Source organism: Hydrogenophaga sp. IBVHS2 (assembly GCF_002127215.1).
In the GTDB taxonomy this organism is placed as follows: domain Bacteria; phylum Pseudomonadota; class Gammaproteobacteria; order Burkholderiales; family Burkholderiaceae_C; genus Hydrogenophaga.
In genome coordinates, this window is record NZ_NFUT01000001.1 from 607,748 (window position 1) to 662,702 (window position 54,955).

The following is a 54,955-nucleotide window of genomic DNA, read 5'->3' on the forward strand; positions in this document are numbered from 1 at the left end:
GTGGCTGGTGTCCATCCTGGCGGTGCTGATGTTCCTGGGTGGGTGGCTGCCTCCCATCGACAGCCAGCTGTTCAACGCCATTCCGGGCTGGATCTGGCTGGGTCTGAAGACCTTCTTCGTGGTCTCGCTGTTCATCTGGATCCGCGCCACCTTCCCGCGCTTCCGCTACGACCAGATCATGCGTCTGGGCTGGAAGATCTTCATTCCCGTGACCCTGATCTGGCTGCTGCTGGTCGGCGCCCTGATGCAGTCGCCCTGGAACATCTGGAAATAAGCCGGGGAATCCACCATGTCCATCACCACCTCGTTCGCACCGTCCACCGCTGTCGCGCCGTTCTCGTTCCGCGATTTCCTCAAGAGCTTCCTGCTGGTCGAGCTGTTCAAGGGCATGGCCCTGACCGGCCGCTACGCCTTCAAGCGCAAGGTCACGGTGCAGTTCCCCGAGGAGAAGACCCCGCTGTCCCCCCGCTTCCGGGGCCTGCATGCCCTGCGCCGCTACGAGAACGGCGAGGAGCGCTGCATCGCCTGCAAGCTGTGCGAGGCCGTGTGTCCGGCCATGGCCATCACCATCGAGGCCGGCGTGCGCGAGGACGGCAGCCGCCGCACCACCCGCTACGACATCGACCTGACCAAGTGCATCTTCTGCGGTTTCTGCGAGGAGAGCTGCCCGGTCGACTCGATCGTCGAGACGCACATCTTCGAATACCACGGCGAGAAGCGCGGCGACCTGTACTTCACCAAAGAGATGCTGCTGGCGGTCGGCGACCGCTACGAGCCGCAGATCGCCGCCGCGAAGGCCGCCGACGCGCCCTACCGCTGACCTCGGGCCCGCCCGAGCAACCAAGACCTTCCCATGGACTTCCAGACCGGTTTCTTCTACCTGTTCGCGGCCGTGCTGCTCTTTGCGGCGTACCGCGTCATCACCGCGCGCAACCCGGTGCACGCGGTGCTCTACCTGATGCTGTCGTTCTCCCAGGCATCGGCGCTGTGGCTGCTGCTCAAGGCCGAGTTCCTGGGCATCACGCTGGTGCTGGTCTATCTGGGCGCGGTCATGGTGCTGTTCCTGTTCGTGGTGATGATGCTCGACATCAACATGGATGCGCTGCGGCAGGGTTTCTGGAAGCACTTCCCGGTGGCAGCCCTGCTGGGCGGCATCGTGGCGGCCGAACTGATCGCCGTGCTGTGGGTCGGGTTCCCCACGGTGCCGGTGAGCGGTGCCGTGCCGGCAACGGCCGAGGTCTCCAACACCCACGCCCTGGGCGTGCTGCTCTACACCGAATACCTCTATCCCATCCAGGTGGCCGCGGTCATCCTGCTGGTGGCGATGGTGGCCGCCATCGCGCTGACCCTGCGCCAGCGCAAGGACAGCAAGGCCATCAATCCCTCGCTGCAGGTGCATGTGCGCGCGTCCGACCGCCTGGTGGTGGTGCCCATGGCCGCCACCCGCAAATCCGCTGAACCGACGCCGGCCGAGGAGGGCAAGGCATGAGCTTGACACTGGGCCACTTCCTGTCGGTCGGCGCGATCCTGTTTGCGCTCTCCGTCATCGGCATCTTCCTCAACCGCAAGAACCTGATCGTGCTGCTCATGGCCATCGAGCTCATGCTGCTGGCGGTCAACATGAACTTCGTGGCCTTCTCGCACTTCCTGGGCGACATGCACGGCCAGGTGTTCGTGTTCTTCATCCTGACCGTGGCAGCGGCCGAGTCGGCCATCGGCCTGGCCATCCTGGTGCTGCTGTTCCGCAACCGCGCGTCCATCAGCGTCGAGGAACTCAACAGCCTCAAGGGCTGATGCCCGGACCCGAACACGCAAGACCATGAGCAACACCCTCTCTGCAAGCACCCTGCTGGCCGTTCCGCTGGCTCCCCTGGTCGGCGCCGCGCTGGCCGGCATCCTCGGCACCGCCTTCGGCGGCAACGTGATCGGGCGCCGCGCTTCCCACAGCGCCACCATCCTGGGCGTGCTGGTGGCCTTCATCCTGTCGGCCCTGACCCTGGTCGACGTCATGAAGGGGGCCCGTTTCAACGCCACCATCTACGAATGGATGGTGGTGGGCGGCCTGAAGATGGAGATCGGCTTCCTGGTCGACGGCCTGACCGCCATGATGATGGTGGTGGTGACCTTCGTCTCGCTCATGGTGCACATCTACACCATGGGCTACATGGAGGAGGACGCCGGCTACAACCGCTTCTTCGCCTACATCTCGCTGTTCACCTTCTCCATGCTCATGCTGGTCATGAGCAACAACCTGCTGCAGCTGTTCTTCGGCTGGGAAGCGGTGGGTCTGGTGTCCTACCTGCTGATCGGCTTCTGGTACAACAAACCGACGGCCATCTTTGCCAACATGAAGGCCTTCCTGGTCAACCGGGTGGGCGACTTCGGCTTCATCCTTGGCATCGGCCTGATCGTGGCCTACACCGGCACGCTGAACTACGGCGAGGTGTTCGCCAAGGCCGACCAGCTGAGCGGCATCACCTTCCCCGGCACCAGCTGGATGCTGGTCACGGTGATCTGCATCTGCCTGTTCATCGGTGCCATGGGCAAGAGCGCGCAGTTTCCGCTGCACGTGTGGCTGCCCGACTCCATGGAAGGCCCCACGCCCATTTCGGCCCTGATCCATGCGGCCACCATGGTGACCGCCGGCATCTTCATGGTCGCCCGCATGTCGCCGGTGTTCGAGATGTCGGACACGGCGCTCAACTTCATCCTGGTCATCGGCGCCATCACCGCGCTGTTCATGGGTTTCCTGGGCATCATCCAGAACGACATCAAGCGGGTCGTGGCCTATTCCACCCTGTCCCAGCTGGGTTACATGACCGTGGCCCTGGGTGCCTCGGCCTACTCGGTGGCGGTGTTCCACCTCATGACCCACGCCTTCTTCAAGGCGCTGCTGTTCCTGGCCGCCGGCTCGGTGATCATGGGCATGCACCACAACCAGGACATCCGCTGGATGGGCGCGGTGCGCAAGTACATGCCCATCACCTGGATCACCTCGCTGCTGGGCACGCTGGCGCTCATCGGCACGCCGCTGTTCTCGGGCTTCTATTCCAAGGACTCGATCATCGAGGCGGTGCACTTCAGCAACCTGCCCGGTGCCGGCTTCGCCCACTTCGCGGTGCTGGCGGGCGTGTTCGTGACCTCGTTCTATTCGTTCCGGCTGTATTTCCTGGTCTTCCATGGCCAGGAGCGTTACGACCAGAACCCGGAAGCCCACCACGACGATCACCATGACGACCATGCCCACCATGGCGACGGCAAGCCGCACGAGTCGCCCTGGGTGGTGACGCTGCCCCTGGTGCTGCTGGCCATCCCGTCGGTGCTGATCGGCTACTTCACCATCGAGCCGCTGGTCTTCGGCAAGTTCTTCGAGGACGCCATCTACGTCAACAGCCAGGCCCACCCGGCCCTGGTGAAGTTCGCCGAGATCTTCCACGGCCCCATGGCCATGGCGCTGCACGCCCTGAGCACCCCGCCGCTGTACCTGGCCCTGGCCGGTGCGGTGACCGCCTGGTACATGTACCTGGTCAACCCGGCCGTGCCGGCTGCCATCGCCCGCGCGCTCAAGCCGCTGATCACCGTGATGGAGAACAAGTACTACCTCGACTGGTTCAACGAGAACGTGCTGGCCAAGGGCGCGCGCGGTCTGGGCATCGGCCTGTGGAAGGGGGGTGACCGTGGCGTGATCGAGGGCGGGGTGGTCAATGCCAGCTGGAAGCTGGTCGGCCTGATCTCCGGCGTGGTGCGGCGCTTCCAGACCGGCTTCCTGTACCACTACGCCTTGATGATGCTGGTGGGCGTGATGCTGCTCATGACCTACTTCGTCTGGCTGGCCAAGTAAGCGCCCCGGGTCACAACAACAAGAGGAAGAACAACATCATGGGTCTGCTGAGTCTTGCCATCTGGACGCCCATCTTTTTCGGCGCCGTCCTCCTGGCCTTCGGCCGCGACGACCAGGCGCACGTGGTCCGCTGGATTGCCCTGGTCGGCGCGCTGGCCGGTCTGCTGGTGACGGTGCCGCTGTACAGCGGCTTCGAGCTGGGCACGGCGGCCATGCAGTTCGTCGAGAAGTCGGTCTGGATCGAGCGTTTCAACATCCACTACCACCTCGGCGTGGACGGCATTTCGTTGTGGCTGGTGCTGCTGACCGCCTTCATCACCGTGGTGGTGGTGGTGGCCGGCTGGGAAGTGATCACCGAGCGCGTCAACCAGTACATGGGCGCCTTCCTGATCCTCTCGGGTCTGATGATCGGCGTGTTCGCGGCACAGGACGCCATGCTGTTCTACGTGTTCTTCGAGGCCACGCTGATCCCGATGTACCTGATCATCGGCATCTGGGGCGGACCGAACAAGATCTACGCGGCGTTCAAGTTCTTCCTCTACACGCTGCTGGGCTCGCTGCTCATGCTGGTGGCCCTGATCTACCTCTACACCGCTTCCGGTGGCAGCTTCGCGCTGGCCGACTGGTACCAGCTGCCGCTGGGCGCCAAGGCCCAGACCCTGCTGTTCTTCGCCTTCTTCGCGGCCTTCGCCGTCAAGGTGCCGATGTGGCCGGTGCACACCTGGCTGCCCGACGTGCACGTGGAGGCCCCCACCGGTGGCTCCGCCGTCCTGGCGGCCATCATGCTCAAGCTGGGCGCCTACGGCTTCCTGCGCTTCTCGCTGCCCATCCTGCCCGACGCCTCGCACCAGTGGGCCGGCCTGATGATCGGCCTGTCGCTGGTCGCGGTGATCTACGTGGGTCTGGTGGCCATGGTCCAGCAGGACATGAAGAAGCTGGTGGCCTATTCGTCGGTGGCCCACATGGGCTTCGTGACCCTGGGCTTCTTCGTCTTCTCCGACCTGGGCGTGTCGGGCGCCATCGTGCAGATGATCGCCCACGGCTTCGTGTCGGCGGCCATGTTCCTGTCCATCGGCGTGCTCTACGACCGGGTGCACTCGCGCGACATCGCGGCCTACGGCGGCGTGGTCAACACCATGCCCCGGTTTGCGGCCTTTGCCCTGCTGTTCACCATGGCCAACTGCGGCCTGCCGGGCACTGCCGGTTTCGTGGGCGAGTGGATGGTCATCCTGGCAGCGGTCAAGTCCAACTTCTGGGTCGGCCTGCTGGCGGCCTCCGCCCTGATCTTCGGTGCGGCCTATTCGCTGTGGATGTTCAAGCGGGTGTACCTGGGTGCACCGGGCAACGACGACGTGCGCGCCCTGACCGACATCAACGCCCGCGAGTTCACCGTGATGGCGGTGCTGGCCCTGGCCGTGCTGTTCATGGGCGTGTACCCCAAGCCCTTCACCGACGTGATGGACGCCTCCGTGGCCGAGCTGCTGCGCCACGTGGCCGTGTCCAAGCTGCCGAACTGACCGCACCCGCGCCAAGACGACTCAAGAGAACGACAACATGATCGACAACCTCAGCTGGATCGCGGCCTACCCGGAAATCATGCTGCTGGTGATGAGCTGCCTCATCGCCCTGGTGGACCTGGGCGTGCGCACACCGCTGCGCGGCGCCACCTACCTGCTCACCCTGGCCACGCTGGGCTGCCTGGCCGTGCTGCTGGGCATGGAGGCGGCGTCGGGCCGCACCATCGACGGCTTCGGCGGCATGATCGTCAGCGACCCCATGGGCAACTGGCTCAAGTGCTTTGCCACCGTGGCCATGATGGTCACCCTGGTCTATGGCCGTGCCTATGCCGGATCGCGCGACATGATGCGCGGCGGCGAGCTGTTCATCCTGTCTCTGTTCGCGCTGCTGGGCATGTACGTGATGATCTCGGGCCACAACTTCCTGGTCATCTACCTGGGCCTGGAACTGCTCACGCTCTCCAGCTACGCCCTGGTGGCCCTGCGCCGTGACGATCTGGCCGCCACCGAGGCCGCCATGAAGTACTTCGTGCTGGGTGCCTTGGCCAGCGGCTTCCTGCTCTACGGCCTGTCCATGGTGTACGGCGCCACCGGCTCGCTGGACGTGTCCGGCGTGCTGCAGGCCATTGCCGGCGGCGAGGCCACGCTCAAGGGCTCGAAGCAGGTGCTGGTGCTGGGCCTGGTGTTCGTGGTGGCCGGTCTGGCCTTCAAGCTGGGCGTGGCACCGTTCCACATGTGGGTGCCCGACGTCTACCACGGCGCCCCGACCGCCATCACCCTGGTGGTGGGCGGTGCGCCCAAGCTGGCGGCATTTGCCATCGTGATCCGTCTGCTGGTTGAAGGCATGGCCCCGCTGGCGTTCGACTGGCAGCAGATGCTGGCGGTGCTGGCGGTGCTCTCGCTGCTGGTGGGCAACCTGGCCGCCATCGCCCAGACCAACCTCAAGCGCATGCTGGCGTTCTCCACCATCGCACAGATGGGCTTCATGCTGCTCGGCCTGCTGGCCGGGGTGGTGGGGCAGGACAACGGCAACATGGTCAACGCCTACAGCTCGGCCATGTTCTATGTGGTCACGTATGTGCTGACCACGCTGGCCACCTTCGGCGTCATCATCGTGCTGTCGCGCTCCGGCTTCGAATCCGACGAGATCGCCGACCTGGCCGGCCTCAACCGCCGCAGCCCGTTCCACGCCGGCATCATGGCGATCTGCATGTTCTCGCTGGCCGGCATTCCGCCCCTGGTCGGCTTCTATGCCAAGCTGTCGGTGCTGCAGGCGCTGCTGGCCTCGGGCCAGGGCTTCTACATCGGTCTGGCGGTCTTTGCGGTGGTCATGTCGCTGGTGGGCGCGTTCTATTACCTGCGTCTGGTCAAGGTGATGTACTTCGACGAAGGCACCCAGACCGCTGCCATCGAAGGTCCGGCCGATGCCCGCGCCGTGCTGTCGGTCAATGGTGCGCTGGTGCTGGTGCTGGGCGTGGTGCCCGGCGGTCTCATGACCCTGTGCGCCCAGGCCGTGGCCGCGCTGTTCGCCTGACGCCGCCGACCGCTCTCATGCGCCTTGAACTTGCCGGCCCCGGCCGGCTCTGAACAGCACCATGGACACCACTACCTCCGTCTGGCTGGTGCTGCTGGGCGCCTTGCTCGCGGCCAACATGCCCTTCATCAATGACCGCTGGCTGGCGGTCATCCCGCGCAGCGCCCCCAAGTCGCTCTGGATCCGTCTTCTGGAACTGGTCTTCTGGTACGCGGTGGTGGGTGCGCTCGGTCTGGGTCTGGAACACAACGCCGGGCAGATCGCGCCGCAAGGCTGGGAGTTCTATGCCACCACGGCCTCGCTGTTCCTCACCCTGGCGTTTCCCGGATTCGTCTACCGCTACCTGATGCGCCGCCGCGCATGAGCGAGGCCCTGCCCGAGGACGACCGGCACCTGCGCGAGGAGCGGCTGGTGCGGGAACCCCTGCTGAAAGGGCACTTTCTTCGGGTGGTGCGCGACACCGTGCGCCTGCCCGACGGCCGCGAGGCCACCCGCGAATTCGTCCTGCATCCCGGTGCCGTGATGGTGGTGGCCATGGCCGACGACGGCCGACTGTTGATGGAGCGCCAGTACCGCCACCCCATGGGGCAGGTGATGCTGGAGTTTCCTGCCGGCAAGCGCGACCCGGACGAGGACAGCCTGAGCTGCGCCCGCCGCGAGCTGCAGGAGGAAACCGGCTACACCGCCCGCGAATGGGCCTTTGCCGGCCGCCACGCCCCGACCATTGCGTACTCCGACGAGGTGATCGACATCTGGTTCGCACGCGGCCTGCAGGGCGGCGAGCGTCGGCTGGACGAGGGCGAGTTCCTGGATGTGTTCCTGGCCGAGCCGTCCGAGCTCATGGCCGCCTGCCGCGACGGCCGCCTGATCGACGGCAAGACGATCACCGGCCTGTTGTGGTGGCAACAGGTGATGAATGGATCATGGTTGCTGGAGTGGCGGGATAATCCCGCCCCATGAAGGTCCTGGATCTCCAATGCGGTCACCAGCACGGCTTCGAGGGCTGGTTTGCCTCTGAAGACGACTTTGCCGGTCAGCTCCGGCGCGGCCTGGTGACCTGCCCCCTGTGCGGCGACGCCCGCATCGAGAAGAAGCTGTCGGCACCCCGCCTGAACCTGCGCACCTCGCGCCACGAGACCGTCCCCGAGGTGGGGGCGCCCGAGACCCCGCCGGTCGATCCCCACCCCGGCCTGGCGGCCTTGCAGGCCCGCATGTTGTCCACGCTGCGCCGCCTGGTGGCCGAATCGGAAGACGTGGGCGAGCGGTTCGCCGACCAGGCCCGGGCCATGCACCACGGCGAGGTCGAGCGCCGCAGCATCCGGGGCCGGACCACACCGCAGGAAGCGATCGAGCTGCTGGAGGAGGGCGTGGACGTGCTGCCGCTGCCCGCCCTGCCGGTGCTGAAGGAAACCCTGCAATGACCCGCCCCGGGCGAGACCGCCCGGGACACCCGCCCGGGCCCTTCAGGGGTAGAGGCCGCGCAGGTCGCGCGCGTGCAGGATGCGCTTGCAGGCCACGATGAAGGTGGCGGTGCGCAGGCTGACCCGGTTTTCCTCGGCCACCTGCCAGACCGCGCTGAAGGCCTCGCGCATGATCTTCACCAGCCGTTCGTTGATCTCGGCCTCGCTCCAGAAGAAGCTGGAGAAGTCCTGCACCCACTCGAAATAGCTCACCGTCACGCCGCCGGCGTTGGCGATCACGTCGGGCAGCACCAGCACGCCCCGGTCGTGGAGGATGTCGTCGGCCTGCGGGGTGGTGGGGCCGTTGGCGCCCTCGATCACCATGCGGGCCTGGATGCGGCCGGCGTTGCGCTCGTGGATCTGGCCTTCGAGTGCGGCCGGGATCAGGATGTCGCAGGGCACATCCCAGAAGCTGTCGGGCGCGATCACCTCGCCCCCCGCAAAGCCGGCCACGCTGCCGGTGCGGCCCACATGGGCCAGCAGGGCCGGCACGTCCAGCCCGGCTTCGCGGTAGAGGGTGCCGCCGTGGTCCTGCACCGCCACCACCCGGGCACCGGCCTCGGCAAACAGCTTGCCGGCCACGCCGCCCACATTGCCGAAGCCCTGCACCGCCACCCGCGCCCCGGCAATCTCCATGCCGATGCGGCGTGCCGCTTCCTGGCCCACGGTGAACACGCCACGCCCGGTGGCTTCGCGGCGGCCCAGCGAGCCCCCGAGATCCACCGGCTTGCCGGTGACCACGCCGGTGGCGGTGGCGCCTTCGTTCATGGAGTAGGTGTCCATCATCCAGGCCATCACCTGCTCGTTGGTGTTGACGTCGGGCGCCGGGATGTCCTTGGTCGGGCCGATGATGATGCCGATCTCGCTGGTGTAGCGGCGGGTCACGCGCTCCAGTTCGCCCCGGCTGAGCTGCCGAGGGTCGACGCGGATGCCGCCCTTGGCGCCGCCGTAGGGCACGTTGACGGCCGCGTTCTTGATCGACATCCAGGCCGAGAGTGCCATCACCTCGGACAGGGTCACGTCCTGGTGGAAGCGCACGCCGCCCTTGCCGGGACCGCGAGAGGTGTTGTGCTGCACCCGGTAGCCCTCGAAGTGGGCCACCGAGCCATCGTCCAGATGGATGGGCACGTCGACGATCAGCGTGCGCTTGGGGCGCTTGAGGGTGTCGACCCAGCGGCCCAGCGGGCCGAGGTAGGGGGCGACCCGGTCGACCTGCTGGAGGTAGGTGCCCCAGGGGCCGAGCGCCTCGGGGTTGAGGTAGGAGGGGAGTGCCTGGGTCAGTGCAGCCGGGGTGCTGGCGTGCGGTGTGGCGGGGGGGGCAGCGGTCATGGTGTGTTCCTGCAGGTTCCGCCCCGCGATGGCAGGGCGCTGCGGGACTGTAGGAGCCAGCCGCGGCGCTGTCCAAGGCCGCTACGCCATCCTGTCATGCATTTCATGCATGGAACTGCAGGGCCGCCAGACCGGCGTACACGCCCCCGCGGGCCACCAGTTCGTCGTGCGTGCCCTGTTCCACCACGCGCCCCTGGTCGAGCACCACGATGCGGTCGGCCCGCTGCACCGTGGCCAGCCGGTGCGCGATGACCAGCGTGGTGCGGTCCCGCATGGCGGCATCCAGCGCCTGCTGCACCATGCGTTCGCTCTGGGCATCGAGCGCGCTGGTGGCCTCGTCGAGCAGCAGCAGGGGCGGGTTCTTGAGCATGGCCCGCGCAATCGCGATGCGCTGGCGCTGCCCGCCCGACAGGCGCACGCCGCGCTCGCCGAGGAAGGTGTCGTAGCCCTGCGGCAGCCGCTCGATGAACTCCTCGGCGAAGGCCGCGCGGGCGGCGGCGCGCACCTCCTCGTCGCCGGCTTCGGGCCGGCCGTAACGGATGTTGTCCAGCGCGCTGCCCGAGAAGATGACCGGGTCCTGCGGCACGATGCCGATGCGGCTGCGCAGGTCGTGCAGGCGCATGCGGTCGATCGGCACACCGTCGATGAGGATGCGGCCGCGCACCGGGTTGTGGTAGCGCAGCAGCAGGCCCAGCACCGTGGTCTTGCCGGCGCCGCTGGGTCCCACCAGCGCCACGGTGCGGCCGGGTTCGACAGCGATGTCCAGCCCCGAGATCGCGGCCTGCGTCGGCCGCGACGGGTAGTGGAAGTCGACCCCCTCGAAGCGCACCGAGCTGCCGGCGCCGGGCAGCGGCACGCTCACCGGATCGGCCGGCTCCTGCACCGGCGACGTGCCCGAGAGCAGCTCCATCAGCCGCTCGCTGGCGCCGGCGGCGCGCAGCAGGTCGCCATAGACCTCGCCCAGCACCGCCACCGCGCCGGCCAGGATGATGATGTAGACCACCGTCTGCCCCAGGTGGCCGGCGCTGATGGTGCCGGCCAGCACCGCCTGCGTGCCCTGGTACAGCCCCCACAGCAGCAGGGCGGCGGTGCTGATGATGATGAAAGCCACCAGGGCCGAGCGGGCCCGGGTGCGGCGCACGGCGGTCTGGAAGGCGTTCTCGGTGGCGCCGGCAAAGCGCTCCGATTCACGGGCTTCGGCGGTGTAGCTCTGCACCACCGGGACCGCATTGAGCACCTCCACCGCCATGGCGCTGGAGTCGGCCACCCGGTCCTGGCTGGCCCGCGAAAGGCGCCGGATGCGGCGCCCGAACAGCATGCTGGGCACCACCACCAGCAGCAGGATCAGCGCCACCTGCAGCATCACATAGGGGTTGGTCCAGACCAGCATGATGAGTGCGCCCAGGCCCATGACGCCGTTGCGCAGGCCCAGCGAGAGCGACGAGCCCACCACCGTCTGCACCAGCGTGGTGTCGGTGGTCAGGCGCGAGACCACCTCGCCGGTCTGGGTGGTCTCGAAGAAGGCCGGGCTCTGGCGCAGCACATGGGCATAGACGGCGTTGCGCAGGTCGGCGGTGATGCGTTCGCCCAGCCAGCTCACCAGGTAGAAGCGCGCGGCCGAAAACACGCCGAGTGCCACCGCCACACCGAACAGCAGCAGGAAGTGCCCGCGCAGCTGCAGGGCGGCTGTGCCCCGGTCGCCCGAGACCAGCCCGCCATCGATCAGCTGGCGCAAGGCCACCGGGAACACCAGCGTGGCGGCAGCGGCCAGCACCAGGAACACCAGGGCCAGCGCAATGCGGCCCCGGTAGGGGCGGAGGAAGGGGACGAGGCCGCTGAGGGAGCGGGGGGTGGCGGCGCGTGGGCGCTCGCTGGTGGCGGTGGAAGGCATCGGGCGATTCTGCGCCGGTTCGGCCCGTGTTTTCACCGACATGGATTCTGGTACGGGTGGGTGTACCCTAGCCGGGCGCATCGCCACAACCCGGAGGAGAACCCCATGCAATCCGCCCTGAAGTCCCTGATCGCCGCTGCCGCCCTGGGCCTGCTGACCACCGCGGCCCAGGCCCAAGGCCCCACCTGCAACGCCGCTGCCGCCGAGAAGAAGCTGGCGGGCGCGGCCAAGACCAGCTTCCTCAAGAAGTGCGAGAAGGACGCATCGGCCGTCTGCACCAACGCCGCCGCCGAGAAAAAGCTCAACGGTGCGGCCAAGACCAGCTTCACCAAGAAGTGCGTCAAGGACGCGGTGGGCTGATCAGAGCCGCAGCCGCTGCGCGTAGCCGGTCATCTCCAGATAGCCGTGCCCGACGGTGCGGCCGGCTTCGTCCTTGAGGGCCGAGAGCCCTTCCCAGTACACCGTGCCGGTGCTGGCACGGCTGTCGAGTTCCTGTGCGTCGGCCAGGGCCACCACGGTGTGCCGCCCGGCCGGTGACTGCACCGCCCATTCCACCGGGTAACGGGCCCGGGTGAGCGGGCTGGTCCAGTAGCGGCGCGGCTCGAAACGCACCTCGCCGGGCCGGGCACTGCGCGCGCCGAGCGGATCGCTGCCGTCGGCCGAGCGCCGCACCGAGCCACCGGTCCAGACCGCGCTGCCGTCGGCCCGCCGCAGCTGGAAGGCGGTCAGGCTGTCGCCGTTGTCCAGGTTCATGCCGATCCAGTCCCAGCCCACCGCATCGGGATGCAGGATGGCCTCGCTCCATTCGTGGTCCAGCCAGGCGGTGCCGGTGACGGGCAGCTCCAGGCCCTGCAGCGTCAGATGCCCTTTCACCGCCAGATGCGGCTGGGTCACATAGAAGCTGGCCTGCGAAGGGTCCGGCCCCTTGCGCGAGAAACCGGCGTCGCCCTGCAGCAGCCAGGCCTGCTGCGGCACGGCTTCGATGTCGATGGACAGTTCGCGTCCGGGCAGGCGGCTGCGGTAACGCCCGTCGGCCTCGCGGCGGATGAACCAGTCGCCCAGCACCACCTGGGTGTCGGTCTCGCTGGCCCATGCGGCCGGCGCCGGCCCGTCGCCCGGCGCCTCGCCGTTCCAGCGCGCGATGCGTTCGTCGTGCAGCAGCCGTCCCGAGGCCACGTCGGTGATGGCGGCATGCGCGAACAGCAGGTGGCGCGCGGCCAGCCGGCTGCGCAGCGGCAAGGCCGGGTCGACCCGGCTGCGGAAGAAGGTGAGCTGGAAGCCCAGCACCCGCCCCCCGGTGGCGCTGGCCCGGCCGGTCATGTACCACCACTCGGTGCGGGTGCTGTTGTGGCTGCCGTGGTCGCGCGGGAAGACCAGGGGCCGGGGCTTGAGCACACCCCCGGGCCGGTGGCCCGGCTCGGCCTGGGCGGCTGGCCAGAGCAGGGCGGCGGGGCTGGCGAGCAGGGCGCGGCGCTTCATGGCATCACCAGTCCTGCTTGACGGCCTGCACCGCATCGCGGCTGGCGGCGGCCCGCCCGGCGATCCAGGCGGTGGCGGTGCCGGCCAGCACCACGGCGGCGCACAACGCGATCAGCCGCAGCCAGGGCAGCACCAGGTCCATGGTCCAGTGGAAGCTCTGCGGGTTGACCACATGCACCAGCACCACGCTCACCGCCAGTCCCAGCAGCAGGCCGGCGAGCGCGCCCAGGGTGGTCCAGGCCAGGCCTTCGAGCGCCACCACCCCCAGGATCTGGCGGCGGGTCAGGCCCAGGTGCGCCAGCAGGCCGAATTCGCGCTGGCGCGCCAGCACCTGGGCACTGAAGCTGGCCGCCACCCCGAACAGGCCGATGCCGATGGCCACCATCTGCAGCCAGGTGGTCACCGCGAAGCTGCGGTCGAAGATGCGCAGCGAGATGGCCCGGATCTGCGAGGCCTGGGCGAACTCGATCAACGACTCGGCGCCCTGGCTGCGGGCCAGCGTCTCGATGGCGGCACGCGTCGCCTCGGGCGTGCTGCCCTCGGCCGGATGGATGGCCAGGTCGTGCACCGTGTCATCGCCCGTCAGGCGGGTGAAGTCGTCCCGGTCGATCACCAGGCTGCCGTGCTGGCGGGCGTAGTCGCGCCAGATGCCCACCACACGGTAGCGGGCCTCGCGCGCCGCCGGGGCGCTCATGGCGTAGGCCAGGGCGGGCAGATCGGCCCCCAGCCGGGCACCGTGCAGATCGACCATGGCCTCGCTGGCATACACCGCCACCGTGCCCGGTGGCAGGGGGTCGCGCAGCGGGCCGCTGACCATGGGCAGGGTGCCTGCGGCTCGGTCGGCGCCGGGCAGGGGGCGCACGATCAGCGTCACTGCCGGGCGCTGCGGGTCCATCAGCAGCGGCAGGGTGCGCAGCGGCTCCAGCCGCTGCACGGCGGGCAGGGCGCCCACCCCGGCCAGCAGGGCGGGCGGCAGGGCCTGGCCCTCGGCGGCACCGCCCGCCAGCCGCACATAGAGGGGGGCGGGCAGCAGGGTGTCGAGCCAGCGGGTGACCGAGTCGCGGAAGCTCGCCACCATCACGGTGAGTGCCACCGACAGGGCCAGGCTGGCCACCACGCCGCTGGTGGCCACCGCGGCGGTCTGGCGCAGACGGCGCGACCGTTCCACCGCCAGCAGCGGCAGCACATGCCGCCCGGCCCAGGGGGCCAGCCGGTCCAGCAGCAGGCCCACCAGCACCGGCAGTGCGGCCACCCCGCCCAGCAGCAGCAGGCCCACCGACACATAGGCGGCCAGCGGAATGCCGGCCACCGGCGGCAACAGGGCCAGCAGCACCGCCAGCACAAGCAGGCCGGCGGCCAGACCCTGGCGCCAGCGGCCCGCGGGTGCGGTCGATCCCAGGCCCTTGAGGGCCTGTGCCGGTGCCAGCCCGGCGGCCGAGCGCGCCGGCCACCAGCCCCCCACCAGGGCCGCCACCAGGCCCAGCACCCCGTACAGCAGGGCCGCAGGCGCGCTCCATTGCAGTGCTGGCGCCACACCACTGAAGTAACCGCCGCCCAGGTCGCCGCCGGCCAGCCGGAGCGCCAGCCAGGCCAGGCCGGTGCCCAGCAGCAGGCCGGCAGCGCTGCCCGCCGTGCCCAGCACCGCCGCCTCGGCCATCACCAGGGTCTGGCGCTGCCGGGCGGTCAGGCCCAGCACGCCCAGCAGCGCCAGCTGGGGCTGCCGCCGTGCCACCGACAGCGCCAGCACCGAAAACACCAGAAAGGCACCGGTGAACAGGGCCACCAGCGCCAGCACCGTCAGGTTGACCCGGTAGGCCCGCGACAGCTGGCCGCTGCGCTCGCTGACCGCCGCAGGGGCTTCGAGCAGCAGGTTGGGTGGCAGGTCGGCCGGGGGCATCACCCCGTTGACGGTCTGGCCGGCCTGCAGGCGCAGGTCGATGCGGCTGAGCCACCCGCCCTGGCCGGCCAGGTCCTGCAGCGCCGCAATGTCCATCACCAGCAGGGGCGCGCCCGGGGCGCCCACATGCCCCACGCGTCGCACCGGCCGCCGATCCAGCCCCTGCTGCAGCTGCAGGGCGCCGGCCCAGCCGTCGATCACCCGCTGCGCTGCCGGGTTGGCGAACACCGCATCGGGTGCGAACAGATCCAGCCGCCCGGCATCGTCGGCCAGCTGCGGCATGAGGGCCGGCGTGACCCCGGCCACCCGCAGCGCGTCCACGCCCACCACCCGCACCGCCAGCCGCTGGCCCTGCGGGCCGATCAGCTGCAGCGGCAGCTCCAGCACCGGGCTGGCCAGTGCCACCCCCGGCCGGGCCGCCAGATCGTCCAGCCAGGTGTCGGGCAGCAGGCCCTGGCGCGCGCGCAAGGCCACATCGGGCTGGCCCTGGACCTGGCCGGTGGCCCGGGCGAACTCGTCCAGCGCCGAGGCATTGATGAGGTGCACCGCAAAGGCCAGCGCCACGCCCAGCATCACTGCCACCACCGCCGCCAGCGTTCGCCAGGGATGGTGGCGCCATTCCTGCCAGGAAAACGTGAGGAGGAGCGCGCGCATGGCCCGAGCTTACGGGTATGGCGCCCTGTGGCTTAATAGCGGGGTTTTCAACTTTTCATGTCTCACCGCCATGGGCAACAAGATCGTCACCGAAGCAGACCGCAAGGCCACCCCGCGTCCGAAGGCCGTCAACGGCACCACCCTCCGCACCGCCGGCCGTGGCCAGAAGATCAGCCTGGAGCGTGGCAAGGCCACCCGCAGCAAGAAGAACCCCGGCAAGCGCCCGCACAGCGGCGGCTGATCCACCGGTTGCACACCCTCAGGCCCGCCCCGTGCGGGCCTTTGTCTTTGTCCCTCGCCTGCTCCCTCGTCCATGCAACGCCGCTCGCTGCTCTCCACCGCGCTGGCCCTGGTGCCGGCCCTCGGCCTGCCGGCCCGTGCCCAGAAACCGGCCCCGCTGCGCCTGCTCGCCCACGACTCCTTCGAGCTGCCGCCCGAGCTGCTCAAGGGCTTCGAACGCGACGCCGGCCTCAGCCTGCAGGTGATCAAGGGCGGTGACGCCGGCGAGATGCTCAACCGGCTCATCCTCACCCGCCGCAAGCCCCTGGCCGACGTGGTGTTCGGCATCGACAACGCCCTGCTGCCGCGCGCCCTGGACGCGGGCGTGCTCGATGCCTACGACGGCCCGGCCGCCCGCCGCCCCTCGGCGGTGTCGCTCGACGGTGGCGTGGTGCCGGTGGACTACGGCTATGTGGCGCTCAACATCGACCGGGCCTGGTTCGCATCGCGCAACCGGGCGCTGCCCACCTCGCTGCAGGAGCTGACCCTGCCGGCCTGGCGCAACCTGCTGGTGGTGCAGAACCCGGCCACCTCCAGCCCGGGCCAGGCTTTCCTGCAGGCCACCATCGCGGGGCTGGGCGAGGAAGCCGCCTTCGAGTGGTGGGGCCGGATGCGGGCCAACGGCGTGAAGGTGGTGCGCGGCTGGACCGAGGCCTATTACACCGAGTTCAGCCGCAACGGCGGCACACGGCCCATCGTGGTGAGCTATGCCGGCAGCCCGGCGGCCGAGGTGTTCTTTGCCGACAAGCCACTGGACACATCCCCCACCGCCAGCCTGTTCCTGCCCGGCGGCGTGTTCCGCCAGGTCGAGGGTGTGGCCCTGGTCAAGGGCGGCAACCCGGCCGTGCGCGAGGCCGCCGGCCGCTTCATCGAGTTCCTGCGCTCGGCCCCGGTCCAGCAGGCGCTGCAGACCAGCATGTGGATGTACCCCGCCGAGACCGATGCCCCGCTGGTGGAGGTGATGCGCCGCCATGCCCCCCGGCCCGAGCGCTTCGACAACCCGCCGCCGGCCCGCGCCCTGGCGCAGGCGCGCACCTGGCAGGACCGCTGGACCCGTGTGGTCCTGAAGTGAAGCCGTCATGGCCCGTGGCGCACTCGCGGCCATTCCCCTGAGCTTTCTGGCGCTGCTGGCGCTGGCCCCTGTGGCCCGGCTGCTGGCCGAGGGCTGGGCCCAGGGCCCGGAACTGCTGTCGGTGTGGGCGGACGACTTCCTGCGCGGCCGCCTGCTGTGGTCGCTGGCGCAGGCCGCCATCACCTGCGTACTGGCCCTGTGCCTGGGCCTGCCGCTGGCCTGGGTGCTGGCGCGCTGGGAGTTTGCCGGCCGCTCGCTGGTGCTGCGCCTGCTCATGCTGCCCTTCGTGGTGCCCACGCTGGTGGCGGCCCTGGGCGTGCTGGCGCTGTGGGGGCCGCGCGGCTGGTTCGGGGCACCGCTGGCGGAGATGGGCATCGACCTCACCGACACCCCCTGGCTGCTGCTCTACGGCAACCTGTTCTTCAACCTGTGTCTGGTGGTGCGCGCCGGGGTGGATGCGCTGGAACAGGTGAGCGCCACCCGGGTGGCGGCCGCCCGCTCGCTGGGCGCCACACCCTGGCGGGCCTTCTGGCGGGTGGAGTGGCCGGCGGTGGCTCCATGGCTGATGTCGGCCCTGTGCCTGGTGTTCCTGTACTGCTTTGCCGGTTTCGGGCTGGCACTCATCCTGGGCGGGCAGCGCTGGGCCACGGTGGAGGTGGAGATCTACACCCTGGTGGCCCACGAACTGGCCTTGGGGCAGGCCGGGGTCCTGGCCGTCTGGGGGCTGCTGCTGTCGGGGTCGGTGGCGCTGGCGTATGCGGTGCTGGAGCGGCGGCTGTCGGCACCCGGCAGCGTGCGGCCCGTGCCGCGGGTGCGGCCGGTCGGCCCGGTGCAGCGGCTGGCCCTGGCGGCGGCGCTGCTGACGCTGGCGATGGTCTGCCTGCTGCCCCTGCTGGCCATCGTGCTGCGGGCGCTGCAGGCCCTGCTGTGGGGGCAGGGCTGGGCGGTGCTGACCGACCCGCTCACCCTGACCGCGTTGGGCAACACGCTGCGCTTTGCCGGCATGGCCCTGGTGCTGGCCACGATGCTGGGGCTGCTGCATGCGGTCACGGCGCGGGCGGCCGGCGCGCCGGGGCTGGCCTGGCGGGCCGCGGCCTACCTGCCCTTCGTCGTCTCGCCCGTCACGGTGGCCTTCGGTCTGCTGCTGCTGTACCCCGATGCAGTGGCCACGCTGCCGCTGCTGGTGGCGGCCTATGCGCTGCTGGCGTACCCGTTCGTGGCCCGCTCCATCGGGGCGGCGCTCGACCAGCTGCCAGTGCATCCGGCGCAGGCGGCGGCCACCCTGGGCGCCTCGCCCTGGCGCGTGTGGAGGCGCGTCACGCTGCCGATGATGGCACCGGCCTTGCGCCGGGGCATGGCCTTTGCGGCGGCCACCGCCCTGGGCGAGTTCGCGGTGTCGCTGTTCCTGTCCCGGCCCGAATGGCTGACGCTGACCACGCTCATCCACCAGCGCCTGGGTCGACCGGGTGCGGCCAGCCTGGACGCCGCCCTGGTGCTGGCCCTGCTGCTGATGCTGCTGGCCCTCGCCGTGTTCCTGCTGATCGACCCGCCGCAGCGCCGATCGCCCCCTCTGCTCCGCAACGACCATGCTTGAGATCCACGACATCCACCGCCAATGGGACCACCGGCCCTTGCTGGCCGGCGTGAGCCTGCAGGTGCCGCCCGGTCGCACCGTGGCGCTGCTGGGCGCCTCGGGCAGCGGCAAGAGCACGCTGCTCAAGATCGTGGCCGGTCTGGAAGCGCCGGAGCGCGGGCAGGTGCGTTTCGACGGTCATGACATCACGGCCATGCCGCCGCACCGGCGCGGCTTTGCCCTGATGTTCCAGGACTTCGCCCTGTTTCCGCACCTGGACGTGCAGGACAACGTGGCCTTCGGGCTGGTGGAGCAGGGCCTGGGCCGGTCCGATGCCCGCGCACAGGCCCGGGCGATGCTGCAGCGCTTCGGTCTGGCCGACCACGCCCGCAGCCGGGTCTGGACGCTGTCCGGCGGCGAGCAGCAGCGGGTCGCGCTGGCGCGGGCGCTCATCACCCGGCCTCGGGTGCTGTTGCTCGACGAACCCTTTTCGGCACTCGACGCTGCGCTGCGGGTGCAGTTGCGCGAGGAGTTCGGGCGCCACATCCGGGATGCCGGCATGTCGGCCCTGCTGGTCACCCACGACGAGGCCGAGGCCCGCGCCATGGCGCAGTCGGCATGGCAGCTCCATGACGGGTGCCTGCGTGCGCTGTGGTGACGCAGAATGACCGCCTTTCCACCACCGCAAGGAGCACACGCATGGGCTGGTTCTCGAAGAACAACGACGGCTTTTTCCTGAGCACCACCACCCCGCCGGGCATCGAGGCCTCGCAGTACCTGGGTGTGGTGCATGGCGAGGCCATCATCGGCGCCAACATCTTCCGCGACATGTTCTCCTCCATCCGCGACGTGGTGGGCGGTCGGGCCGGCGGCTACGAGAAGGCGCTCTCGGGCGCGCGCGATGCGGCCGTGGAAGACCTGATCGAGTCGGCCCGCGAGCTGGGGGCCGACGGCGTGATCGGCATCGACTTCGACTACGAGGTGCTCGGCGAGACCAACGGCATGATGATGGTGGCCGTCAGCGGCACCGCCATCCGCCGCTGAGCCCGGCCGGCATCAGCCGCCGCGCAGGGCGCGCAGCAGCTTCTGGCCGGCGCGTCCGCTGGGCTCCATGCCCAGGCGTTCCTGCTCGGCGCGGATGGCCTGGCGGCTGCGCTCGCCCAGCATGCCGTCCACCGTGCCGATGTCGTGTCCGCGCGCGATCAGCAGGGTCTGGACCTCGCGGCGCTCGGCGCGCGACAGACCCGGATCGTCGGTGGGCCACGGGGTCACGAAAGGTCCGCCGCCGCGCAGCCGGTCGGCCAGGTGGGCAATCGCCAGGCCGTAACTTTCGGACGCGTTGTAGCTGAACACCGCATCGAAATTCCGCGTGACCAGAAACGCCGGGCCGCCGGGTCCGGCCGGTGTCATGAGGCCGGCGCTGCCGTTGGCGGGCAGGGCGCTGCCATCGACCCGTCGCAGGCCGCGCGCGCTCCAGTCGGCCATGCTGCGTTTGGTGCGGCGACCCTCGCCGGCGGTGCTGAAGCCCGGCGGCAGCTTCACCTCGAAGCCCCAGGGCTGGTCCGCCTGCCAGCCTGCGCGGTCCAGGAAGTTGGCCGTCGAGGCCAGTGCGTCCGGCACGCTGTCCATCAGGTCGGCGCGCTGGTCACCGTCGAAGTCGACGGCCAGCCGCTCGAAGGTGCTGGGCATGAACTGGGTGTGGCCGAAGGCACCGGCCCAGGAACCCTGGAAGCGCTCGGGTGCAATGTGGCCGGCCTGCAGGATGCGCAGGGCCGCATACAGCTCGGTGCGGAAGTATGCCTGGCGCCGACCGATGCACGAGAGCGTGCCGAGCGATCGCACCAGCGGCAGGGTGCCGAAGCTCTGGCCGAAGTTGCTCTCCACCCCCCACACCGCCACCACGGTGGCCGGGTCCACACCGTAGCGCTGCTGCACGCGTTGCAGCACCTCGGCATGCTGGGCCAGCCGCGCACGGCCCTCGGCCACGCGCTCTTCATCGACCAGGCCGGCCATGTAGTCCCAGACGGCGGTGCGGAACTCGGGCTGGAAGTTCAGCCGGTCGATCACGCCCATGTCGGGTTGCAGGTCGCGGGTGTGCCGGGCGAAGGTCGCCTCGCTCACGCCGGCCGCCCGGGCCGGCGTGCGCAGCTGGTTCAGGCAGGCGGCGAATTCGCCCGGCGCCGGCGGCGTGGCCGGTGGCGGTGGTGTCTGGGCCAGGGCGAACAGCGGGGCGGACAGGATCAGGGCAGACAGGTATCGGAGGTGCATGCAGGTCGGACGGCAGAAGGGGGACAAAGGTTCAGGCCAGCCAGGTGCTGCCGTGCTCGGGCACCATGGCGCGCCAGCGCAGCTCGCGCTCGATGCGCTGGCGCAGGGCGTCCGAGGCACCCGGATCGCCATGGGTCACGAACACGCGGTGGGGCGCGCCGGGCATGGCCCGCAGCCAGGCCATGAGCTGATCGGCATCGGCATGGGCGGAGGCCGACGACAGCTGCACCACCTCGGCCCGCACCGGGATGTCCTGCCCGTGCATGCGCAACAAGGCGCCGCCGCTGGCCAGCGTGGCACCCCGTGTGCCGGGGGCCTGGTAGCCGGTGAGCAGCACCATGTTGCGGTGGTCGCCCAGGTACTGCACCAGGTGGTGCAGCACACGCCCGCCGGTGGCCATGCCGCTGGCGGCCAGGATCACCTTGGGGCCGTGCTGCCGCGCAATGGCCTTCGATTCTTCCGCGCTGCGGGCCATGCGGGCCACGGCGGCCATGTCGCGGCACTGGGCGGCGTTGAGCCGGTGCTCGCCGAGATGGCGCTCGAACAGCTCGGTGCTGTGGATGGCCATCGGGCTGTCGAGGTACACCGGCAGGCTGTGCGGCAGGTCGCCCCGGCCCTTGAGCTGGGCGATGGCGTGCAGCAGGGCCTGCGCCCGGCCGACCGCAAACACCGGCACCACGGCGGTGCCGCCGCGCGCGCTCACCCGCTGCAGGGCCGGGGCCAGTTCGGCCAGCACGTCCTCGTGCGGATGCACCCGGTCGCCGTAGGTGGATTCGCAGACCACCACGTCGGCGGCCGGGGGCGGGTCGGGTGGCAGCATGAGCATGTCGTCGGGCCGGCCCAGATCGCCCGAGAACAGCAGGCGGCGGCCGCCCACCTCCAGCAGCAGGCTGGCCGCCCCCAGAATGTGACCGGCCCCCTGGAGCCGCGCGGTCCAGCCCTTCAGCGGCTCGAACGCCTGGTGCATGGGTGCCGTGCGCAGCAGCTTGAGGCAGCGCAGGGCGTCGTCCTCGGTGTAGAGCGGCAGCGCCACCGCATGCTTGCTGAAGCCCTTGCGGTTGGCAAAGGCGGCGTCTTCTTCCTGGATGTGGCCGCTGTCGGGCAGCAGGATGCCGGCCAGATCGCGGGTGGCCGGTGTGCACCACACCTTGCCGGCAAAACCCTCGCGCGCCAGCAGCGGCAGGTAACCGCTGTGGTCCAGATGGGCATGGGTCAGCACGACGGCGCCGATGCGGTTGGGCATCACCGGCAGCGGATCGCGGTTGCGCAGCCGCAGCTGCTTGTAGCCCTGGAACAGCCCGCAGTCGACCAGCAGGCTCTGGCCGTCGTGCTCGACCAGGTATTTGGAACCGGTGACGGTACCGGTTCCGCCAAGGAAGCGGATGTGAACGGTCATGCGGGGCAGTGTAGCCCCGCACCGCACCCCGAAGGGTGTCAGCCGAGTGCGGCGTCGAGCAGCAGCATGAACACGAAGCCGGCCAGCAGCGTGACCGACGCCCACGACTCGAAGCCGTTGCGGTGCGTCTCCGGAATGATCTCGTGGCTGATGACGAACAGCATGGCACCCGCCGCCAGCGCCAGGCCCAGCGGGTAGAAGGCCGGCACGCTGCCCAGCACCAGCAGACCCAGGATGGCGCCCAGCGGCTCGGCCAGACCGGTGAGTGCGGCCACCCCCCAGGCGCGCCCGGCGCTCTGGCCCATGGCGCGCAGGGCCATGGCCACGATCAGACCCTCGGGCATGTTCTGCAGGCCGATGGCCAGGGCCACGGAGGCACCCGCCGATGCCGCATCGCCAGCGCCGATGCCTGCGTAGGCGGCCCCCACCGCCAGTCCTTCGGGCACGTTGTGGATCAGGATGGCCAGCACCATCAGGCGCGAGGTGCGGCCGGCGGTGTCGGCGCCTGCCCGCAGGCCCGCATGGCCCTGGGCCGCCGGCGGCAGCACCGCGTGTTCGTGCGGGGTGAAACGGTCGATGGCCAGCATCAGGCCCATGCCGAGCGCCAGGCCCAGACCGGTCAGCGCGGCCGAGCCGGTGCGCTCACCGGTCAGCTGCTGCCCCGCCTCCAGCGAGGGCAGCAGCAGCGCAAAGATCGAGGCCGCCAGCATGATGCCGGCCGAGAACGCCAGCAGGGCCGACTCCTGCAGCTTGCTCACCCGCTGCACCACGAACACCGGCAGGGCGCCCACCGCCGTGGCAAGGGCGGCCAGCATCGAGGCCTGCACACCGGCGGCCATGGCGCTGCCATGATCGGCGGCGTCCCACCAGGCCCGGGTGGGCGCCCAGAAGGTGCTCAGCGCCGCCAGCCCGGCCATCACCAGCAGGCCGGCGCCCAGCGCCAGCAGCGTGTGGCGCAGGGCGTGCGGCGGCACCGGCATTTCCAGGGCCTGCAGCATGGGTCGGACTTGGCGGATCAGCTCGGTCATGGGTACGCTCCATCGGGAATGCTGGAGAGTTTGTCAAAAACTATCGACAAGGTCGAATTGATATGCCCAATCAAAACCATAGGCCCCGCTGGCTGCGGGCCTTGCTGGCGGTCGTGGCGGCGCTGACCGGCCTGGCCGCCGCCTGGACCAGCTGGCAGGCCTGGGTGCTGCTGCGCCTGCCCTACAACGAAGAAGGCCGTCATTTCGACGGCCTGGTGGTGCACCACGAGGGCACGGGGGAGGTGCTGGCAGGGGTGGCGGTGGTGTTATGGGCCCTGGTCAGCGGGTGTGTGGTGCTGGCGGCGCGGTGTCGAAAGGGTTGAAGGGCGACATGCCCAGGGCCCGGAAGTCGCCGACATTGCGGGTGACCACCGTCAGGCCATGCACCTGTGCCGTGGCAGCGATCATCGCGTCCTCATACAGCGTGTCGGATCGCCCATGCATCAGGCGCGCCCAGGCCCGGAACACTGCCGCGTTCATGGGCAGCACATTCCAGACGGACTCCACCTGATCCAGCCAGCTCTCGATGGTGCTCGCCTTGGCCGCGTCCTGTTGCCGGGTAAGTTCGATCCCGGCCCGTATCTCGCCCAGCGTGACCGCAGACACGAACAAGTGGCTGTCCGGTTGGTCCTGCATCCAGGCCACCACGGCACCATGTGGGCGCGGTCGACGCAGTTCCGAAACCACGTTGGTGTCGAGCAGAAACACTGGATCAACCCCAGCTGGGTGGTGTACGCCGACGGGCCTCGCCGCGTGTGGGCAACGGCCATTGGGTTCTGTGCTCGTCCGACAGCAACAAGTCTTTCAACGAGGGCCTGGCGTTCTGCTGCATCTGTCGCCACTGGACCACCGGCACCAGCACGGCAGCCTCTGTACCCCGGCGGGTGACCATCTGGGGCCCGTCAGTCAGGCAGGCGTCCAGAAATTCGCTGAAACGGGCTTTGGCGTCTTGAACCGGCCATGCGTTCACGGTGCACCTACAGAGTGATGATTAACTAGTCAGATGACTAGTCTGAAGATCTCCCGCCAGCCCGTCAAGACCGTTCAGCTGAAGAAGCTCTTGGCCTTCTCGAACCAGCCCTTGTCGTTCGGGCTGTGCTTGTGGCCGCCCTTCTTGAAGGACTCGTCGAGTTCCTTGAGCAGCTTGCGCTGGTGCTCGGTGAGCTTGACCGGCGTTTCCACCGCCACATGGCAGTACAGGTCGCCGGGGTAGCTCGAGCGCACGCCCTTCACGCCCTTGCCGCGCAGGCGGAAGGTCTTGCCGCTCTGGGTGCCTTCGGGCAGGTCGATGGTGGCCTTGCCCTGCAGGGTGGGCACATCGATCTCGCCGCCCAGGGCGGCGGTGGTCATGCTCACCGGCACCTGGCAGTGCAGGTCGTCGCCGTCGCGCTCGAAGATGTCGTGCTTGCGCAGGCGGATCTCGATGTAGAGGTCCCCGGCCGGGCCGCCGTTCTGGCCCGGTTCGCCGTTACCGGTGGAGCGGATGCGCTGGCCGTCGTCGATGCCGGCGGGGATCTTGATCTCCAGGGTCTTCTGGCGCTTGATCTTGCCGTGCCCGTTGCAGGCGGTGCAGGGGTCGGGGATGACCTTGCCCTTGCCCTGGCAGGTGGGGCAGGTCTGCTGCACGCTGAAGAAGCCCTGGCGCATCTGCACCGCACCCTGGCCGTGGCAGGTGCCGCAGGTCTTGGCGCTGGTGCCGGGCTTGGCACCGGTGCCGTTGCAGGTGTCGCAGTCGTCCCAGCTGGGGATGCGGATCTGGGTGTCCTTGCCGTTGGCGGCTTCCTCCAGCGTGATCTCCATGGCGTACGACAGATCCGCGCCGCGGTAGACCTGACGGCCGCCCCGGCCGCGTGCGCCACCGAAGATGTCGCCGAAGATGTCGCCGAAGGACTCGCCGAAACCGCCGAAGCCCTCCGCCCCCGGGCCGCCGCGCATGTTCGGGTCCACGCCGGCGTGGCCGTACTGGTCGTAGGCCGCCTTCTTCTGCGGGTCCGACAGCATCTCGTAGGCCTCTTTGGCCTCCTTGAACTTTTCCTCGGCGCTCTTGGCCGCCTCACCCTGGTTGCGGTCCGGGTGGTACTTCATCGCGAGCTTGCGATAGGCCTTCTTGATCTCGTCGTCGGAGGCGTTCTTGGGAACACCGAGCACTTCGTAAAAGTCGCGTTTGGACATGGTGGTGGGCGGTCTTGGGCGGGGGTTGTTTCAAGACGAACGCCGCGACCGGTTGCCCGGGCGCGGCGGTGCGGGGAGCAAGGCGATCAGCTCTTCTTGACTTCCTTCACTTCGGCGTCGACCACATCATCGTCGGCCGGACGGTTCGACGAGGCCTGCTCGCCACCGGCGGCACCGGCCGCGGCGCCGGCCGCCGCCTGCTCGGCCTGCTGGGCGGCATAGACCTTCTCGCCCAGTTTCTGGCTGGCGGTCATGAGGGCGGTGGTCTTGGCCTCGATGTCGGCCTTGTCCTCGCCCTGGGCGGCTTCCTCGACGGCCTTGATGGCGTCCTCGATGGCGGTCTTCTCGGCAGCCTCGAGCTTGTCGCCGTGCTCGCCCAGCGACTTCTTCACGCTGTGCACCATGGCCTCGGCCTGGTTGCGGGCCTGCACCAGCTCGACCTTCTTCTTGTCGTCGGCGGCATTGAGCTCGGCGTCCTTGACCATCTGCTGGATCTCTTCTTCCGACAGACCCGAGTTGGCCTTGATGGTGATCTTGTTTTCCTTGCCGGTGCCCTTGTCCTTGGCGCCCACGTGCAGGATGCCGTTGGCGTCGATGTCGAAGGTCACCTCGATCTGCGGCATGCCGCGCGGGGCGGCCGGAATGCCCTCGAGGTTGAACTCGCCCAGCAGCTTGTTGCCGGCAGCGATCTCGCGCTCGCCCTGGAACACCTTGATGGTCACGGCCGGCTGGTTGTCGTCGGCGGTGGAGAACACCTGGCTGAACTTGGTCGGGATGGTGGTGTTCTTGGCGATCATCTTGGTCATGACGCCGCCCATGGTCTCGATGCCCAGCGACAGCGGGGTCACGTCCAGCAGCAGCACGTCCTTGCGGTCACCGCTGAGCACCTGGCCCTGGATGGCGGCACCCACGGCCACGGCCTCGTCGGGGTTGACGTCCTTGCGCGGGTCCTTGCCGAAGAACTCCTTGACCTTCTCCTGCACCTTGGGCATGCGGGTCATGCCGCCGACCAGGATCACGTCGTGGATCTCGCCCACGCTCACGCCGGCGTCCTTGATGGCGGTGCGGCAGGGCGCGATGGTGCGCTCGATCAGCTCTTCCACCAGGGCTTCGAGCTTGGCGCGGGTGAGCTTGATGTTGAGGTGCTTGGGGCCCGAGGCATCGGCGGTGATGTAGGGCAGGTTGATGTCGGTGGCGGCCGAGCTGGACAGCTCGATCTTGGCCTTCTCGGCGGCTTCCTTCAGGCGCTGCAGGGCCAGCACGTCCTTGGACAGGTCGACGCCTTGCTCTTTCTTGAACTCGCCGATGATGAAATCGATGATGCGCTGGTCGAAGTCCTCGCCGCCCAGGAAGGTGTCGCCGTTGGTGGACAGCACCTCGAACTGCTTCTCGCCGTCCACGTCGGCGATCTCGATGATCGACACGTCGAAGGTGCCGCCGCCCAGGTCGTACACGGCGATCTTGCGGTCGCCGGCGCCGTGCTTGTCCAGGCCGAAGGCCAGGGCCGCGGCGGTAGGCTCGTTGATGATGCGCTTGACGTCCAGGCCGGCGATGCGGCCGGCGTCCTTGGTGGCCTGGCGCTGGGCGTCGTTGAAGTAGGCCGGCACGGTGATCACGGCTTCGGTCACGGGCTCGCCCAGGTAGTCCTCGGCGGTCTTCTTCATCTTGCGCAGGATGTCGGCAGACACCTGCTGGGCCGAGATCTGCTTGCCGCGCACTTCCACCCAGGCGTCGCCGTTGTCGGCCGCCACGATGGAGTAGGGCATCAGGTTGATGTCCTTCTGCACTTCCTTCTCGGTGAACTTGCGGCCGATCAGGCGCTTGATCGCGTACAGCGTGTTGCGCGGGTTGGTCACGGCCTGGCGCTTGGCCGAGGCGCCCACCAGCACTTCGCCGTCTTCCTGGTAAGCCACGATCGACGGCGTGGTGCGTGCACCTTCCGAGTTCTCGATCACCTTGGTGGTGTTGCCGTCCATGAAGGCCACGCACGAGTTGGTGGTGCCGAGGTCGATGCCGATGATGCGTCCCATGTTGTGACTCCGTGAAATGGAAAAATGGTGTGAAGAACGATGTGGGGAAGGTGTGGATAACCGGTGGGCTTTTCAAGGGCCCGGCATTCAGCGCGGGGCCGCCACGGTGACCAGGGCCGGGCGCAGCACCCGGTCGGCGATCAGGTAGCCCTTCTGCAGCACCGTCACCACGGTGTTGGGTTCCTGCTGGGCCGGCACCATGCTGATGGCCTGGTGCTGGTGGGGGTCGAAGCGGGCGCCGGCGGGCGGGGCGATCTGCACCACCTTGTGGCGCTCCAGGGCGCTGATGAGCTGCTTGAGCGTGGCCTCGGACCCTTCGCGCAGCTGCTCGCGGGTGGCTTCCGTGATGGACAGACCGGCTTCCAGGCTGTCGGCCACCGGCAGCAGGCCCTCGGCAAAGGATTCCACCGCGAACTTGCGGGCCTTGGACATGTCGTCCTCGGCGCGGCGGCGGGTGTTCTCGGCATCGGCCCGGGCCCGCAGCACCTGATCGGCCAGGTCGGCGTTCTGGGCCTTCAGGGTGGCCAGTTCGTTCTGCAGGGCAGTCAGGGCGTCGTGCTCGATGGCAGCGGCAGCGGCCTCGGCTTCTTCGGGCGGCATCGGGTCCTGGCGGGAGGTGTCGGGAGAAGAGGGCTGGCTCATGGATGACAAGGGTTGTGGGGCTGCGCCGGGGCGCGACCGCAGTGACATGGGGGCCATCGGCCCGGTTTCAAGAGGGGGCGCCCTGACCGGCGCCGCACGTGACAGCCGGCGCCGGACGCGGAGGCCAGAATCCGGGGCTTTCCCTCACGGATACCTGCCATGAAGCTGTTTCGCCACGGGCCTGCGGGCGCCGAAAAGCCCGGTCTGATCGACGCCGACGGTGTCCAGCGCGATCTCTCGGGCCACCTGACCGACATCGAGCCGGCCACGCTGGGCCCCGATTCTAGGGCCCGGCTGGCGGCCATCGACCCGGCTTCCCTGCCGGTGGTGCCTGCCGGCACCCGCATCGGCCCCTGTGTGGGCCGGGTCGGCAACATCGTGGCCATCGGCCTGAACTACGCCGACCATGCGGCGGAAGCCGGCCTGAAGGCGCCCGGTCAGCCCATCGTCTTCAACAAGCACAACAGCGCCATCAGCGGCCCCGACGACGACATCTGGCTGCCCCCGGGTTCCCTGAAGATGGACTGGGAAGTGGAGCTGGGCATCGTCATCGGCCAGCCCACCTTCCATGTGAGCGAGGACCAGGCCCTGCGCCATGTGGCGGGCTTCTGCCTGGTCAACGATGTGTCCGAACGCGCCTGGCAGATGGAGTACGAGGGCCAGTGGGTCAAGGGCAAGAGCTACCCCACGCACTGCCCCATCGGCCCCTGGCTGGTCACGCCCGACGAGCTGGGCGACCCGCAGGACGTGGACCTGTGGCTCGATGTGAACGGCCAGCGCCGCCAGACCGGCAACACCCGCACCATGATCTTCGGCGTGGCCCACATCGTGAGCTACCTGAGCCGCTTCATGGCCCTGCAGCCCGGCGACGTGATCCCCACCGGCACCCCGCCCGGGGTGGGCATGGGCCACAAGCCGCCGATCTATCTGAAGGCCGGCGACGTGGTCACGCTGGGTGGTCGGGGCCTGGGGCAGCAGCGGCAGCGGGTGGTGGACAGTCCGGTCTGACCTGGGCCCAGCGGCCGGCGAACTGCCGCACCTCGCCCACCCGCCGGGCCAGCTCGCTGCCCGGCGCGGTGAGCCGGTAGCCGTGCCCGTCGTGTTCGATCAGCCCGGCGCCACGCAGCGACTTCAGGCGGGTGTTGAGGGTGTTGGGCGTGATGCCGCCCACGCTGTCCTGCAGCAGGCGGAAGGTCTGGGGATGGCCGTCGGACAGGGCCCACAGCACACGCATGGCGTAGCGGCATTCCAGCAGATCGAACAGCTGGCCGATGGCCTCCGGGTCCTTGCTCATGCGGTTCCTCCTGCGCACATTGGCTGGCGGCCACTATAAATGCCGGAGCAGGCTTCAGGCGTCGCTGTAGAGCTTGCGCAACAGCCGCACCAGCGTGGCCTGTTCGCGCGGGGTGAGTGCCCGGGCGGCTTCGGCCTCGGCGGCGCTGGCGGTGGCACAGGCCGCCTGGTGCAGGGCCTGCCCGGCCGATGTGAGGTGCAGGCCCACGGCCCGGCCGTCCTGCGGGTGGGGGCGGCGTTCGATCAGCCCGCGCTGCTGCAGGCTGCCCACCAGCCCCACCAGGTTGGGCGGCTGGATGGCCAGGGCGGCGCAGATCTGGCGCGAGGTGATGCCCGGGTTCTGTGCGATCAGGGTGAGCACCGAGAAGTCCACCGGCCGCAGCCCGTGCGGTGCCATGTGCTCCATGAACCGGCCGACCACGGCCAGCGAGGCCCGGCGGGCGTGGTAGCCCAGCAGCGATTCCAGGATGCCGGTGTCGACACCCTTGTCCTCGGGGCTGCAGCCGCTCATGAGCAGCGGGCGATGATGTCCTGCGGCACGGGCACCGCACGGATGCGGTCGGGGTTGGCCGGGTCGCGCTCGCAGAAGGCGCGCGTCTCGGTGCCTTCGCACAGCAGGGTGTCGCCGCGCATGACCTTGTGTTCGTGGACGAACACCTTGGCCTTCCACTCGCTCACCCGGGTGTGGATCTGCAGCCGCTCGCCGTAGGTGGCCGGCTTCATGAAGCGGGTGTGGATCTCCAGCAGCGGGGTGCCGATGATGCCGGTGGTCTTGACCAGCTCGCGCCAGGGCGGCACGCCGCACTGCACGAAGAAGTTCAGCGAGGAGGCGTCCATCCACTTGCTGAAGTTGGGGAAGAAGACGATGCCGGCCGGATCGCAGTCGCCGAACATCACCTCCACCTCGTAGATCACGGTCTTGCTCATGGGTGACTTTCAGCGCGGGGCCATGCGCAGCGCGCCGTCCAGGCGGATCACCTCGCCATTGAGGTGGGTGTTGGTGACGATGTGGGCCGCCAGCGAGGCGAACTCTTCCGGGTGGCCCAGGCGCGGCGGGAAGGGGATGCTCGCGGCCAGCGACTGCTGCACCGGCTCGGGCAGGCTGCGCATGAGCGGGGTGGAGAACAGACCCGGTGCGATGGTGCATACCCGGATGCCGTGCTGCGCCAGGTCGCGCGCCATGGGCAGCGTCATGCCCACCAGGCCGCCCTTGGAGGCGCTGTAGGCCTGCTGGCCCACCTGACCGTCGAAGGCGGCCACGCTGGCGGTGAACAGCATCACGCCGCGCTCGCCGTCGGCCAGCGCCTCCAGCTTCGCGCAGGCGGCGGCAAACAGCCGCGCCGCGTTGTAGGAGCCGATCAGGTTGACGCTGATGACGCGGCTGAAGTCTTCCAGCGGGGCGGCGCTGCCGTCCTTCTGCACCACGCGTTTGGCGGTGCCGATGCCGGCGATGTTCATGAGGATGCGGGCCGGGCCGTGGGCGGCGGTGGCGGCGTCGAGCGCGGCCTGCAGGCTGGCGGTGTCGGTGATGTCGCAGGCCAGGCCCAGACCACCGATGTCGGCGGCGACGCGGCGGGCGTTGTCGGCATTCACATCGAGCACGGCCACCTTGGCACCCTGGCGGGCGAGTTCGCGGGCGGTGGCTTCGCCGAGGCCCGATCCGCCGCCGGTGACGAGGGCGGCGTGTCCTGAAATCTGCATGGGTTGTCTCCTGGAGAAAGGGGGTCAGCGGGGCTGGAGGATGTTCGGGGCGCTGCCGTCGTACAGGGCTTCCACCAGCGCGGCCCGGTGCTGCAGCACCGCACGCTGGTTGATCGAGCCCTTGTCGGTGACCTCGCCGCGGTCGATGGAGGGTGGCTCGGCCAGCAGCAGCAGGCGGGCCACCCGGTTGGCGCTGCCGGTGGCCTGGGCCGCCAGGTCGTCGAGCACCTGCTGGAAGTGCGCCCGCACGGCCGGGTGGGCCAGCACCTCGGCCAGCGGGGCATCGGCCGGCAGGCCGGCCAGGGTGCGCACCGCGGCGGTGGGGAACAGCAGGGCACCGACCTCGTTGCGGTTCAGGCCGGTGATGACGGCATCCTGCACGAAGGGCGCACCCGCCGCGATGATGCGGCCGCGCAGCGGCCCCACGCTGACGAAGGTGCCGGTGGCCAGCTTGAAGTCCTCGGCAATGCGGCCGTCGAAGCGCAGGCCCCGGTGGTGGTTGTCGGGGTCGATCCAGGCCACCGCGTCGCCGGTGCAGAAGAAGCCTTCGTCGTCGAACGATTCGGCCGTGGCCTCGGGGTTGCGCCAGTAGCCCGGCGTGATGTTGGGGCCCCGGTAACGCACCTCGGTCTTGCCCTGCAGCGGCACCAGCTTGAGCTCCAGCCCCGGGGTGGGCAGGCCCAGGTCGCCCGAGCGCACCTCGGGGCTGGTGATGTACAGGCCGAACGGGCCGGACTCGGTCATGCCCAGGCCGGTGCCCATGACGATGCGTTCACCGATCTCGGCTTCCTGCACCTGGTGCAGCGTGTCCCACACCGGCTGGGCCAGGGCGGCACCGGCATAGAAGAACAGGCGCACGCGGCTGAGCAGGTTGCGCCGCAGCCCGGCGTCGGTCTTCATGGCGTTGGCGATCGCCTCGAAGCCGGTGGGCACGTTGAAGTACACGGTGGGCGCGATCTCGCGCAGGTTGCGCAGCGTCTCGGCCATGAGGGCCGGTGTGGGCTTGCCGTCGTCGATGTACAGCGTGCCGCCGTTGAACAGCGTCAGGCCCACGTTGTGGTTGCCGCCGAAGGTGTGGTTCCAGGGCAGCCAGTCCACCAGCACCGGCGGCTGGTCCGGGTCGGCCAGCACCGGGATGCTGGCGACGATCTGCTGCTGGTTGGCGCACCACATGCGGTGGGTGTTGATCACGCCCTTGGGCAGCTTGGTGGAGCCGGAGGTGAACAGGAACTTGGCGATGGTGTCCGGCCCGGTGGCCTGCATGGCGGCGTCCACCGCCGGGGTGGGCGCAGTGGCGCGCAGGGCCGCAAAGCTGGTGGTGGCGCGGCCGGGCACGGTGCCGGTGGTGGTGACGATCTCCACGTCCTCGCCCACCGTGGCCAGCAGGGCGCGCTCGTAGCGCGGGGCGTCGCTGGCGAACACCAGACCCGGTGTCAGCGTGCGAACGATGTGGCGCAGCTTCTCGAAGTCCTGGCTCACCAGGGAATAGGCGGGCGAGGCCGGCGCCCACGGAATGCCGGCGTACAGGCAGCCCAGGGCCAGCTGGGCGTGCTCCAGATCGTTCTCGCTGACGATCAGCACCGGCCGCTCGGCGTTGAGCCCCCGGTCCAGCAGCGCCTGGCCGATGCAGCGGGCCGCATCGAGCGCCTCGGCGTAGCTCAGGTGCTGCCAGTCCCCGGTGCTGCCGTCGGCCCGGCGTTCGCGCCGTGCCATGAAGCTGCGCTGCGGCGCCACCTCGGCCCAGTGCAGCAGCCGGTCGGTCAGGCGGTGCGGAAAGGGCGGCAGGGGCTGCTCGGCCTGCAGGTAGGTGGTGCCATCGGGGGTGTCGCGGCGCAGGCCCCGGGTCACACCGAAGGCCAGGGTGCGGTAGCGGGGCAGGGTGGCGGTGCTCATGGCTCAGCCCTTCTTCACCTTGGCGCCCCGGCCTTCCAGGAAGTCGCGCACCCGGGCCTTGGCCTCGGGCGCGTCCTGCACGATGGCCGACATCAGCGCCTCGGTGAAGAAGCCGTGGTCGGACGGCTGTTCGGCGATGCGGGGCAGGGCGTGCATGAGGGCGTAGTTGGTCAGCGGCGCATTGGCGGCGATGCGGGTGGCCAGCTCCAGCGCCTTGTCGAGCGCCGTGCCCTGCGGCACCACGTACTGCGACAGGCCGATGCGCTCGCCGTCCTCGGCGTTGTAGACCCGGCCGGTGAGCATCATGTCGGTCATGCGGGCAGCACCGATCAGGCGCGGGATGCGCACCGAGCCGCCGCCGCCCACGAAGATGCCGCGCGTGCCCTCGGGCAGGGCATAGAAGGTGCTGGCGTCGGCCACGCGCACATGGCAGCTGCTGGCCAGCTCCAGCCCGCCGCCCACCACCGCGCCATGCAGCGCGGCCACCACCGGGACGCGGCCGCGTTCCACCTCGTTGAGTGCGGCATGCCACAGGCGCGAATGCTGCAGACCGCCGCCGGCATCGCGCTCCTGCAGTTCCGACAGGTCCAGCCCGGCGCAGAAATGCTCGCCCGCGCCGGTGACCACGGCCGCGCGCACGCCGGTCGGCAGATTCTGGAAGGTGTCGCGCAGCGCCATGACCAGCCCGTCGCTCAAGGCATTGCGCTTGGCCGGGCGGTTGAGGGTGATCAGCGCGATCTGCTGCTGGTCGCCGCGCAGCTCGAAGGAAAGGTCGGGGAAGGTCGGGGTCATGGCGGGTCCGTGGGAGGTCGGGTGCGGGTTGTCGAGCTTGTCGGTGGCTGGCATTGTGGTTATAAAAAATAACCAAATCAACCGGCCCGGGGCGCTTTGTTCACCGGGTTTACCCGCATCGGAGACACCCATGCCCGCCCTTGCCCCTCTGGCCGAACTGGTCGACATCGAGTCGCTGGAGCGGCGGTCCGCCCCGGCCGAGACCACGCCCTACGGCCTGATCCGCGATGCCGCGGCCCGCTGGCCCGATCGTGTGGCCTTCACCTGGCTGCCCGATGCCGGGCTGAGCACGCCGCCGCGCCCGGTCACCTACACGCAGCTGCTGCGCGACATCCACCGCGCTGCCAACGCCCTGCGCGCCCTCGGGGTGGGGCCGGACGATGCGGTGGCCCTGCTGGCCCCCAACATGCCCGAGGCCCAGGCGGTGCTGTGGGGCGCGCAGCTGGCCGGGCGGGTGTGTCCCATCAACACGCTGCTGCAGCCGGACCACATCGCGGCCCTGCTGCAGGCCAGCGGAGCGCGGGTGGTGGTGGCCCTGGGCCCGCACCCGGAGCTGGCGGTGTGGTCGGCCGTGCAGCAGGCCTGCGAAGGGCGGGACCTGGTGACGGTGGCCATCGGCGCCGGCCAGCCGGCTCCCGGTGCGCTGGATCTGCACACCCTGCTGCAGGCCCAGCCCGACACGCTGACCTTCGCCCCCGACCTGGATCCCCGGCGCGTGGTGGCCCTGTTCCACACCGGTGGCACCACCGGTTCGCCCAAGCTGGTGCAGCACACCGGTGCCAACGAGGCCCACACCGCGCGCTGGGCCCCCGGGTTCTACGGGGCCGACGAGCGCAGCGTGGAGATCAACGGCTTCCCGCTGTTCCACGTGGCCGGGGCCTTCGTGTATGGCCTGTCGATGCTCTCGGTGGGCGCGCGCCAGGTGCTGCCCACCCTCACCGGCATGCGCAACGCGGCGTTCGTTCAGCGCTACTGGCGCTTCTGCCAGCGTGAGGGTGTCACCCACCTGGCCTGCGTGCCCACCATCCTGGCCAGCCTGCTCAATGTGCCGGTGGATGCCGACATCGGTTCGGTGCGGGCCGCCTTCACCGGCGGATCGCCCCTGCCGCCCGAACTCGCCCAGCGCTTCGAGGCCGCCACCGGCATTCCGGTGCGCAACATCCTTGGCATGACCGAAAGCGCGGGCCTGGTCAGCATCGAACCACTGGCCGGTCCGCGCACGCCCGGCTCGGCCGGCCTGCGCCTGCCGTTCACCGAGGTGCACGCGGTGCCCTGGCGCGACGGCGCAGCGGTGCTGGGCGAGCGCTGCGCGCCGGGGGCCACCGGCGTGATCGTGCTGCGCGGGCCGCACATCGGCCCGGGGTATCTGGATGCGCGGCGCAATGCCGGCCTGTTCGAGCAGGGCTGGGTGATCTCCGGCGACCTGGGCCACATCGACACCGAGGGCCGCATCCACATCACCGGCCGGGCCAAGGACGTGATCATCCGGGGCTCGCACAACATCGACCCGGGTCTGGTGGAGGACGCCTTCCTGGCCCACCCGGCGGTGGCGCAGTGCGCGGTGGTGGCCGAGCCCGACCCCCACGCCGGCGAGGTGCCTGCCGCCTTCGTCGTGCTTCGCCCGGGCGCCACGCTGGACGCGGCCACGCTGCTGGCCGAGGTGGCCCCGCAGGTCTACGAACGCCCGGCCTGCCCCAAGCGGGTGGTGCTGCTGCCCGCCCTGCCGCTGACCGCCATCGGCAAGGTGTTCAAACCGGCGCTGCGGCTGCAGGCCATCGAGCTGCGGCTGACCGACATCGCCCGTGAGGCGGCGCCGGACCGGGCGGTGTCGGTGCAGGCGCGGGAAGAGGGCGGCGTGCAGCGGGCCCGCATCGCGATCGCCGGCCCGCACGACGCGGCACTGGCCGGGCGCTTGCAGGCCGCCCTGGCGGCGGTGGCGGTGCCGGTGGAGATCGCGTTCGGCTGAGCGCGCGGCCCGCTCGGGGCGTCACCAGCCACCACGCTCCAGCCAGCGTTCGATCTGCTCGAACTTGTCGATGCCCCAGAACGGCTCGCCGTCCACCACCACGGTGGGCGAGCCGAAGATGCCGGCGGCCAGGGCGGCGTCCACCTCGGCGCGCAGCAGGCGGGCGGCTTCGTCGCTGGCGGCGGCTTCCGCCAGCTCGTCCCCCACCACCGGGCGCAGGCTCTCGGGCGTGGACAGGTCCTGTCCCTGGCCCCAGTAGGCGGCATAGATGCGGTGGGCCACATCGGCCGCCTGCCCGGGCCGGTGCGCCGCCACCCAGGCCATGGCGCGGGCGCAGGCCAGGGGCTGCATGACCGGGTCGGCCGGCCTGCGCTGCATCGGCACCCGGTGTTCGCGGGCATACCGCAGCACGTCGCGCTCGGTGTAGGGGCCTTTGAGCGGGGTGTCCAGCAAGGGCTTGAGGCCCATCACCTTCATCACCGACACACCCAGCAGCATCGGGTGCCAGCGCACGGTGCGGCCGTGGCGGGCGGCCAGCGCCTCGATGCGCAGCGAGGCGAAATAGCCGTAGGGCGAGATGAAATCGAAGTGGAAATCGAGCGGGGCGGGGGCGTTCATGGCCGGCATCTTCGCTGCCGCAGTGGGCTGCGGCTATGCCGTCTTTCCCGGGGGTGGGCGGCTTCCATTGCAAAACGGCATATCTGAAAGACCGGTGCGGGTCTGGCGGTTCGGGCCGCGCGGGCGCACAGTCCGCCTCTCAAGAATCACCCCCCTGGAGACACGCATGAACCTGATTCCCCGTCGCACGGCTGTGGCCGCCCTTGGTGCGGTGGCCGCCCTGGCCTTCGCCGGCTCCGCCATGGCCCAGACCGTGACGCTGCGCCTGCACCAGTTCCTGCCCCCGCAGGCCACCATCCCGGCCAAGGCCATCGTGCCCTGGGCGCAGAAGGTCGAGGCCGAGTCCGGCGGGCGCATCAAGATCCAGCTGTTCCACGCCATGCAGCTCGGCGGCACGCCGCCCCAGCTGTTCGACCAGGCGCGCGACGGCGTGGCCGACATCACCTGGACCGTGCTGGGCTACACCCCCAACCGCTTCAACAAGACCGAGGTGTTCGAGCTGCCCTTCATGAGCGGTTCGGCCGAGCAGTCCTCGCGCGCCATCCAGGAATACGTCGAGAAGTTCGCCATGGACGAGTTCAAGGACGTCAAGCTGCTGGCGGCCCACACCCACGGTCCCGGCCTGTTCCACACCAAGCAGCCGGTGACCGGCCTGGAAAGCCTGCGCGGCATGAAGATCCGGGGCGGCTCGCGCATCATCAACAACATGCTGGTCAAGCTGGGTGCCACCCCGGTGGGCATGCCGGTGCCGGCCGTGACCGACGCGCTGTCCAAGGGCACCATCGACGGCACCACCATCCCCTGGGAGGTGACCCCGTCGCTCAAGGTGACCGAGCTGGTCAAGAACCACACCACCTTCGCCGGTGCCGAGGGCCTCTACACCCAGACCTTCGCGCTGTCGATGAACAAGGCCGCCTACGACAAGCTGCCGCCCGACCTGAAGAAGGTGATCGACAACAACTCCGGCATCGAGACCGCCGCCTTCTTCGGCCGTGCCATGGACGAAGGCGACAAGGCCGGCCGTGCCATTGCCGAGAAGGCCGGCAACAACATCGTGGCCCTGGACGTGGCCGAGACCCAGCGCTGGCGCCGTACCGCCGGCGCGGTGGAGACCGACTGGATCAACGAGGTCAAGGCCAAGGGCATCGACGGTGCCAAGCTGGCCGCCGAGGCGCGGGCCCTGATCAAGAAGCACCAGCGATAATCCGCCGCTGTCGCGACCGCGCGGCACCAACCCTGCCGCGCCCCGCCGAAGTCCTGCCCACCGCGTGCTGGACCTCGGCTTTTTTTTGAACGGGTGACTCCCTTGAAGCTGCTCTCATTCCTTGCCCAGGCCTGTGCGGTGCTGGCCGGCTTGCTGCTCACCGCCATCACGCTGGTGACCTGCCTGAGCCTGATCGGACGCAACACCACCGGCCAGACCCTGGTTGGCGACTACGAACTCACGGCGGTGGCGGCCGGCGCAGCGGTCGCCCTGTTCATGCCGTGGTGCCAGCTCAAGCGCGAGCACATCATCGTGGACTTCTTCACCGCTCGGCTGCCCGCCAGCGCCAATGCCTGGCTGGACCGTTTCGGTGCCCTGGTGCTGGCCATCGTCATGGCCCTGCTGACCTGGCGCACCGGCGTCGGCGCCCTCAGCGCCCACAGCTCCCAGACCACCACCATGATGCTGGGCTTTCCCGAGTGGATCGTCTACACCGCCATGGTGCCGCCGCTGGCCCTGACCGCCGTGATCGCGCTGGTCCAGAGCCTGTCTTCCGCCACCGTCCAGGAGTCGGCCCCATGAGTTCCCTGTCCATGGCCGGGCTGATCTTCGCCTGCATGCTGGCGCTGATGGTCATCCGCGTGCCGATCGCCATCTCCATGTTCGTGGCCGGCTGCTTCGGCTACATCGCCCAGGTCGGCCTGCCGCCGTTCTTCAACAACCTCAACGGGCTGGCCTACGCCCGCTTCGCCAGCTACGACCTGTCGGTCATTCCGCTGTTCATCCTGATGGGCAACTTTGCCACCCAGGGCGGCATCTCCAAGGCGCTGTTCCAGTTCGCCAGCGTGGTCATGGCCCGATTCAAGGGCGGCCTGGCCATGGCGGCGGTGATGGCCAGCGCGGCCTTCGGTGCCATCTGCGGATCGTCGATCGCCACCGCCGCCACCATCACCCAGGTGGCCCTGCCCGAGATGAAGCGCCACGGCTACTCGGGCCGTCTGGCCACCGGCACGCTGGCCGCCGGCGGCACGCTGGGCATCCTGATCCCGCCCTCGGTGCCGCTGGTGATCTATGCCATCCTGACCGAGCAGAACATCGCCAAGCTGTTCGCGGCCGCCACCATCCCCGGCGTGATCGCCATGCTGGGCTACATGATCGCGATTGCGGTCTATGTGCGGCTGGTGCCCGGCCATGCGCCGGAAGACGACATCGATCACCCGCGCATGACCACCGAGGCCCTGTGGGGCGTGCTGCCGATCGCCGCCGTGTTCCTGCTGGTGTTCGGCGGCATCTACGGCGGCCTGTTCACGCCCACCGAGGGTGCGGGCGTGGGCGCAGCCGCCACCTTCGTGGCGGCCCTGCTCAAGCGCGAGCTCACCTGGGCCAAGATCCGCCACTGCTTCCTGTCCACCGCCGGCAGCAGCGCCATGATCTTCCTGATCTTCATCGGTGCCGACCTCATGAACTCTTCGCTGGCCCTGACCCAGGTGCCGGCCCAGCTGGCCGAGGTCATCAAGGGCTGGGACGTGGCGCCGGTCATGGTGGTCACCGGCATCCTGCTGTTCTATGTGATCCTGGGCGCGGTCATGGACGAGCTGTCCATGATCCTGCTGACCATCCCGATCTTCTTCCCGGTCATCATGGGCCTGGACTTCGGCATGCCGGCCGAGTCGGTGGCCATCTGGTTCGGGGTGATGGTGCTCATGACGGTGGGCTTCGGCCTGCTGGCGCCACCCGTGGGCCTGAACGTGTACGTGGTCAACGGCATGGCCAAGGACGTGCCCATCGCCGAGAGCTACAAGGGGGTCATGCCCTTCCTGGCCAGCGACGTGCTGCGCACCGCGCTGCTGCTGACATTCCCGTCGATCACCCTGTGGCTGGTGCAGTTCGTGGGCTGAGCCGGGGGACCAAGGCATGGACCGCATCGGCATCATCGGTTTCGGCGAGGTCGGCCGCATCTTCGCAGCCGGGCTCAGGGCGGCGGGCGTGCGCGAGGTCGTCGCCTGGGACCTGAAGTTCGCCGACCCCAAGGTGGCCGACCAGGCCCGGGCTGCCGGCGTGCAGCCGGTCGGCGGCATGGCTGGCCTGTGCGCGCAGCAGCCCGGGCTCGTGATCTCGGCCGTCACGGCCTCCCAGGCGCTGCAGGTGGCGCAAGAGGCCGCGCCGCACATCGCACCGGGCACCGTGTTGCTGGACCTGAACTCCGCATCGCCGGGCACCAAGCAGCAGGCCGCTGCCGCCATCGACGGTGCGGGCGGGCGCTATGTGGAGGCGGGGGTGATGACATCGGTGCCGCCCTACGGCATCCGCGTGCCCATGCTGCTGGGCGGGCCGCACGCTGCCGGCCTGCTGCCGCAGCTGCAGGCCTGGGGCATGCAGGCGCAGGTGGCCAGCGAACGCCTGGGCGTGGCCTCGGCCACCAAGATGTGCCGCAGCGTGATGATCAAGGGCCTGGAGGCGCTGGTGCTCGAGAGCTATGCCACCGCCCGCCACCACGGCGTGGAAGACGCCATGATCGCCACCCTGCAGGAAACTTTCCCGGGCATCGACTGGCAGCGCCAGGGCAGCTACTTCTTCAGCCGGGTGGCCCAGCACGGCCAGCGCCGTGCCGAAGAAATGCGCGAGGTGGCGCAGACCGTGCGCGAAGCCGGCTTCGAGCCCTTCATGGCCAGCGCCATCGCCGACAAGCACCAGTGGATGGCCGACCAGGCCCGCGCCGGGCATTTCGTCGGACTGGTCGATCCGGCCTGGGCCGACTACGCCGACCGGCTGCTGGCGGCCCGTCCGGACACGCCGTCCGATCCCGCCTAACCGGGGCTGAGCACTTCCGCCATGGTGCGGCGGATGAGTTCCAGCGTGGTCTGCTGGGTGAGCGTGGCCGGCCGCTGCTGGCTGATGGCCAGACTCAGCCGGGTGCGCAGCGGCGGCAGGGTGGGCCGCAGCCGGTAGGCCGAGGGCCGGATCGAACCCAGCACCGCCTGGCGCGAGAGCAGGGCGGCCCCGGCCCCGTCGGCCACCAGTTCCAGGATGGCGGGCACGCCATCGATCTCCAGTGCCACCTGCGGCCGGCAGCCGATGGCCGCCATCTCGGTCTCCACCAGCATGCGCACCGCATTGGGCCGGCTGGGTATCACCAGCGGCATCTGGGCCACCTCTTCCAGCGGCACCGGCGCGGCCGGCGGGTCCTCGGCCAGGCCGGGCGGGCGGGGCTGCACCAGCCACAGGGTTTCCTCGTGCAGCGGGTGCAGGTCCAGCTCGGGCAGGGGCTGGGCGTTGTAGAGCACGGCAATGTCCAGCCGCCCGGTCAGCAGCCATTCCTGCATGGTGACCGACAGCGCCTCGCTGATCGACAGGCTGGCCTGCGGCAACTGCTGGCGGAAGGCACGGGTCAGCGGCACGGCCAGCACCTTGGCCAGGCTGGGCGGCAGACCGATGGCGACCCGCCCGGCCAGGGCGCCGCGCACCCGGCCCAGTTCCTCGCGCGCGCGTTCCACCTGGTGCAGGATGCCCCGGCCATGCTCGAGCAGCAGCTTGCCGGCCTCGGTGGGCGTGGCCCCGCGCCCGTTGCGCACCAGCAGGGTCTGTCGCAGTTCCACTTCCAGCAGGCGCACCTGGCGGGAGAGCGCGGGCTGCGCCACATCCAGCGCAATGGCGGCGCGGGTGAAGCTGCCGAGCTCGGCCACGCGCACAAAGTATTCAAGCTGCTTCAGATCCATGATGGGCCCATCATAGTTATTTGCTTTTGTTCTAGCTGCTAGGGGCGGCCTTGCCTTTGCCTGCGGCGGGGTGGTGGACACAATCGCCGCCAAGGTCCCAACACCATGAACCAGACACCCATCCGGGGCATTTCCTCCATGGCCACGCGCGCGCTGTTGGCCGAACTCACCGGCGCCTTCACGGCGGCCACCGGCCAGCCGGTGCAGATCGAATCGGTGGGCGGCGTGGATGCCGCCCGGCGGGTGGCCGCCGGCGAAGCTTTCGACCTCGTCGTGCTGGCCAGCGATGCGATCGATCGTCTCATCACGGCAGGCCATCTGGCCCCGGGCCGCGTCGACCTGGTGCGCTCGGCCGTGGCGGTGGCCGTGCCGCAAGGCCAGCCGGTACCGGATCTGGGCAACGAGGCCGCCCTGCGGTGTGCGGTGATGAAGGCCCCCACCATCGGTTACTCCACCGGTCCCAGCGGTGTGGCCCTGCAAGCGCTGTTCGCGCGCTGGGGTTTGTCCGACGAACTCGCCCGCCGCACGGTGCAGGCGCCGCCCGGCGTACCGGTGGCCTCGCTGGTGGCGCAAGGCCAGGTGGCACTGGGCTTCCAGCAGCTCAGCGAGATGCAGGATGTGCCCGGCATCACCCTGGCGGGCACGCTGCCGGCCGATGTGGCCATCGTCACCACCTTCAGTGCGGGCGTTCCCGCCGGCGGCCTGCCGCAGGTGCAGGCCCTGCTCGATCACCTGAATTCCACGGCCGCCGCCGAGGTCAAGCGCCGCCACGGCATGGACCCGGCCTGAGCCCCTTTCTTCTCCCGGAGACATTTCCATGATCATCGACTGCCACGGTCACTACACCACGGCACCCAAGGCGCTGGAGAACTGGCGCAACGCCCAGATCGCCGGCATCCAGGACCCGACCGTCATGCCGAAAGCGGCCGATCTGAAGATCAGCGACGACGAGCTGCGCGAGTCCATCGAGACCAACCAGCTGCGCCTGATGAAGGAGCGCGGCAGCGACATCACCCTGTTCAGCCCGCGCGCCAGCTTCATGGCCCACCACATCGGCGACTTCCAGGTCTCCAGCACCTGGGCCGCCATCTGCAACGAGCTGTGCTTCCGCGTCAGCCAGCTGTTCCCGCAGCACTTCGTGCCGGTGGCCATGTTGCCGCAGAGCCCCGGCGTGGACCCCGCCACCTGCATTCCCGAGCTGGAGAAATGCGTGCGCGAGTACGGTGCCGTGGGCATCAACCTCAACCCCGATCCCTCGGGCGGCCACTGGACCAGCCCGCCCCTGACCGACCGCCACTGGTACCCCATCTACGAGAAGATGGTCGAGCACGACCTGCCGGCCATGATCCACGTGAGCACCAGCTGCAACGCCTGCTTTCACACCACCGGCGCGCACTACCTCAACGCCGACACCACGGCCTTCATGCAGCTGATCCAGGGCGACCTTTTCAAGGACTTCCCGACACTGAAGTTCCTGATTCCCCACGGCGGCGGCGCGGTGCCTTACCACTGGGGCCGCTTCCGCGGTCTCGCGCAGGAGATGAAAAAGCCGCTGCTGGACACGCATCTGATGAACAACGTGTTCTTCGACACCTGCGTCTACCACCAGCCCGGCATCGACCTGCTTAACACCGTGATTCCGGTGAAGAACGTGCTGTTCGCCTCCGAGATGATCGGCGCGGTGCGCGGCATCGACCCCACCACCGGCCACTATTACGACGACACCAAGCGCTACATCGAGGCCAGCACCATCCTCTCGGCCGACGACAAGGCCGCCATCTATGAGAAGAACGCCCGCCGCGTCTTCAGCCGCCTCGATGCGCGCCTGAAGGCCCAGGGCCACTGAAACGGAGACCCAGCATGTACGAACTCGGTGTGGTGTACCGCAATATCCAGCGCGCCCCGCAGGAAGCCGCTGATGGCCTGGCCGCCCTGGGCAGTGCCACGGTGCACGAGGCCATGGGCCGCGTGGGCCTGCTCAAGCCCTACATGCGCCCGATCTACCCCGGCGCGCAGGTCAGCGGCACGGCGGTCACGGTGCTGCTGCATCCCGGCGACAACTGGATGATGCATGTGGTGGCCGAACAGATCCGCCCCGGCGACGTGGTGGTGGCCGCCGTCACGGCCGAATGCACCGACGGCTACTTCGGTGACCTGCTGGCCACCTCGTTCCAGGCGCGTGGCGCGCGGGCCCTGGTCATCGATGCCGGCGTGCGCGACGTGCGCACCCTGCAGGAGATGAACTTCCCGGTCTGGAGCAAGTGCATCAGCAGCAAGGGCACCATCAAGGCCACCCTGGGCTCGGTCAACATCCCGGTGGTGTGCGCCGGCATGTGGGTCTCCCCGGGCGACGTGATCGTGGCCGACGACGACGGCGTGGTCTGCGTGCCCGCCGCCCGTGCCATGGAGACGCTGGCTGCCGCCCGCAAGCGCGAGAGCTTCGAGGGCGAGAAGCGCGCCAAGCTTGCCAGCGGCATCCTGGGCCTGGACATGTACCAGATGCGCGAACCCCTGGCCGCTGCCGGCCTCAAGTACATCGATTGATCCCATGAGCCTCCCCACCACCGGCGAATTCACCAAGACCCCTGGCTGGCTCGACTGGTACCAGGGCCCGAGCCGCCCGCGCTTTGCCCTGCCGCCCGGCAGCGTGGACGCGCACTGCCATGTGTTCGGGCCCGGCGCGCAGTTTCCGTATGCGCCCGAGCGCAAGTACACCCCGTGCGACGCCAGCAAGGCGCAGCTGTTTGCCCTGCGCGACCAGCTGGGTTTTGCCCGCAACGTGATCGTGCAGGCCACCTGCCACGGCGCCGACAACCACGCCCTGGTGGACGCCTGCCGCAGCAGCGGCGGCCGTGCCCGCGGCGTGGCCACCGTGCGCCGCAGCATCACCGACACCGAGCTGCAGGACCTGCACGATGCCGGTGTGCGGGGCGTGCGCTTCAACTTCGTCAAGCGGCTGGTGGACTTCACGCCCAAGGACGAGCTGATGGAGATCGCCAGCCGCATCCAGCCGCTGGGCTGGCATGTGGTCATCTACTTCGAGGCGCAGGACCTGCCCGAGCTGTGGGACTTCTTCACCGCCCTGCCCACCACGGTGGTGGTGGACCACATGGGCCGGCCCGACGTGAGCAAGCCGCTGGACGGCCCGGAGTTCGCGCTGTTCCTGAAGTTCATGCGCGAGCATCCCAACGTCTGGAGCAAGGTGAGCTGCCCCGAACGCCTGAGCCTGACCGGCCCCAAGGCCCTGGCCGGCGAGCAGGCGGCCTACCGCGACGTGGTGCCGTTCGCCCGCACGGTGGTCGAATCCTTCCCCGATCGCGTGCTGTGGGGCACCGACTGGCCGCACCCCAACCTGAAGGACCACATGCCCGACGACGGCCTGCTGGTGGACTTCATCCCGCACATCGCGCCCACGGCCGAACTGCAGCACAAGCTCCTGGTGGCCAACCCGATGCGCCTGTACTGGCCGGAGGAGGTCTGACATGGCCCTGGACAAGCCTTACCTGGGGGTGCCCGGCACCACCATCTTCGATGCCGACCAGTCCCGCAAGGGCTACTGGCTCAACCAGTTCTGCATGAGCCTGATGAAGGCCGAGAACCGCGAACGCTTCAAGAAGGACGAGCGCGCCTACCTCGACGAATGGGCCATGACCGAGGAGCAGAAGCAGGCCGTGCTCGACCGCGACCTCAACCGCTGCATTGCGCTGGGCGGCAACATCTATTTCCTGGCCAAGATCGGCGCCACCGACGGCAAGAGCTTCCAGCAGATGGCGGGCTCCATGACCGGCATGAGCGAAGACGACTACCGCCAGATGATGATCAACGGCGGCCGCGACCCGAAGTGGGGAAGGACCTGAACATGGCACGCATCACCGCATCGGTCTACACCTCGCACGTGCCCGCCATCGGCGCCGCACTCGACCTGGGCAAGACCCACGAACCCTACTGGCAGCCGGTGTTCGCCGGCTACGACTTCGGCCGGCAGTGGATGAAGGCGCAGAAGCCGGACGTGATCTTCCTGGTCTACAACGACCACGCCACGGCCTTCAGCCTGGACATCATCCCCACCTTTGCCATCGGCACGGCCGCGAGCTTCCAGCCGGCCGACGAGGGCTGGGGACCGCGTCCGGTGCCCCTGGTGCAGGGCCATCCGGAGCTGGCCTCGCACATCGCGCACAGCGTGATCCAGCAGGACTTCGACCTGACCATCGTCAACCGCATGGACGTGGACCATGGCCTGACCGTGCCGCTGTCCCTGATGTGCGGTCCGCAGGACCCGGTGCAGGGCGCCTGGCCCTGCCCGGTGATCCCGTTTGCGGTCAATGTGGTGCAGTACCCGGTGCCCAGCGGCCGGCGCTGCTTCCAGCTCGGCCAGGCCATCCGCCGCGCCATCGAGAGCTTCGACCAGGACCTGAATGTGCAGATCTGGGGCACCGGCGGCATGAGCCACCAGCTGCAGGGGCCGCGCGCCGGCCTCATCAACCGCGAGTTCGACAACGCCTTCCTCGACAAGCTGGTCAACGACCCCGAAGCCGCTGCCGCCATCCCCCACATCGACTATGTGCGCGAGGCCGGCAGCGAAGGCATCGAGCTGGTGATGTGGCTCATCGCCCGCGGTGCCATGGCCGATGTGGCCGGCGGCTCTCGCCCTCGCGTGGCGCACCGCTTCTACCATGTGCCCGCCAGCAACACGGCGGTGGGCCACCTGATCCTGGAGAACACCTGACATGACCGACAAGACCATCAAAGTGGCACTGGCCGGTGCCGGCGCCTTCGGCATCAAGCACCTGGACGGCATCCGGAACATTCCGGGCGTTGAGGTGATTTCCCTCATCGGCCGCGAGCTCGACAAGACCCGCGAGGTGGCCGCCAAGTACGGCATCGGCCATGTGACCACCGAGCTGTCGGAGTCGCTGGCCATGGCCGAGCTGGACGCCGTCATCCTGTGCACCCCCACCCAGATGCATGCGGAGCAGAGCGTGGCCTGTCTGAAGGCCGGCAAGCATGTGCAGGTGGAGATTCCGCTGGCCGACAGCCTGGCCGGCGCGCAGGCCGTGGTCGACCTGCAGAAGCAGACCGGTCTGGTGGCCATGTGCGGCCACACCCGCCGCTTCAACCCCAGCCACCAGTACGTGCACCAGCGCATCCAGCGCGGCGAGTTCCACATCCAGCAGATGGATGTGCAGACCTATTTCTTCCGCCGCACCAACACCAACGCCCTGGGCCAGCCGCGCAGCTGGACCGACCACCTGCTGTGGCACCACGCCGCGCACACGGTCGATCTGTTTGCCTACCAGTGCAACAGCCCCATCGTGGCGGCGCACGCCATGCAGGGGCCGATCCACCCCGTGCTGGGCATTGCCATGGACATGAGCATCCAGCTCAAGGCGGCCAACGGGGCCATCTGCACGCTCTCGCTGAGCTTCAACAACGACGGCCCGTTGGGCACCTTCTTCCGCTACATCGGTGATACCGCGACCTACATCGCGCGGTACGACGATCTGTTCACCGGCAAGGACGAGAAGATCGATGTGAGCCAGGTGGACGTGAGCATGAACGGCATCGAACTGCAGGACCGCGAGTTCTTCGCCGCCATCCGTGAAGGCCGTGAGCCCAACGCCAGCGTGGGCCGCGTCTTCGACTGCTATCGGGTGCTCCACGAGCTGGAGCGGCAGCTGGCCGCGCAGGGCTGAGGGCGCCGGTTCAGAGCAGCCCCAGGGCGCCGAGGGCCACCATCACCGCCACGGCGGTCAGGCTGCTGTCGTGCAAGCCGCCGTCCGAGGTGTTGGCGGGCGGGTGGGGCAGGGGGCCGGAAGACGGGACGCTCGATGGGTGGCCGTGACCGACGCTCCACGCCGCCGCCACAACGCCTGCCGCGATGAGGGTGGCCGATGCCGCCATGAACAGGCTCTCGGCCCTGGGCATCGACGGCACCCAGGCGGTCCCGCTGCCGGTGGCTGGCAGACCGTCGTCGGGCGTGCCGAAGGTCCCGGTTGCCTGATGCTGCCCGGGGGCCGGTTCCGCCGGAAGGGGCGTTCCGGTGCCGGGGTGGTCGGCTTGCAGGCGCGTGTCGTTTCGGGAGAGGCTGTTGCTGAGCATGGGATTCTCTTTCTCGGGTGATGGATGGTTCATGGTGTTGACCATGGACGGTCCTGAGTGCAATCCCCGCCGCCCCGGTTCCCTCCATCGAAGCGCCGGATAATCCGGCCCGGTCTGTCCCCTCGTTCCTGCCATGCAACATCGATCCCTCGGTCCCTTCCGCGTCTCGGCCATCGGCCTGGGCTGCATGAACATCTGCCACGCCTATGGCGCGCCGGTCTCCGAGGCCGAGGTCGAGCGCCTGCTGCTGACCGCCCTGGACCATGGCGTGACGCATTTCGACACCGCGGCGCTGTACGGCTTCGGTGCCAGCGAGCGCGCGGTGGGTCGGGTGCTGTCGGCCCACCGCAGCCGCTTCACGCTGGCCAGCAAGTGCGGCATGCAGGGGGTGGACATCCAGGGTGACGGCCAGCTGGTGCGGGTGATCGATGGTCGTCCCGAAACCCTGCGCGCCACCTGCGAGGCTGCCCTGCAGCGCCTGCGCACCGACGTGATCGACCTCTATTACCTGCACCGCTGGGACCGGCAGGTGCCGATCGAAGACAGCGTGGGCGCCCTGGCCGATCTGGTGCAGGCCGGCAAGATCCGGGCCATCGGTCTGAGCGAGGTGTCGGCCCCCACCCTGCGCCGCGCGCATGCGGTGCACCCCATCGCCGCGTTGCAGACCGAGTACTCGCTCTGGACCCGCAACCCCGAGATCGCGGTGCTGCAGGCCTGCCGCGAGCTGGGCGTGGGTTTCGTGGCCTTCAGTCCGCTGGGCCGGGGCTTTCTGGCAGGCCCGGTGGATCCGGCCACCTTCGACGCCAAGGACATCCGGCGCAGCATGCCGCGCTTCCAGGGCGAGCACTGGACCGCCAACCAGGCACTGCTGGCGGACTACCGCCAGCTGGCCGCCGAGGCGGGGTGCTCACCGTCGCAGCTGGCCCTGGCGTGGCTGCTGCACCGGGGCAGCGACATCCTGCCGATCCCCGGCACCGCCCGGGTGGATCACCTGCTGGACAACCTGGGCGCCGATGGGGTGGCCTTGAGCGCCGGTCTGCTGGAGCGCCTGGAAGCGCTGTTCGGCCCTGGTGCGATCCGTGGCGACCGTTACGGCGAGCAGGCCCGAGCCGAGGTGGACACCGAGACCGTGTAGGCCGGCTCAGCGCCGCAGCCGGTCGGCCAGGTGCGCCGCCGCGCTCTGCAGATGCCGGTGGGACGGATCGCTGCGTGAGATCTCCACGCAGGCATCCAGGCATTGCAGGGCTTCATCCCGGTGCCCGGTTGCCAGCAGGCATTCGCCCAGGCGCAGCAGCGGGCCCGGGCCCGGGTGGTCGCCCTGGTGCATCAGGCAATGCGTGAAGGCCGGCAGGGCCTCGGCGGGGCGCCCCATGCGTTGCAGGCAGGTGCCCAGCCGGTACGACGCCGAGGGGTCGCATGGCGCTGCCAGCAGCAGCCGGGTGGCCAATGGCAGGGCCTGCGACCAGCGGGCCTGCTCCATGAGCAGGTCCGCGGCGGTCTTGAGCGCGGCAATGTCGTCGGGCTGCTCCTGCGACCCCTGCAGGGTCTCCATCAGCCGCTCCTGCACATCCGATGCCGACCGTGCCGTGCCGACGAGCCCGTCGAGCTGCTCGCGCGACCGTTCGATCAGATGGCGCAGGTCGGGGTCCGGGGGAAGGTGGTGGTCGATCACAGGTCACCTGGCAGGACCGGGATGTCACAACAGGCCCAGTGCCGACAGGGCGGCTCCCAGGGCCAGCGCGGCGAGCGCGTCGGGCGTGGCGGCAGGACTGGCGGTGGCATTGGCGTGGCCGGCCGGGGCTGTCGCAAGCGCCACGGCGCCGGCGATCACGCCGAGCACCGAGCACACGATGCCGCAGACCAGGGGCACGATTTCTCCACAGGCTTCGCCGGTGTAGCCGTCGAGCGCGGTGGCGGGCGATCCGGACCCGGTGGTGACCACCGATCCTTCGGCCGGCTGTTGGCGATCGTCATTCGATCCTGAGGCGTTCGTCATGGGTGAATGACTCGAGAAAGTGCTCGCGCTGACACCATTGCTGGCAGCGATCATGGTTGTTCTCCTGAGAGGGTTTCAAGGGCAGGTCAGCAGTGGCACTGACCAGCCCTGGGTGGCAGTTTTCGAGGCCTCCGTTCCACGTCGGTCGATCCGTCGGTCGACCTGTCGATCGGCGGTTGCCAGCGCCGAATGGACGAAAAAAAGGGCTGTGCACCGCACAGCCCTTCGGGGGATGACCGGACCCGGTCTTGATCAGAGCGAGTCGATGAAGCTGCGCAGCTTGTCGCTGCGGCTGGGGTGCTTGAGCTTGCGCACCGCCTTGCTCTCGATCTGGCGGATGCGCTCGCGCGTCACGTCGAACTGCTTGCCTACCTCTTCCAGCGTATGGTCGGTGGACATCTCGATGCCGAAGCGCATGCGCAGCACCTTGGCTTCACGCGGCGTGAGGCTGTCGAGAATTTCCTTCACCACTTCGCGCAGGCCGGCCTGCATCGCGGCCTCGATGGGCGCGGTGTTCGCCTGGTCTTCAATGAAGTCGCCCAGGTGCGAATCGTCGTCGTCGCCGATCGGGGTTTCCATCGAGATCGGCTCTTTCGCGATCTTCATGATCTTGCGGATCTTGTCCTCAGGCATCTCCATCTTCTCGGCCAGGATGGAGGCATCCGGCTCGAAACCGAACTCCTGCAGATGCTGGCGCGAGATGCGGTTCATCTTGTTGATGGTTTCGATCATGTGCACCGGGATCCGGATGGTGCGCGCCTGATCGGCAATGGAGCGCGTGATGGCCTGGCGAATCCACCAGGTGGCGTAGGTCGAAAACTTGTAGCCGCGGCGGTATTCGAACTTGTCCACCGCCTTCATCAGGCCGATGTTGCCTTCCTGGATCAGGTCCAGGAACTGCAGGCCGCGGTTGGTGTATTTCTTGGCGATGGAGATCACCAGGCGCAGGTTGGCCTCGATCATTTCCTTCTTGGCATCGCGCGAGGTGGACTCACCCTGGTTCATCCGCTTGTTGATGTCCTTCAGATGCGTCAGAGGCACCACCACGCTGCTCTGGATGTTCATCAGGCCCTGCTGCAGCTCCTGGATCGGCGGGATGTTGCGCTCCATCACCACGCTCCACGATTTGCCGGAGGCGGCCTGCTTCTCGACCCACTTCAGGTTGAGCAGGTTGGCCGGGAACTCGGCAATGAACTTCTCCTGCGGCATGCCGCACTTGTCCACGATGATGCGGCGCAGCTCGCGCTCCTTCTTGCGCACCTCGTCGACCTGGGTGCGCAGCGTGCTGCACAGCTTCTCGATGGCCTTGGCGGTGAAGCGGATGGTCATCAGCTTCTCGGTCAGGGCCTGCTGGGTCTTGATGTAGTTGGCGCTGCCGTAGCCTTCCTTGTCGTAGATCTTGTGCAGCTTCTCGAACAGGGCGCGCATGGCATCGAAGCGCTCCAGTGCCTCGCGCTTGAGTTCCTCGAGCTTGCGGGTCAGGGCCTTGGAGCCGCCCTTGCCATCGTCGTCGTCGGCCTCGTCGTAGTCGTCGAAGTCTTCCTCGGCCACGTAGTCGTCGGCCTCGTCGGCGTCGGCAAAGCCGTCCACCACCGTGGAGATGACGACCTTGCCTTCGCGGATCTCCTCGGCCATGGTGAGGATCTCGGCGATGGTGGCCGGGCTCTCGCTGATGGCGGCCATCATGTCGTTGAGGCCGCCCTCGATGCGCTTGGCGATCTCGATCTCGCCCTCGCGGGTCAGCAGTTCCACCGTGCCCATCTCGCGCATGTACATGCGCACCGGGTCGGTGGTGCGGCCGAATTCGCTGTCCACGGTGGACAGGGCGGCTTCGGCTTCCTCTTCCGCTTCCTCTTCGGTGGCGGCGGTCGGGCCGGTGTTGTTCAGCAGCAGGGTTTCGGCATCCGGCGTCTGCTCGTAGACGGCCACACCCATGTCGTTGAGCAGCGAGACCACCACTTCCAGGGTCTCGGCCTCGACCAGCTTGTCGGGCAGGTGGTCGTTGATCTCGCCGTGGGTCAGGTAGCCGCGGGTCTTGCCCAGCTTGATCAGGGTCTTGAGGCGTTCGCGCCGGCTGCGGGCTTCCTCTTCGGACAGGACGGTCTCGTCCAGGCCGAATTCCTTCATCAGCGCGCGCTCCTTGGCCTTGCTGATCTTCATGCGCAGCGGCTTGGCCTTCTCGGTCGGCTGTGCGTCGCCGGTGGAGACTTCCTCCACCACCTCCTCGGCCAGGTCCTCTTCAATGTCGCTCAGGTCGGCATCGTCCAGATCGCTGGCTTCCTTGGCGGCGGCCTTGGGCTTGCGGCCGCGTTTGGCGGCCGGCTTGTCGGCGGCCGGTGCGGCGGCCTTGGCCGGGCGGCCAGGCTTCTTTTTGGCGGCCGGTGCCGCCGCTTCGTCCAGCAGGGTGTCTTCCACCACCTCGGCCTTGGCCTTGGCGGCCTTCGTGGTCTTGGCGGGGGCGGCCTTGGCCGCAGCCTTGGCAGGGGGTTTCGTCGTCACAGCAGATGCTTTCTTCGGCGGGGTTGCCGGGGCTGCCGCAGCAGAGGCCTTGCGGGCGGGCTTGGGGCTGGCAACGACGGGCGTACTGGACTTCTTCGCGGGCATGGGCACCTCAAAAAAACGTCAACGGGAACCGGGAAACACAGACCTCAAACGCCGGCAGGACCGCCAATGCGGACTTGTCAGGGATGGGGTTGAAACAGGGGCGACCCCCATGGACCGGCGCGAACCGGAGCAGGCGGGTCTGCAAGCTGGTGGGCGATCATTTGGTGTGCAGTCCTTGCGGGGAGTGCCGGGGCCCGTGGGGCGCCCGGTTGGCCAGGAGGGTCTTCCATGCAGCCCGTATCAGGGGCCAGGCCGTTGCCGGAGGTGCTGCTGTCGCGCTTGCGGTGCAAGCTGTGGATTATACCGGCGCGCTGGCCGCCAGGGCCTGCAGCTGGGCATTCACCCGGCGGTATTCGTCCAGGGCGGCGGAGTCGCCGGCGGCCACCCGGTCGGCCAGGGTCCGGGCCTCAGCCTCCAGGAAATCGCGCCGCAGCAGCTGCATCACGCCGGCCAGTTCGGCCAGCTCGGCCTGGGGGTCGTTGCCGGCGGTGGCCTGTTCCACCTGGGCGCACACATAGGCCTCGTGTTCGTGGCCGCGCAGGGCTTCGCGCAGGACGGCCCAGGGCTGCGGGCCGTGTTCGTGCAGCTGGGCCTCCAGCCAGGCGAACACCGGCCCGTGGGGGGCATCCAGCAGGCCCAGCCGGTGGTGGTCGTCGGCCGACAGGCTGTCCCAGGCATGGGCATTGGCCAGCAGCAGGCCGACGGCCCGGTCGGCCCGGCTGGCCACGCCGCGCCGCTGGCCCGGCAGCCGCCGGGTGGCAGGACGGGGTGCACTGCCGTAGCCTTGCGGGCTGGGCCGGTGGGCCGGGCCGTCGTTGGGTCGAAAGCGCGATTCGCCCCGGGGTCCGTTGCCGCTGTTGCTGCGGCCCGACTCGGTGCGCGGGGCGCCGCGCACCGGCGCCTGCCAGAGCTGCAGCAGATCCTGGCTGTCCAGGGCCACGGCGTCGGCGATCTCGCCGATCAGCTGGCGCTTCAGCGCCCCGTCGGGCAGGGCGGTCCACAGTGGCCGGGCCTGGCTGGCCAGGCGGGCGCGGCCTTCGGCGGTGGCCAGATCGCAGTCGGCCGAGGCGGATTCGAGCAGGAAGCGCGACAGCGGCACGGCGTCCTTGACCCGGGCGGCAAAGGCCTCGGTGCCGTGCTCGCGGATGAAGCTGTCCGGGTCGTGTTCGGTCGGCAGGAACAGGAACTTCACGCTGCGCAGGTCGGTCGCCAGGGGCAGGGCGGCATCGAGCGCCTTGCGGGCGGCGCGGCGGCCGGCGGCGTCACCGTCGAAGCTGAACACCACCGCGTCGGTAAAACGGAACAGCTTCTGCACATGGTCGGCCGTGCAGGCGGTGCCCAGGGTGGCCACCGCGTTGGCAAAGCCGAGCTGGGCCAGGGCCACCACGTCCATGTAGCCCTCGGTGACCAGGGCATAACCGGCATTGCGGATGGCGGTGCGGGCCTCGAACAGGCCATAGAGCTCGCGGCCCTTGCTGAACACCGGCGTCTCGGGCGAGTTGAGGTACTTGGGTTCGCCCTTGTCCAGCACCCGCCCGCCAAAGCCGATGCATTCGCCCTTGACATTGCGGATGGGGAACATGATGCGGTCGCGGAAGCGGTCGTAGCGCTTGGCCTGGCCGGCCGCATCCTTCTCGTCGGCGTGTTCGATCACCAGGCCCGACTCCACCAGCAGCGGCTCCTGGTAGTCCGGGAACACGCTGGCCAGGTGGCGCCAGCCCTCCGGCGCGTAGCCCAGGCCGAAGGTCTTGGCGATCTGGCCCGACAGGCCCCGGCCCTTGAGGTAGTCGATGGCCCGCTGCGCACCGCGCAGATCCTTCTGGTAGGCCTGGGCGGCCTTCTCGAGCACGCCGGTCAGCGTGATCTGCTTCTGACGCTCCTGGGCGGCGCGTTCGCGGTCCTGGGGTGAGGCTTCGTCCTGCGGCACCTGCAGGCCGACCTGCTGGGCCAGGTCCTTCACCGCCTCGATGAAGCTCATGCCGGCGTGCTCCATGAGGAAGCCGATGGCATTCCCGTTGGCCCCGCAGCCGAAGCAGTGGTAGAACTGCTTGGACGGGCTGACGCTGAACGAGGGCGACTTCTCGCCGTGGAACGGGCACAGCCCCATCAGATTGGCGCCACCCTTCTTCAGCTGCACGTAGCGGCCCACCACATCGACCACGTCGACACGGCTGAGCAGCTCCTGGATGAAAGTCTGAGGAATGGCCACCGGGGTATTCTCGCGCAAGCCTTCCCAGGCCGACCCGCTGTTCCAACGATATCCGGAGACCCGACCGTGACCCAGCCGACCGCCGCCCCCAGCATCTTCGACCAGGACCTGCCGCGCAACGAGGCCAACTTTGCGCCGCTGTCGCCGCTGAGCTTCATCGAACGCACCGCCGAGGTCTACCCGGACCGGCTGGCCATCGTCCACGGCAGCCTGCGCCAGACCTGGGGCCAGACCTATGCCCGCTGCCGTCAGCTGGCCAGCGCCCTGCAACGGGCCGGCGTGGGCAAGAACGACACGGTGGCGGTGATGCTGCCCAACACACCGCCCATGGTGGAGGCGCACTTCGGCGTTCCCATGGCCGGTGCGGTGCTCAATGCACTGAACACCCGGCTGGACCCCGAGACGATTGCCTTCATGCTCGACCACGGCGAGGCCCGGGTGGTGATCGTCGATCCCGAGTTCAGCGGCACCATGGCCAGGGCGCTGAGCCTGCGCCAGTCGCAGCGACCCATCCTGGTGATCGACGTGCAGGACGAGCTGTTCACCGGCGGCCACGGCCCCATCGGCAGCACCACCTACGAGGCCTTCCTGGCCGGCGGCGACACCGGCTTTGTCTGGCAGCTGCCCGGGGACGAGTGGGATGCCATCTGCCTGAACTACACCAGCGGCACCACCGGCAATCCCAAGGGCGTGGTCTACCACCACCGGGGCGCGGCCATCAACGCCATCTCCAACGTGCTGGAGTGGGACATGCCCAAGCACTCGGTGTACCTGTGGACGCTGCCCATGTTCCATTGCAACG

General features: G+C 69.2%; 57 protein-coding genes (2 of these 57 cut by a window edge). 32 read left to right on the forward strand and 25 right to left on the reverse strand.

The features are described 5' to 3' along the window. The 10 genes from nuoH to CAP38_RS03055 all read left to right on the forward strand — a co-directional run. Positions 1-274: the final stretch of an NADH-quinone oxidoreductase subunit NuoH gene (gene nuoH, locus CAP38_RS03010; protein WP_086119745.1), read on the forward strand. 809 nt of this gene lie to the left of the window's left edge; only the last 274 of its 1,083 coding nucleotides appear in the window; its start codon lies off the left edge, out of view; it ends in the stop codon at positions 272-274. 15 nt (positions 275-289) lie between these two features. After that, complete coding sequence (nuoI, locus tag CAP38_RS03015) at positions 290-820, forward strand: NADH-quinone oxidoreductase subunit NuoI (protein WP_086119376.1); 531 nt, start codon at positions 290-292, stop codon at positions 818-820. A 33-nt stretch (positions 821-853) separates the two neighbouring features. Further along, a complete protein-coding gene (locus tag CAP38_RS03020; RefSeq protein WP_086119377.1) occupies positions 854-1,489 on the forward strand; it encodes an NADH-quinone oxidoreductase subunit J in 636 nt (211 codons plus the stop codon). Next, positions 1,486-1,794 (forward strand): NADH-quinone oxidoreductase subunit NuoK, encoded by a 309-nt coding sequence (gene nuoK, locus CAP38_RS03025; protein WP_086119378.1) that lies wholly within the window; start codon positions 1,486-1,488, stop codon positions 1,792-1,794. Before CAP38_RS03020 ends, nuoK begins: the two co-directional genes overlap by 4 nt. A 25-nt stretch (positions 1,795-1,819) precedes the next feature. Next, a complete protein-coding gene (nuoL, locus tag CAP38_RS03030; RefSeq protein ID WP_086119379.1) occupies positions 1,820-3,841 on the forward strand; it encodes an NADH-quinone oxidoreductase subunit L in 2,022 nt (673 codons plus the stop codon). Between the two features lie 38 nt (positions 3,842-3,879). Beyond that, complete coding sequence (locus CAP38_RS03035) at positions 3,880-5,358, forward strand: NADH-quinone oxidoreductase subunit M (RefSeq protein WP_086119380.1); 1,479 nt, start codon at positions 3,880-3,882, stop codon at positions 5,356-5,358. A gap of 37 nt (positions 5,359-5,395) precedes the next feature. Then, entirely contained in the window at positions 5,396-6,892 is a 1,497-nt protein-coding gene (gene nuoN / locus CAP38_RS03040) for an NADH-quinone oxidoreductase subunit NuoN (protein WP_086119381.1), read from the forward strand. 61 nt (positions 6,893-6,953) lie between these two features. Next, the gene (locus CAP38_RS03045; protein ID WP_086119382.1) at positions 6,954-7,256 is read left to right on the forward strand and encodes a DUF2818 family protein; all 303 of its coding nucleotides are present in this window, start codon (positions 6,954-6,956) and stop codon (positions 7,254-7,256) included. Beyond that, complete coding sequence (locus tag CAP38_RS03050) at positions 7,253-7,852, forward strand: NUDIX domain-containing protein (RefSeq protein ID WP_086119383.1); 600 nt, start codon at positions 7,253-7,255, stop codon at positions 7,850-7,852. Before CAP38_RS03045 ends, CAP38_RS03050 begins: the two co-directional genes overlap by 4 nt. Next, on the forward strand, positions 7,849-8,313 hold the full coding sequence (locus CAP38_RS03055; protein ID WP_086119384.1) for a DUF1178 family protein: 465 nt from the start codon (positions 7,849-7,851) through the stop codon (positions 8,311-8,313). Before CAP38_RS03050 ends, CAP38_RS03055 begins: the two co-directional genes overlap by 4 nt. Positions 8,314-8,355: 42 nt before the next feature. On the opposite strand, the gene CAP38_RS03060 is transcribed toward CAP38_RS03055, so the two are convergent. After that, a complete protein-coding gene (locus CAP38_RS03060; protein WP_086119385.1) occupies positions 8,356-9,681 on the reverse strand; it encodes a Glu/Leu/Phe/Val dehydrogenase in 1,326 nt (441 codons plus the stop codon). A 103-nt stretch (positions 9,682-9,784) separates the two neighbouring features. Continuing rightward, a complete protein-coding gene (locus tag CAP38_RS03065) occupies positions 9,785-11,572 on the reverse strand; it encodes an ABC transporter transmembrane domain-containing protein (protein WP_086119386.1) in 1,788 nt (595 codons plus the stop codon). A gap of 105 nt (positions 11,573-11,677) precedes the next feature. On the opposite strand from CAP38_RS03065, the gene CAP38_RS03070 reads away from it, so the two are divergent. Further along, positions 11,678-11,932, forward strand: coding sequence for a PsiF family protein (locus tag CAP38_RS03070; protein ID WP_086119387.1), 255 nt, complete (start codon positions 11,678-11,680; stop codon positions 11,930-11,932). Here CAP38_RS03070 and CAP38_RS03075 read toward each other — a convergent pair whose 3' ends face one another. Continuing rightward, positions 11,933-13,051 carry a lipocalin-like domain-containing protein gene (locus CAP38_RS03075; RefSeq protein ID WP_086119388.1) on the reverse strand — a complete coding sequence of 373 codons (1,119 nt, stop codon included), beginning with the start codon at positions 13,049-13,051 and terminating at the stop codon, positions 11,933-11,935. 4 nt (positions 13,052-13,055) lie between these two features. Continuing rightward, positions 13,056-15,602, reverse strand: a complete 2,547-nt coding sequence (locus CAP38_RS03080; RefSeq protein ID WP_086119389.1) for an ABC transporter permease — start codon at positions 15,600-15,602, stop codon at positions 13,056-13,058. On the opposite strand from CAP38_RS03080, the gene CAP38_RS15130 reads away from it, so the two are divergent. From CAP38_RS15130 to CAP38_RS03100, 5 genes are all read left to right on the forward strand, one after another. Then, complete coding sequence (locus tag CAP38_RS15130) at positions 15,601-15,843, forward strand: hypothetical protein (RefSeq protein WP_143435742.1); 243 nt, start codon at positions 15,601-15,603, stop codon at positions 15,841-15,843. The two genes, CAP38_RS03080 and CAP38_RS15130, sit on opposite strands and share 2 nt — an antisense overlap. 72 nt (positions 15,844-15,915) lie before the next feature. After that, the gene (locus CAP38_RS03085; RefSeq protein WP_086119390.1) at positions 15,916-16,953 is read left to right on the forward strand and encodes a thiamine ABC transporter substrate binding subunit; all 1,038 of its coding nucleotides are present in this window, start codon (positions 15,916-15,918) and stop codon (positions 16,951-16,953) included. A gap of 7 nt (positions 16,954-16,960) precedes the next feature. Then, positions 16,961-18,547, forward strand: coding sequence for an iron ABC transporter permease (locus CAP38_RS03090; protein WP_086119391.1), 1,587 nt, complete (start codon positions 16,961-16,963; stop codon positions 18,545-18,547). Continuing rightward, positions 18,540-19,184 (forward strand): ABC transporter ATP-binding protein, encoded by a 645-nt coding sequence (locus CAP38_RS03095; protein ID WP_086119392.1) that lies wholly within the window; start codon positions 18,540-18,542, stop codon positions 19,182-19,184. Before CAP38_RS03090 ends, CAP38_RS03095 begins: the two co-directional genes overlap by 8 nt. A 41-nt stretch (positions 19,185-19,225) precedes the next feature. Beyond that, positions 19,226-19,570, forward strand: coding sequence for a heavy metal-binding domain-containing protein (locus tag CAP38_RS03100; protein WP_086119393.1), 345 nt, complete (start codon positions 19,226-19,228; stop codon positions 19,568-19,570). A gap of 12 nt (positions 19,571-19,582) precedes the next feature. Here CAP38_RS03100 and CAP38_RS03105 read toward each other — a convergent pair whose 3' ends face one another. The 3 genes from CAP38_RS03105 to CAP38_RS03115 are packed head-to-tail and all read right to left on the reverse strand — an operon-like array spanning position 19,583 to position 23,218. Next, positions 19,583-20,794, reverse strand: a complete 1,212-nt coding sequence (locus CAP38_RS03105; RefSeq protein ID WP_086119394.1) for a lytic murein transglycosylase — start codon at positions 20,792-20,794, stop codon at positions 19,583-19,585. A gap of 31 nt (positions 20,795-20,825) precedes the next feature. Further along, complete coding sequence (locus tag CAP38_RS03110) at positions 20,826-22,190, reverse strand: MBL fold metallo-hydrolase (protein WP_086119395.1); 1,365 nt, start codon at positions 22,188-22,190, stop codon at positions 20,826-20,828. A gap of 38 nt (positions 22,191-22,228) precedes the next feature. Further along, positions 22,229-23,218 (reverse strand): ZIP family metal transporter, encoded by a 990-nt coding sequence (locus CAP38_RS03115; RefSeq protein WP_086119396.1) that lies wholly within the window; start codon positions 23,216-23,218, stop codon positions 22,229-22,231. Positions 23,219-23,280: 62 nt separating this feature from the next. Here CAP38_RS03115 and CAP38_RS03120 point away from each other — a divergent pair, with 62 nt between their 5' ends. After that, entirely contained in the window at positions 23,281-23,541 is a 261-nt protein-coding gene (locus CAP38_RS03120) for a hypothetical protein (RefSeq protein WP_143435743.1), read from the forward strand. Here the strand turns inward: CAP38_RS03120 and CAP38_RS03125 are convergent. The 5 genes from CAP38_RS03125 to grpE form a co-directional block, all read right to left on the reverse strand. After that, a complete protein-coding gene (locus CAP38_RS03125; RefSeq protein WP_086119398.1) occupies positions 23,498-23,926 on the reverse strand; it encodes a type II toxin-antitoxin system VapC family toxin in 429 nt (142 codons plus the stop codon). The genes CAP38_RS03120 and CAP38_RS03125 overlap by 44 nt on opposite strands. A 4-nt stretch (positions 23,927-23,930) precedes the next feature. Beyond that, positions 23,931-24,188: a type II toxin-antitoxin system Phd/YefM family antitoxin gene (locus CAP38_RS03130; RefSeq protein WP_086119399.1), complete on the reverse strand. Its 258-nt coding sequence runs from the start codon at positions 24,186-24,188 to the stop codon at positions 23,931-23,933. A 74-nt stretch (positions 24,189-24,262) separates the two neighbouring features. Beyond that, positions 24,263-25,390: a molecular chaperone DnaJ gene (gene dnaJ / locus CAP38_RS03135; protein ID WP_086119400.1), complete on the reverse strand. Its 1,128-nt coding sequence runs from the start codon at positions 25,388-25,390 to the stop codon at positions 24,263-24,265. Between the two features lie 86 nt (positions 25,391-25,476). Next, on the reverse strand, positions 25,477-27,420 hold the full coding sequence (dnaK, locus tag CAP38_RS03140; RefSeq protein WP_086119401.1) for a molecular chaperone DnaK: 1,944 nt from the start codon (positions 27,418-27,420) through the stop codon (positions 25,477-25,479). 87 nt (positions 27,421-27,507) lie between these two features. After that, on the reverse strand, positions 27,508-28,062 hold the full coding sequence (gene grpE / locus CAP38_RS03145) for a nucleotide exchange factor GrpE (protein ID WP_256924233.1): 555 nt from the start codon (positions 28,060-28,062) through the stop codon (positions 27,508-27,510). A 159-nt stretch (positions 28,063-28,221) separates the two neighbouring features. Between grpE and CAP38_RS03150 the strand changes: the two genes are divergently transcribed. Further along, positions 28,222-29,070, forward strand: coding sequence for a fumarylacetoacetate hydrolase family protein (locus CAP38_RS03150; RefSeq protein ID WP_086119402.1), 849 nt, complete (start codon positions 28,222-28,224; stop codon positions 29,068-29,070). Here CAP38_RS03150 and CAP38_RS03155 read toward each other — a convergent pair. Genes CAP38_RS03155 through CAP38_RS03180 form a run of 6 tightly spaced genes read right to left on the reverse strand, consistent with a single transcriptional unit; the run spans position 29,009 to position 33,741 of the window. After that, complete coding sequence (locus CAP38_RS03155) at positions 29,009-29,356, reverse strand: helix-turn-helix domain-containing protein (protein ID WP_086119403.1); 348 nt, start codon at positions 29,354-29,356, stop codon at positions 29,009-29,011. The genes CAP38_RS03150 and CAP38_RS03155 overlap by 62 nt on opposite strands. Positions 29,357-29,410: 54 nt before the next feature. Continuing rightward, the gene (locus CAP38_RS03160) at positions 29,411-29,866 is read right to left on the reverse strand and encodes a MarR family winged helix-turn-helix transcriptional regulator (protein ID WP_086119404.1); all 456 of its coding nucleotides are present in this window, start codon (positions 29,864-29,866) and stop codon (positions 29,411-29,413) included. Then, positions 29,863-30,282, reverse strand: coding sequence for a thioesterase family protein (locus CAP38_RS03165; RefSeq protein ID WP_086119405.1), 420 nt, complete (start codon positions 30,280-30,282; stop codon positions 29,863-29,865). Before CAP38_RS03165 ends, CAP38_RS03160 begins: the two co-directional genes overlap by 4 nt. 9 nt (positions 30,283-30,291) lie before the next feature. After that, positions 30,292-31,056, reverse strand: a complete 765-nt coding sequence (locus CAP38_RS03170) for an SDR family NAD(P)-dependent oxidoreductase (protein WP_086119406.1) — start codon at positions 31,054-31,056, stop codon at positions 30,292-30,294. 24 nt (positions 31,057-31,080) lie between these two features. Next, complete coding sequence (locus CAP38_RS03175) at positions 31,081-32,949, reverse strand: feruloyl-CoA synthase (RefSeq protein ID WP_086119407.1); 1,869 nt, start codon at positions 32,947-32,949, stop codon at positions 31,081-31,083. A gap of 3 nt (positions 32,950-32,952) precedes the next feature. Then, complete coding sequence (locus CAP38_RS03180) at positions 32,953-33,741, reverse strand: crotonase/enoyl-CoA hydratase family protein (RefSeq protein WP_086119747.1); 789 nt, start codon at positions 33,739-33,741, stop codon at positions 32,953-32,955. A gap of 130 nt (positions 33,742-33,871) precedes the next feature. Here CAP38_RS03180 and CAP38_RS03185 point away from each other — a divergent pair, with 130 nt between their 5' ends. Next, positions 33,872-35,707, forward strand: a complete 1,836-nt coding sequence (locus tag CAP38_RS03185) for an AMP-binding protein (RefSeq protein ID WP_086119408.1) — start codon at positions 33,872-33,874, stop codon at positions 35,705-35,707. A 21-nt stretch (positions 35,708-35,728) separates the two neighbouring features. On the opposite strand, the gene CAP38_RS03190 is transcribed toward CAP38_RS03185, so the two are convergent. Beyond that, on the reverse strand, positions 35,729-36,325 hold the full coding sequence (locus CAP38_RS03190; RefSeq protein ID WP_086119748.1) for a 2-hydroxychromene-2-carboxylate isomerase: 597 nt from the start codon (positions 36,323-36,325) through the stop codon (positions 35,729-35,731). A gap of 166 nt (positions 36,326-36,491) precedes the next feature. Here CAP38_RS03190 and CAP38_RS03195 point away from each other — a divergent pair, with 166 nt between their 5' ends. From CAP38_RS03195 to CAP38_RS03210, 4 genes are all read left to right on the forward strand, one after another. Beyond that, positions 36,492-37,529 (forward strand): TRAP transporter substrate-binding protein, encoded by a 1,038-nt coding sequence (locus CAP38_RS03195; protein WP_086119409.1) that lies wholly within the window; start codon positions 36,492-36,494, stop codon positions 37,527-37,529. 102 nt (positions 37,530-37,631) lie between these two features. Next, on the forward strand, positions 37,632-38,111 hold the full coding sequence (locus CAP38_RS03200; protein WP_086119410.1) for a TRAP transporter small permease: 480 nt from the start codon (positions 37,632-37,634) through the stop codon (positions 38,109-38,111). Then, positions 38,108-39,427: a TRAP transporter large permease gene (locus CAP38_RS03205; RefSeq protein ID WP_086119411.1), complete on the forward strand. Its 1,320-nt coding sequence runs from the start codon at positions 38,108-38,110 to the stop codon at positions 39,425-39,427. The genes CAP38_RS03200 and CAP38_RS03205 overlap by 4 nt, the downstream gene beginning before the upstream one ends. Positions 39,428-39,443: 16 nt before the next feature. Further along, positions 39,444-40,340 carry an NAD(P)-dependent oxidoreductase gene (locus CAP38_RS03210; protein WP_086119412.1) on the forward strand — a complete coding sequence of 299 codons (897 nt, stop codon included), beginning with the start codon at positions 39,444-39,446 and terminating at the stop codon, positions 40,338-40,340. On the opposite strand, the gene CAP38_RS03215 is transcribed toward CAP38_RS03210, so the two are convergent. After that, positions 40,337-41,245, reverse strand: a complete 909-nt coding sequence (locus tag CAP38_RS03215) for a LysR substrate-binding domain-containing protein (RefSeq protein ID WP_086119413.1) — start codon at positions 41,243-41,245, stop codon at positions 40,337-40,339. The genes CAP38_RS03210 and CAP38_RS03215 overlap by 4 nt on opposite strands. Before the next feature lie 105 nt (positions 41,246-41,350). Between CAP38_RS03215 and CAP38_RS03220 the strand changes: the two genes are divergently transcribed. From CAP38_RS03220 to CAP38_RS03250, 7 genes are read left to right on the forward strand one after another with little or no spacing between them, the layout of a single operon-like run. Continuing rightward, positions 41,351-42,034, forward strand: coding sequence for a substrate-binding domain-containing protein (locus CAP38_RS03220; protein WP_086119414.1), 684 nt, complete (start codon positions 41,351-41,353; stop codon positions 42,032-42,034). A gap of 28 nt (positions 42,035-42,062) precedes the next feature. After that, the gene (locus CAP38_RS03225) at positions 42,063-43,091 is read left to right on the forward strand and encodes an amidohydrolase family protein (RefSeq protein ID WP_086119415.1); all 1,029 of its coding nucleotides are present in this window, start codon (positions 42,063-42,065) and stop codon (positions 43,089-43,091) included. A gap of 14 nt (positions 43,092-43,105) precedes the next feature. Next, a complete protein-coding gene (gene ligK / locus CAP38_RS03230; RefSeq protein ID WP_086119416.1) occupies positions 43,106-43,789 on the forward strand; it encodes a 4-carboxy-4-hydroxy-2-oxoadipate aldolase/oxaloacetate decarboxylase in 684 nt (227 codons plus the stop codon). A gap of 4 nt (positions 43,790-43,793) precedes the next feature. Next, positions 43,794-44,726, forward strand: a complete 933-nt coding sequence (locus CAP38_RS03235; protein WP_086119417.1) for an amidohydrolase family protein — start codon at positions 43,794-43,796, stop codon at positions 44,724-44,726. Between the two features lies 1 nt (position 44,727). Then, positions 44,728-45,102: a protocatechuate 4,5-dioxygenase subunit alpha gene (gene ligA, locus CAP38_RS03240; RefSeq protein WP_086119418.1), complete on the forward strand. Its 375-nt coding sequence runs from the start codon at positions 44,728-44,730 to the stop codon at positions 45,100-45,102. 2 nt (positions 45,103-45,104) lie between these two features. After that, positions 45,105-45,971: a class III extradiol dioxygenase subunit beta gene (locus tag CAP38_RS03245; protein WP_086119749.1), complete on the forward strand. Its 867-nt coding sequence runs from the start codon at positions 45,105-45,107 to the stop codon at positions 45,969-45,971. Position 45,972: 1 nt separating this feature from the next. Next, positions 45,973-46,938: a Gfo/Idh/MocA family oxidoreductase gene (locus tag CAP38_RS03250; RefSeq protein ID WP_086119419.1), complete on the forward strand. Its 966-nt coding sequence runs from the start codon at positions 45,973-45,975 to the stop codon at positions 46,936-46,938. Positions 46,939-46,948: 10 nt separating this feature from the next. Here CAP38_RS03250 and CAP38_RS03255 read toward each other — a convergent pair whose 3' ends face one another. Beyond that, positions 46,949-47,389 (reverse strand): hypothetical protein, encoded by a 441-nt coding sequence (locus CAP38_RS03255; RefSeq protein WP_143435744.1) that lies wholly within the window; start codon positions 47,387-47,389, stop codon positions 46,949-46,951. 88 nt (positions 47,390-47,477) lie between these two features. On the opposite strand from CAP38_RS03255, the gene CAP38_RS03260 reads away from it, so the two are divergent. Next, positions 47,478-48,479, forward strand: a complete 1,002-nt coding sequence (locus CAP38_RS03260) for an aldo/keto reductase (protein ID WP_086119421.1) — start codon at positions 47,478-47,480, stop codon at positions 48,477-48,479. A 6-nt stretch (positions 48,480-48,485) separates the two neighbouring features. Here the strand turns inward: CAP38_RS03260 and CAP38_RS03265 are convergent, their stop codons facing one another. The 4 genes from CAP38_RS03265 to dnaG all read right to left on the reverse strand — a co-directional run bounded on the left by CAP38_RS03265 (position 48,486) and on the right by dnaG (position 54,153). Beyond that, a complete protein-coding gene (locus CAP38_RS03265) occupies positions 48,486-49,016 on the reverse strand; it encodes a tetratricopeptide repeat protein (RefSeq protein WP_086119422.1) in 531 nt (176 codons plus the stop codon). Positions 49,017-49,040: 24 nt separating this feature from the next. Then, positions 49,041-49,340 (reverse strand): hypothetical protein, encoded by a 300-nt coding sequence (locus tag CAP38_RS03270; RefSeq protein WP_086119423.1) that lies wholly within the window; start codon positions 49,338-49,340, stop codon positions 49,041-49,043. Between the two features lie 252 nt (positions 49,341-49,592). Further along, positions 49,593-51,944 carry an RNA polymerase sigma factor RpoD gene (rpoD, locus tag CAP38_RS03275; protein ID WP_086119424.1) on the reverse strand — a complete coding sequence of 784 codons (2,352 nt, stop codon included), beginning with the start codon at positions 51,942-51,944 and terminating at the stop codon, positions 49,593-49,595. A 298-nt stretch (positions 51,945-52,242) separates the two neighbouring features. After that, a complete protein-coding gene (gene dnaG / locus CAP38_RS03280; RefSeq protein ID WP_086119425.1) occupies positions 52,243-54,153 on the reverse strand; it encodes a DNA primase in 1,911 nt (636 codons plus the stop codon). 66 nt (positions 54,154-54,219) lie between these two features. On the opposite strand from dnaG, the gene CAP38_RS03285 reads away from it, so the two are divergent. Further along, on the forward strand, positions 54,220-54,955 hold the 5' end (the start) of the coding sequence (locus tag CAP38_RS03285; protein WP_086119426.1) for an acyl-CoA synthetase. It continues 929 nt past the right edge of the window; 736 of the gene's 1,665 nt are visible here — the first part of the coding sequence; it begins with the start codon at positions 54,220-54,222; its stop codon lies beyond the right edge, outside the window.

Bases quoted from the DNA above. Each gene is read 5' to 3' on its own strand.
- nuoI (WP_086119376.1), top strand. From the start codon at position 290: ATGTCCATCACCACCTCGTTCGCACCGTCCACCGCTGTCGCGCCGTTC.
- CAP38_RS03020 (WP_086119377.1), top strand. From the start codon at position 854: ATGGACTTCCAGACCGGTTTCTTCTACCTGTTCGCGGCCGTGCTGCTC.
- nuoK (WP_086119378.1), top strand. From the start codon at position 1,486: ATGAGCTTGACACTGGGCCACTTCCTGTCGGTCGGCGCGATCCTGTTT.
- nuoL (WP_086119379.1), top strand. From the start codon at position 1,820: ATGAGCAACACCCTCTCTGCAAGCACCCTGCTGGCCGTTCCGCTGGCT.
- CAP38_RS03035 (WP_086119380.1), top strand. From the start codon at position 3,880: ATGGGTCTGCTGAGTCTTGCCATCTGGACGCCCATCTTTTTCGGCGCC.
- nuoN (WP_086119381.1), top strand. From the start codon at position 5,396: ATGATCGACAACCTCAGCTGGATCGCGGCCTACCCGGAAATCATGCTG.
- CAP38_RS03045 (WP_086119382.1), top strand. From the start codon at position 6,954: ATGGACACCACTACCTCCGTCTGGCTGGTGCTGCTGGGCGCCTTGCTC.
- CAP38_RS03050 (WP_086119383.1), top strand. From the start codon at position 7,253: ATGAGCGAGGCCCTGCCCGAGGACGACCGGCACCTGCGCGAGGAGCGG.
- CAP38_RS03055 (WP_086119384.1), top strand. From the start codon at position 7,849: ATGAAGGTCCTGGATCTCCAATGCGGTCACCAGCACGGCTTCGAGGGC.
- CAP38_RS03060 (WP_086119385.1), bottom strand. From the start codon at position 9,681: ATGACCGCTGCCCCCCCCGCCACACCGCACGCCAGCACCCCGGCTGCA.
- CAP38_RS03065 (WP_086119386.1), bottom strand. From the start codon at position 11,572: ATGCCTTCCACCGCCACCAGCGAGCGCCCACGCGCCGCCACCCCCCGC.
- CAP38_RS03070 (WP_086119387.1), top strand. From the start codon at position 11,678: ATGCAATCCGCCCTGAAGTCCCTGATCGCCGCTGCCGCCCTGGGCCTG.
- CAP38_RS03075 (WP_086119388.1), bottom strand. From the start codon at position 13,051: ATGAAGCGCCGCGCCCTGCTCGCCAGCCCCGCCGCCCTGCTCTGGCCA.
- CAP38_RS15130 (WP_143435742.1), top strand. From the start codon at position 15,601: ATGGCCCGAGCTTACGGGTATGGCGCCCTGTGGCTTAATAGCGGGGTT.
- CAP38_RS03080 (WP_086119389.1), bottom strand. From the start codon at position 15,602: ATGCGCGCGCTCCTCCTCACGTTTTCCTGGCAGGAATGGCGCCACCAT.
- CAP38_RS03085 (WP_086119390.1), top strand. From the start codon at position 15,916: ATGCAACGCCGCTCGCTGCTCTCCACCGCGCTGGCCCTGGTGCCGGCC.
- CAP38_RS03090 (WP_086119391.1), top strand. From the start codon at position 16,961: ATGGCCCGTGGCGCACTCGCGGCCATTCCCCTGAGCTTTCTGGCGCTG.
- CAP38_RS03095 (WP_086119392.1), top strand. From the start codon at position 18,540: ATGCTTGAGATCCACGACATCCACCGCCAATGGGACCACCGGCCCTTG.
- CAP38_RS03100 (WP_086119393.1), top strand. From the start codon at position 19,226: ATGGGCTGGTTCTCGAAGAACAACGACGGCTTTTTCCTGAGCACCACC.
- CAP38_RS03105 (WP_086119394.1), bottom strand. From the start codon at position 20,794: ATGCACCTCCGATACCTGTCTGCCCTGATCCTGTCCGCCCCGCTGTTC.
- CAP38_RS03110 (WP_086119395.1), bottom strand. From the start codon at position 22,190: ATGACCGTTCACATCCGCTTCCTTGGCGGAACCGGTACCGTCACCGGT.
- CAP38_RS03115 (WP_086119396.1), bottom strand. From the start codon at position 23,218: ATGACCGAGCTGATCCGCCAAGTCCGACCCATGCTGCAGGCCCTGGAA.
- CAP38_RS03120 (WP_143435743.1), top strand. From the start codon at position 23,281: ATGCCCAATCAAAACCATAGGCCCCGCTGGCTGCGGGCCTTGCTGGCG.
- dnaJ (WP_086119400.1), bottom strand. From the start codon at position 25,390: ATGTCCAAACGCGACTTTTACGAAGTGCTCGGTGTTCCCAAGAACGCC.
- dnaK (WP_086119401.1), bottom strand. From the start codon at position 27,420: ATGGGACGCATCATCGGCATCGACCTCGGCACCACCAACTCGTGCGTG.
- grpE (WP_256924233.1), bottom strand. From the start codon at position 28,062: ATGAGCCAGCCCTCTTCTCCCGACACCTCCCGCCAGGACCCGATGCCG.
- CAP38_RS03150 (WP_086119402.1), top strand. From the start codon at position 28,222: ATGAAGCTGTTTCGCCACGGGCCTGCGGGCGCCGAAAAGCCCGGTCTG.
- CAP38_RS03155 (WP_086119403.1), bottom strand. From the start codon at position 29,356: ATGAGCAAGGACCCGGAGGCCATCGGCCAGCTGTTCGATCTGCTGGAA.
- CAP38_RS03160 (WP_086119404.1), bottom strand. From the start codon at position 29,866: ATGAGCGGCTGCAGCCCCGAGGACAAGGGTGTCGACACCGGCATCCTG.
- CAP38_RS03165 (WP_086119405.1), bottom strand. From the start codon at position 30,282: ATGAGCAAGACCGTGATCTACGAGGTGGAGGTGATGTTCGGCGACTGC.
- CAP38_RS03170 (WP_086119406.1), bottom strand. From the start codon at position 31,056: ATGCAGATTTCAGGACACGCCGCCCTCGTCACCGGCGGCGGATCGGGC.
- CAP38_RS03175 (WP_086119407.1), bottom strand. From the start codon at position 32,949: ATGAGCACCGCCACCCTGCCCCGCTACCGCACCCTGGCCTTCGGTGTG.
- CAP38_RS03180 (WP_086119747.1), bottom strand. From the start codon at position 33,741: ATGACCCCGACCTTCCCCGACCTTTCCTTCGAGCTGCGCGGCGACCAG.
- CAP38_RS03185 (WP_086119408.1), top strand. From the start codon at position 33,872: ATGCCCGCCCTTGCCCCTCTGGCCGAACTGGTCGACATCGAGTCGCTG.
- CAP38_RS03190 (WP_086119748.1), bottom strand. From the start codon at position 36,325: ATGAACGCCCCCGCCCCGCTCGATTTCCACTTCGATTTCATCTCGCCC.
- CAP38_RS03195 (WP_086119409.1), top strand. From the start codon at position 36,492: ATGAACCTGATTCCCCGTCGCACGGCTGTGGCCGCCCTTGGTGCGGTG.
- CAP38_RS03205 (WP_086119411.1), top strand. From the start codon at position 38,108: ATGAGTTCCCTGTCCATGGCCGGGCTGATCTTCGCCTGCATGCTGGCG.
- CAP38_RS03210 (WP_086119412.1), top strand. From the start codon at position 39,444: ATGGACCGCATCGGCATCATCGGTTTCGGCGAGGTCGGCCGCATCTTC.
- CAP38_RS03215 (WP_086119413.1), bottom strand. From the start codon at position 41,245: ATGGATCTGAAGCAGCTTGAATACTTTGTGCGCGTGGCCGAGCTCGGC.
- CAP38_RS03220 (WP_086119414.1), top strand. From the start codon at position 41,351: ATGAACCAGACACCCATCCGGGGCATTTCCTCCATGGCCACGCGCGCG.
- CAP38_RS03225 (WP_086119415.1), top strand. From the start codon at position 42,063: ATGATCATCGACTGCCACGGTCACTACACCACGGCACCCAAGGCGCTG.
- ligK (WP_086119416.1), top strand. From the start codon at position 43,106: ATGTACGAACTCGGTGTGGTGTACCGCAATATCCAGCGCGCCCCGCAG.
- CAP38_RS03235 (WP_086119417.1), top strand. From the start codon at position 43,794: ATGAGCCTCCCCACCACCGGCGAATTCACCAAGACCCCTGGCTGGCTC.
- ligA (WP_086119418.1), top strand. From the start codon at position 44,728: ATGGCCCTGGACAAGCCTTACCTGGGGGTGCCCGGCACCACCATCTTC.
- CAP38_RS03245 (WP_086119749.1), top strand. From the start codon at position 45,105: ATGGCACGCATCACCGCATCGGTCTACACCTCGCACGTGCCCGCCATC.
- CAP38_RS03250 (WP_086119419.1), top strand. From the start codon at position 45,973: ATGACCGACAAGACCATCAAAGTGGCACTGGCCGGTGCCGGCGCCTTC.
- CAP38_RS03255 (WP_143435744.1), bottom strand. From the start codon at position 47,389: ATGGTCAACACCATGAACCATCCATCACCCGAGAAAGAGAATCCCATG.
- CAP38_RS03260 (WP_086119421.1), top strand. From the start codon at position 47,478: ATGCAACATCGATCCCTCGGTCCCTTCCGCGTCTCGGCCATCGGCCTG.
- CAP38_RS03270 (WP_086119423.1), bottom strand. From the start codon at position 49,340: ATGACGAACGCCTCAGGATCGAATGACGATCGCCAACAGCCGGCCGAA.
- rpoD (WP_086119424.1), bottom strand. From the start codon at position 51,944: ATGCCCGCGAAGAAGTCCAGTACGCCCGTCGTTGCCAGCCCCAAGCCC.